At 63.7% G+C, this 55941-nt stretch carries 52 protein-coding genes, 2 tRNA genes and 1 riboswitch (2 of these 55 running past the window's edge); of the genes, 33 read left to right on the forward strand and 21 right to left on the reverse strand.

Translation table 11 applies throughout. The features are described from left to right. From ACVJNE_RS09825 to ACVJNE_RS09845, 5 genes are all read left to right on the forward strand, one after another. A protein-coding gene (locus tag ACVJNE_RS09825) for an amidohydrolase family protein (protein WP_499565108.1) crosses the window boundary here: on the forward strand, window positions 1–90 show its 3' end. It extends 792 nt beyond the left edge of the window; the window shows 90 of its 882 coding nt (coding positions 793–882); its start codon lies off the left edge, out of view; it ends in the stop codon at window positions 88–90. A 27-nt stretch (window positions 91–117) separates the two neighbouring features. Further along, a complete protein-coding gene (locus ACVJNE_RS09830) occupies window positions 118–966 on the forward strand; it encodes an N-acyl homoserine lactonase family protein (RefSeq protein WP_499565110.1) in 849 nt (282 codons plus the stop codon). 24 nt (window positions 967–990) lie between these two features. Further along, on the forward strand, window positions 991–2577 hold the full coding sequence (locus ACVJNE_RS09835; protein ID WP_499565112.1) for an isochorismatase family protein: 1587 nt from the start codon (window positions 991–993) through the stop codon (window positions 2575–2577). Window positions 2578–2653: 76 nt separating this feature from the next. Next, window positions 2654–2864, forward strand: a riboswitch (cobalamin riboswitch). Between the two features lie 104 nt (window positions 2865–2968). Beyond that, window positions 2969–5860 (forward strand): ribonucleoside-diphosphate reductase subunit alpha, encoded by a 2892-nt coding sequence (locus ACVJNE_RS09840; RefSeq protein ID WP_499565460.1) that lies wholly within the window; start codon window positions 2969–2971, stop codon window positions 5858–5860. Between the two features lie 192 nt (window positions 5861–6052). After that, window positions 6053–7168, forward strand: coding sequence for a ribonucleotide-diphosphate reductase subunit beta (locus ACVJNE_RS09845; RefSeq protein WP_499565114.1), 1116 nt, complete (start codon window positions 6053–6055; stop codon window positions 7166–7168). Window positions 7169–7184: 16 nt separating this feature from the next. Here the strand turns inward: ACVJNE_RS09845 and ACVJNE_RS09850 are convergent. Beyond that, window positions 7185–7259: transfer RNA gene (locus ACVJNE_RS09850), tRNA-Thr, on the reverse strand. 533 nt (window positions 7260–7792) lie between these two features. Here ACVJNE_RS09850 and murA point away from each other — a divergent pair. From murA to ACVJNE_RS09895, 9 genes are all read left to right on the forward strand, one after another. Further along, complete coding sequence (murA, locus tag ACVJNE_RS09855) at window positions 7793–9082, forward strand: UDP-N-acetylglucosamine 1-carboxyvinyltransferase (RefSeq protein ID WP_499565116.1); 1290 nt, start codon at window positions 7793–7795, stop codon at window positions 9080–9082. A 155-nt stretch (window positions 9083–9237) separates the two neighbouring features. After that, complete coding sequence (locus tag ACVJNE_RS09860; protein ID WP_499565118.1) at window positions 9238–9675, forward strand: DUF2948 family protein; 438 nt, start codon at window positions 9238–9240, stop codon at window positions 9673–9675. Between the two features lie 16 nt (window positions 9676–9691). Further along, the gene (gene hisD / locus ACVJNE_RS09865) at window positions 9692–10990 is read left to right on the forward strand and encodes a histidinol dehydrogenase (protein WP_499565120.1); all 1299 of its coding nucleotides are present in this window, start codon (window positions 9692–9694) and stop codon (window positions 10988–10990) included. A 3-nt stretch (window positions 10991–10993) separates the two neighbouring features. Then, window positions 10994–11476 (forward strand): UPF0262 family protein, encoded by a 483-nt coding sequence (locus ACVJNE_RS09870; protein WP_499565122.1) that lies wholly within the window; start codon window positions 10994–10996, stop codon window positions 11474–11476. After that, window positions 11473–11928 (forward strand): arsenate-mycothiol transferase ArsC, encoded by a 456-nt coding sequence (locus tag ACVJNE_RS09875; protein ID WP_499565462.1) that lies wholly within the window; start codon window positions 11473–11475, stop codon window positions 11926–11928. Before ACVJNE_RS09870 ends, ACVJNE_RS09875 begins: the two co-directional genes overlap by 4 nt. Before the next feature lie 102 nt (window positions 11929–12030). Continuing rightward, entirely contained in the window at window positions 12031–12249 is a 219-nt protein-coding gene (infA, locus tag ACVJNE_RS09880) for a translation initiation factor IF-1 (protein ID WP_006200926.1), read from the forward strand. Between the two features lie 37 nt (window positions 12250–12286). Next, window positions 12287–12913 (forward strand): Maf-like protein, encoded by a 627-nt coding sequence (locus ACVJNE_RS09885; protein ID WP_499565149.1) that lies wholly within the window; start codon window positions 12287–12289, stop codon window positions 12911–12913. Between the two features lie 3 nt (window positions 12914–12916). Next, entirely contained in the window at window positions 12917–13117 is a 201-nt protein-coding gene (gene yacG / locus ACVJNE_RS09890; RefSeq protein ID WP_499565151.1) for a DNA gyrase inhibitor YacG, read from the forward strand. 171 nt (window positions 13118–13288) lie between these two features. Beyond that, window positions 13289–13364, forward strand: a tRNA-Phe gene (locus tag ACVJNE_RS09895). A 35-nt stretch (window positions 13365–13399) separates the two neighbouring features. Here the strand turns inward: ACVJNE_RS09895 and ACVJNE_RS09900 are convergent. Further along, on the reverse strand, window positions 13400–14161 hold the full coding sequence (locus ACVJNE_RS09900) for a shikimate dehydrogenase family protein (RefSeq protein ID WP_499565464.1): 762 nt from the start codon (window positions 14159–14161) through the stop codon (window positions 13400–13402). A gap of 134 nt (window positions 14162–14295) precedes the next feature. On the opposite strand from ACVJNE_RS09900, the gene ACVJNE_RS09905 reads away from it, so the two are divergent. From ACVJNE_RS09905 to ACVJNE_RS09930, 6 genes are all read left to right on the forward strand, one after another. Continuing rightward, a complete protein-coding gene (locus ACVJNE_RS09905; RefSeq protein ID WP_499565153.1) occupies window positions 14296–14955 on the forward strand; it encodes a GntR family transcriptional regulator in 660 nt (219 codons plus the stop codon). Window positions 14956–15012: 57 nt separating this feature from the next. After that, a complete protein-coding gene (locus ACVJNE_RS09910) occupies window positions 15013–16026 on the forward strand; it encodes an ABC transporter substrate-binding protein (protein WP_499565155.1) in 1014 nt (337 codons plus the stop codon). A 59-nt stretch (window positions 16027–16085) separates the two neighbouring features. Then, window positions 16086–16856, forward strand: coding sequence for an ABC transporter ATP-binding protein (locus ACVJNE_RS09915; protein WP_499565157.1), 771 nt, complete (start codon window positions 16086–16088; stop codon window positions 16854–16856). Further along, complete coding sequence (locus tag ACVJNE_RS09920) at window positions 16846–17700, forward strand: ABC transporter permease (RefSeq protein WP_499565159.1); 855 nt, start codon at window positions 16846–16848, stop codon at window positions 17698–17700. Before ACVJNE_RS09915 ends, ACVJNE_RS09920 begins: the two co-directional genes overlap by 11 nt. Before the next feature lie 10 nt (window positions 17701–17710). Continuing rightward, window positions 17711–18982: an FAD-dependent oxidoreductase gene (locus tag ACVJNE_RS09925; protein WP_499565161.1), complete on the forward strand. Its 1272-nt coding sequence runs from the start codon at window positions 17711–17713 to the stop codon at window positions 18980–18982. Window positions 18983–19212: 230 nt separating this feature from the next. Beyond that, on the forward strand, window positions 19213–19434 hold the full coding sequence (locus tag ACVJNE_RS09930) for a helix-turn-helix domain-containing protein (protein ID WP_499565163.1): 222 nt from the start codon (window positions 19213–19215) through the stop codon (window positions 19432–19434). Between the two features lie 111 nt (window positions 19435–19545). Here ACVJNE_RS09930 and ACVJNE_RS09935 read toward each other — a convergent pair whose 3' ends face one another. Beyond that, a complete protein-coding gene (locus ACVJNE_RS09935; RefSeq protein ID WP_499565165.1) occupies window positions 19546–20013 on the reverse strand; it encodes a hypothetical protein in 468 nt (155 codons plus the stop codon). Window positions 20014–20202: 189 nt separating this feature from the next. Here ACVJNE_RS09935 and ACVJNE_RS09940 point away from each other — a divergent pair, with 189 nt between their 5' ends. Both ACVJNE_RS09940 and ACVJNE_RS09945 read left to right on the forward strand, forming a co-directional pair. Next, entirely contained in the window at window positions 20203–20970 is a 768-nt protein-coding gene (locus ACVJNE_RS09940; RefSeq protein ID WP_499565167.1) for a hypothetical protein, read from the forward strand. 85 nt (window positions 20971–21055) lie between these two features. Next, window positions 21056–21559, forward strand: a complete 504-nt coding sequence (locus ACVJNE_RS09945; protein ID WP_499565169.1) for an Lrp/AsnC family transcriptional regulator — start codon at window positions 21056–21058, stop codon at window positions 21557–21559. Here the strand turns inward: ACVJNE_RS09945 and ACVJNE_RS09950 are convergent. The 8 genes from ACVJNE_RS09950 to ACVJNE_RS09985 form a co-directional block, all read right to left on the reverse strand. Then, complete coding sequence (locus ACVJNE_RS09950; protein ID WP_499565171.1) at window positions 21508–22623, reverse strand: saccharopine dehydrogenase family protein; 1116 nt, start codon at window positions 22621–22623, stop codon at window positions 21508–21510. The two genes, ACVJNE_RS09945 and ACVJNE_RS09950, sit on opposite strands and share 52 nt — an antisense overlap. A 108-nt stretch (window positions 22624–22731) precedes the next feature. Continuing rightward, window positions 22732–23058 (reverse strand): EthD domain-containing protein, encoded by a 327-nt coding sequence (locus ACVJNE_RS09955; RefSeq protein ID WP_499565173.1) that lies wholly within the window; start codon window positions 23056–23058, stop codon window positions 22732–22734. Between the two features lie 12 nt (window positions 23059–23070). Then, on the reverse strand, window positions 23071–23835 hold the full coding sequence (locus ACVJNE_RS09960) for an amino acid ABC transporter ATP-binding protein (protein WP_499565175.1): 765 nt from the start codon (window positions 23833–23835) through the stop codon (window positions 23071–23073). An 18-nt stretch (window positions 23836–23853) separates the two neighbouring features. Beyond that, a complete protein-coding gene (locus ACVJNE_RS09965; RefSeq protein ID WP_499565177.1) occupies window positions 23854–24645 on the reverse strand; it encodes a transporter substrate-binding domain-containing protein in 792 nt (263 codons plus the stop codon). Between the two features lie 37 nt (window positions 24646–24682). Continuing rightward, window positions 24683–25339 (reverse strand): amino acid ABC transporter permease, encoded by a 657-nt coding sequence (locus tag ACVJNE_RS09970; RefSeq protein WP_173186984.1) that lies wholly within the window; start codon window positions 25337–25339, stop codon window positions 24683–24685. A gap of 13 nt (window positions 25340–25352) precedes the next feature. Then, window positions 25353–26024, reverse strand: a complete 672-nt coding sequence (locus tag ACVJNE_RS09975; protein WP_499565180.1) for an amino acid ABC transporter permease — start codon at window positions 26022–26024, stop codon at window positions 25353–25355. Window positions 26025–26118: 94 nt separating this feature from the next. Then, window positions 26119–27147 carry a LacI family DNA-binding transcriptional regulator gene (locus ACVJNE_RS09980; RefSeq protein ID WP_499565182.1) on the reverse strand — a complete coding sequence of 343 codons (1029 nt, stop codon included), beginning with the start codon at window positions 27145–27147 and terminating at the stop codon, window positions 26119–26121. A gap of 95 nt (window positions 27148–27242) precedes the next feature. Next, window positions 27243–28124, reverse strand: a complete 882-nt coding sequence (locus tag ACVJNE_RS09985; RefSeq protein ID WP_499565184.1) for a hypothetical protein — start codon at window positions 28122–28124, stop codon at window positions 27243–27245. A 178-nt stretch (window positions 28125–28302) separates the two neighbouring features. Here ACVJNE_RS09985 and ACVJNE_RS09990 point away from each other — a divergent pair, with 178 nt between their 5' ends. Continuing rightward, the gene (locus tag ACVJNE_RS09990) at window positions 28303–29619 is read left to right on the forward strand and encodes an NAD(P)H-dependent oxidoreductase (protein ID WP_499565186.1); all 1317 of its coding nucleotides are present in this window, start codon (window positions 28303–28305) and stop codon (window positions 29617–29619) included. Between the two features lie 3 nt (window positions 29620–29622). Here ACVJNE_RS09990 and proC read toward each other — a convergent pair whose 3' ends face one another. Next, complete coding sequence (gene proC / locus ACVJNE_RS09995; RefSeq protein WP_499565188.1) at window positions 29623–30435, reverse strand: pyrroline-5-carboxylate reductase; 813 nt, start codon at window positions 30433–30435, stop codon at window positions 29623–29625. A gap of 197 nt (window positions 30436–30632) precedes the next feature. On the opposite strand from proC, the gene ACVJNE_RS10000 reads away from it, so the two are divergent. The 3 genes from ACVJNE_RS10000 (at window position 30633) to ACVJNE_RS10010 (ending at window position 35011) form a co-directional block, all read left to right on the forward strand. Then, complete coding sequence (locus tag ACVJNE_RS10000) at window positions 30633–32990, forward strand: GumC family protein (RefSeq protein WP_499565190.1); 2358 nt, start codon at window positions 30633–30635, stop codon at window positions 32988–32990. Window positions 32991–33110: 120 nt separating this feature from the next. Beyond that, the gene (locus ACVJNE_RS10005; RefSeq protein ID WP_499565192.1) at window positions 33111–34007 is read left to right on the forward strand and encodes a bifunctional methylenetetrahydrofolate dehydrogenase/methenyltetrahydrofolate cyclohydrolase; all 897 of its coding nucleotides are present in this window, start codon (window positions 33111–33113) and stop codon (window positions 34005–34007) included. 41 nt (window positions 34008–34048) lie between these two features. Further along, complete coding sequence (locus ACVJNE_RS10010) at window positions 34049–35011, forward strand: GlxA family transcriptional regulator (RefSeq protein ID WP_173186965.1); 963 nt, start codon at window positions 34049–34051, stop codon at window positions 35009–35011. A 74-nt stretch (window positions 35012–35085) separates the two neighbouring features. Here the strand turns inward: ACVJNE_RS10010 and ACVJNE_RS10015 are convergent, their stop codons facing one another. The 4 genes from ACVJNE_RS10015 to ACVJNE_RS10030 are packed head-to-tail and all read right to left on the reverse strand — an operon-like array spanning window position 35086 to window position 39786. Then, entirely contained in the window at window positions 35086–36174 is a 1089-nt protein-coding gene (locus tag ACVJNE_RS10015; RefSeq protein ID WP_499565195.1) for a BMP family ABC transporter substrate-binding protein, read from the reverse strand. Between the two features lie 54 nt (window positions 36175–36228). Then, window positions 36229–37158 carry an ABC transporter permease gene (locus ACVJNE_RS10020; RefSeq protein WP_368802278.1) on the reverse strand — a complete coding sequence of 310 codons (930 nt, stop codon included), beginning with the start codon at window positions 37156–37158 and terminating at the stop codon, window positions 36229–36231. Then, window positions 37155–38216 carry an ABC transporter permease gene (locus ACVJNE_RS10025; protein WP_499565197.1) on the reverse strand — a complete coding sequence of 354 codons (1062 nt, stop codon included), beginning with the start codon at window positions 38214–38216 and terminating at the stop codon, window positions 37155–37157. Before ACVJNE_RS10025 ends, ACVJNE_RS10020 begins: the two co-directional genes overlap by 4 nt. A 25-nt stretch (window positions 38217–38241) precedes the next feature. Then, window positions 38242–39786: an ABC transporter ATP-binding protein gene (locus ACVJNE_RS10030; RefSeq protein WP_499565199.1), complete on the reverse strand. Its 1545-nt coding sequence runs from the start codon at window positions 39784–39786 to the stop codon at window positions 38242–38244. 187 nt (window positions 39787–39973) lie between these two features. Here ACVJNE_RS10030 and ACVJNE_RS10035 point away from each other — a divergent pair, with 187 nt between their 5' ends. The 4 genes from ACVJNE_RS10035 (at window position 39974) to ACVJNE_RS10050 (ending at window position 45192) form a co-directional block, all read left to right on the forward strand. Continuing rightward, on the forward strand, window positions 39974–40876 hold the full coding sequence (locus tag ACVJNE_RS10035) for an aromatic ring-hydroxylating oxygenase subunit alpha (RefSeq protein WP_173186961.1): 903 nt from the start codon (window positions 39974–39976) through the stop codon (window positions 40874–40876). Window positions 40877–40896: 20 nt separating this feature from the next. Further along, window positions 40897–42594 (forward strand): Rieske 2Fe-2S domain-containing protein, encoded by a 1698-nt coding sequence (locus tag ACVJNE_RS10040; RefSeq protein ID WP_499565201.1) that lies wholly within the window; start codon window positions 40897–40899, stop codon window positions 42592–42594. A gap of 1 nt (window position 42595) precedes the next feature. Beyond that, window positions 42596–43255 (forward strand): glutathione S-transferase family protein, encoded by a 660-nt coding sequence (locus tag ACVJNE_RS10045; protein ID WP_499565203.1) that lies wholly within the window; start codon window positions 42596–42598, stop codon window positions 43253–43255. A gap of 170 nt (window positions 43256–43425) precedes the next feature. Continuing rightward, complete coding sequence (locus ACVJNE_RS10050) at window positions 43426–45192, forward strand: VWA domain-containing protein (protein WP_499565205.1); 1767 nt, start codon at window positions 43426–43428, stop codon at window positions 45190–45192. A 41-nt stretch (window positions 45193–45233) separates the two neighbouring features. On the opposite strand, the gene edd is transcribed toward ACVJNE_RS10050, so the two are convergent. The 3 genes from edd to zwf are packed head-to-tail and all read right to left on the reverse strand — an operon-like array spanning window position 45234 to window position 49242. Beyond that, window positions 45234–47051, reverse strand: a complete 1818-nt coding sequence (gene edd / locus ACVJNE_RS10055) for a phosphogluconate dehydratase (protein WP_499565207.1) — start codon at window positions 47049–47051, stop codon at window positions 45234–45236. A 14-nt stretch (window positions 47052–47065) separates the two neighbouring features. Then, window positions 47066–47764, reverse strand: coding sequence for a 6-phosphogluconolactonase (gene pgl, locus ACVJNE_RS10060; protein ID WP_499565209.1), 699 nt, complete (start codon window positions 47762–47764; stop codon window positions 47066–47068). Window positions 47765–47772: 8 nt separating this feature from the next. Continuing rightward, window positions 47773–49242, reverse strand: a complete 1470-nt coding sequence (zwf, locus tag ACVJNE_RS10065) for a glucose-6-phosphate dehydrogenase (protein WP_499565211.1) — start codon at window positions 49240–49242, stop codon at window positions 47773–47775. Window positions 49243–49446: 204 nt separating this feature from the next. Between zwf and ACVJNE_RS10070 the strand changes: the two genes are divergently transcribed. From ACVJNE_RS10070 to ACVJNE_RS10080, 3 genes are all read left to right on the forward strand, one after another. Further along, window positions 49447–50922 (forward strand): aldehyde dehydrogenase family protein, encoded by a 1476-nt coding sequence (locus ACVJNE_RS10070; protein ID WP_499565213.1) that lies wholly within the window; start codon window positions 49447–49449, stop codon window positions 50920–50922. A gap of 89 nt (window positions 50923–51011) precedes the next feature. Further along, complete coding sequence (locus ACVJNE_RS10075; RefSeq protein WP_499565215.1) at window positions 51012–51761, forward strand: SDR family oxidoreductase; 750 nt, start codon at window positions 51012–51014, stop codon at window positions 51759–51761. A gap of 43 nt (window positions 51762–51804) precedes the next feature. After that, window positions 51805–53577 (forward strand): SLC13 family permease, encoded by a 1773-nt coding sequence (locus ACVJNE_RS10080; protein WP_499565217.1) that lies wholly within the window; start codon window positions 51805–51807, stop codon window positions 53575–53577. On the opposite strand, the gene ACVJNE_RS10085 is transcribed toward ACVJNE_RS10080, so the two are convergent. Both ACVJNE_RS10085 and ACVJNE_RS10090 read right to left on the reverse strand, forming a co-directional pair. Further along, window positions 53574–54860 carry an NAD(P)/FAD-dependent oxidoreductase gene (locus ACVJNE_RS10085; protein ID WP_499565219.1) on the reverse strand — a complete coding sequence of 429 codons (1287 nt, stop codon included), beginning with the start codon at window positions 54858–54860 and terminating at the stop codon, window positions 53574–53576. The two genes, ACVJNE_RS10080 and ACVJNE_RS10085, sit on opposite strands and share 4 nt — an antisense overlap. Continuing rightward, window positions 54861–55941, reverse strand: the 3' portion of a protein-coding gene (locus ACVJNE_RS10090) for a glutamine synthetase family protein (protein WP_444727158.1). It continues 353 nt past the right edge of the window; only the last 1081 of its 1434 coding nucleotides appear in the window; the start codon falls outside the window, past its right edge — the gene reads right to left on this strand; its stop codon occupies window positions 54861–54863.

The following is a 55941-nucleotide window of genomic DNA, read 5'->3' on the forward strand; positions in this document are numbered from 1 at the left end:
CGCGCCTTCCTGAAGGCCGCGAACGACCTCAGCGCGGGACGGCAGAAAGCAATCTTTTACGACACGGCAAAGCGGGTCTACCGGCTTTGAGCATCAGGCAAGGGAGGGAGAGGGACCATGGCTCTTGAAATCAAGGTTCTCGACTATGGCGACATCGAGCTCGAATCGAGCTTCCTCGTGCTCGGCCGCAACTGCGGCATCAGGGCGCGTGTCTACACCTATGGGTTTCTGATCCTCGGCGGGCAATATCCGATCGTTGTCGACACCGGATTCCGCGACAACGCGATCATGGAAACGCTTGGCATGCGCGGCCTGCAGTTCCATGAGCAAATGATCGAGAACCAGCTTGCCCGGCACGGGGTGAAGCCCGGCGACATACGCTACATCTGCCATACGCATCTGCACATCGACCACGCCGGCAAGGACGACCATTTCCCGATGAACACGACGGTGGTGATAAACCGCCGCGAGATGGAATGCTCGGTCTCGGGGCTCATGCATCCGCAATATCCGAAGCCCGACATCATGCATCTCGTCGAAAGGCTGCACACGCCCGGCGCGCTGCGCTTCGAGGACCTGGAGCTTTCTGGGCCGGTGGAGCTGATCCCCGGCGTCGTGCTTGAGGCCGCCAACGCCCACACCGAGGGCTCGATGAACGTCCATGTCGAGACCGCCGAGGGCCGCGCCACCATCTGCGGCGATGTGATCTACGATATCCAGAACCAGATCGTCGAACCATTCGACCAGATCCAGGCGCACGAGCCGCAGGTCACCGGCAACCATGCCGGATCGAAACGCTCGGAAAAGGCCGCGATCAAGAAACTGCTCAACGGTTCGCGCTTCCTGCTGCCGGTGCACGACAAGCCGGCCAAGGTGGAAAACGGCCAGATTGTCGGCCGGCTCGACATGGCGGTGCCGGGCCCGGTGAGCCAGACGGTGCACCGCCGCAACTGGTTTCCGGCCTAGGTTCGGCAGCACGAGGAGGGGACAATGGCGCACGACGCAGCAAGACCGCACTTCCGCGATCTGATCGACGAACACGCGCCGGTGCGGCAGATCGGGTCCGGCTTCATCTTCACCGAGGGGCCGATCTGGCATCCGCTCGAGCACCATCTGCTGTTCTCGGACATGCCCGGCGACGTGCGCCGGCGCTGGGACCGCGACGGCGTGCGGGAGGTGATGCGGCCGGCCAACAAGGGCAACGGCATGACCTATGATGCCGACCTCAACCTGCTGGTTTGCGAGCACGCCACGTCGAGCGTAGCGCGGTTCGGGCCTGACGGCCGCCGCGATGTGCTCGCCAGCCATTTCGAAGGCAGGGAGCTGAACAGTCCGAACGATCTGTGCGTACACTCCAGCGGCGCGATCTATTTCTCCGACCCGTGGTACGGCCGCATGGCGCATTACGGCGTGGAGCGGCCACGCCAGCTCGGCTGGCAGGGCGTGTTCCGCATCCCGCCCGGACAGGTCGGAGGCGAGCCACAATTGCTGGTCGACCGCTACCTCTTCAGCCAGCCCAATGGACTGTGTTTCTCGCCCGACGAGACGCAGCTCTATGTGAACGACACCGAGCAATGCAATATTCGCGTCTTCGACGTGAAGCCGGACGGCACGCTGGGCGGCGGCCGCCTGTTCGCGTCCGGCATCAAGGATACGTTGAAGCCGGGCGTGCCCGACGGCATGAAGTGCGATGCGGACGGCAATGTCTGGGTGACGGCGCCGGGCGGTGTATGGGTCTACGATCCGGCAGGGCAGCTTCTCGGCAAGGTTTCGATACCCGAACTCCCGGCCAACCTGCACTGGGGCGGGGAAGACTGGCGCACGCTGTTTGTCTGCGCGTCGACCTCGGTCTATGCCGTGGACGTCAAGATCGGCCCGCGTATCGAACCTTTCATGCGCCCGCGTGCTGCTGCGCGCTCAGGCCCATCGGCCAGCCAGCCCGTCGCTGCGGCCGGCGATGGCAGCTTCAAGCTCGACACGTCGCGCTGCGCACTCATCATCCAGGACATGCAGAACGATGTGGTGATGGAAGGCGGAGCCTTCGCAGATTCCGGTTCGCCGCAGCACTGCCGCGAGCAGAACGCGATCGAGAATGCGCGCCGCCTCGCCGAACATTGCCGCGCGGTCGGCGTGCCGGTGATCCATGTCTGGTTCGAGGTGGACAATGCCGGACGCGGCATGACGCTCAATGCGCCGCTGTTCGAGAACACCATGCAGGCCAACGCGCTGGTGAAAGGCAGTTGGGGCGCCCAGCCCGTGCCGGGGCTGGAAGCGCAGGCGGGCGACCATGTCGTCTCCAAGAACCGCATGAGCGCCTGGGAAGGCACTAGCCTGGAAACCGTGCTCAAGGCCGAGGGCCGGGATACCATCATCGAGACCGGCGCGTGGACCAACATGTCCATCGAGCACACGGCGCGGACCGGCGCCGACAAGGGCTACATCATGATCGTGCCGGAGGATGCCTGCTCGACCATGAACGCCGACTGGCATCGCGCCTCGATTGACTACGCGTTGCAGAATGTCGCCGCCGTGACCACGACGGATGAGGTTCTGCGGGCGCTCGGAGCGGCCGGCTAGCGCCCGCTCACCCGGCTGCGCAACATTGCTCGCGGGAAATCTCACGCTACGCGTTGACACTGTCCGCGTAGCAGATACTAGATGTAGTCGTCATGGTTCTTGCGAGTCGGATTGGACTCAAGAGCTAAGAGGGAAGCCGGTGCGCATGTAGTGCAAGGCCGGCGCTGCCCCCGCAACTGTAAGCAGTGAGCTTGCGTCGAGTTACGCCACTGGTGCGAGAGCGCCGGGAAGGCCGACGAAAGCGGCGACCTGCGAGCCAGGAGACCTGCCGTGACGAACACACACGAACCTCGGGCGGGGTGTCCCGATGGTGCGCGTTGCTGATGCGCGGTCCGCCGTGCGCCCCGGCATGCGTTCCGCGAAATCCCCGTCCAAAACCTACGGGGACAAGATGCCGGCAACCTCTACTCAGCACACCAGCGGGACCGCACCGGTTCCGATTTCCATCGGAACCGCCGACCGGCCAGCGGCCGAACCGGGCTACCGCGTCATTCGCCGCAACGGCGCTGTCACGCCCTTCGACCCGACCAAGATCACGGTAGCGCTGACCAAGGCGTTTCTGGCGGTGGAGGGCTCGACGGCGGCCGGCTCGCGACGCGTCCACGACGTCGTTGAGGAACTGACCGAGCAGGTTGTGTCCGCGCTCACCCGTCGCGTTGGCGAGGGGCGCACATTCCACATCGAGGACGTGCAGGACCAGGTGGAACTCGCGCTGATGCGCGGTGAAAACCACAAGGTCGCGCGCGCCTATGTGCTCTACCGCGAGGAGAGGGCGCGAGAGCGTGCCGCCGGGAAGGCGACCTCGACCGAAAGCGCCGTGCCGTCCCTGCAGGTGAAGGCGGAAGACGGATTGCTCCTCCCGCTCGACGAAGCGCGCCTTGCGCAGATCGTCGAAGAGGCCTGTGCCGACCTTGATGCGGTCTCGTCCACGCCAATCCTTGCCGAGGCGCGGCGCAACCTCTATGACGGCATCACGCTCGACGAACTGTCTCTGGCACCGATTCTCGCCGCGCGCACGCTGGTCGAGCAGGAGCCGAATTACGCCTTCGTTTCCGCCCGCCTGCTGCTCGACAGGTTGCGGCGCGAGGCGCTGACCTTCGTTTCCGGCCGGGCCGAGCAGGCAACGCAGGCCGAGATGTCGGCCCGTTATGCGAGCTATTTCCCCGATTTCATCAAGACCGGCATCGAGGCTGAGCTGATCGACCCGGAACTCGGCCGTTTCGATCTGGCTCGTCTCGGCGCGGCTTTGAAGCCGGAGCGCGACCTGAACTTCCAGTATCTCGGGCTCCAGACCCTCTACGACCGCTATTTCCTGCATACCAAGGGCAAGCGCTTCGAGCTGCCGCAGGCCTTCTTCATGCGCGTCGCGATGGGGCTGGCGATCCGCGAGATCGATCGCGAAGGCAGGGCGATCGAGTTCTATGACCTGCTGTCGTCGTTCGATTTCATGGCCTCCACGCCGACGCTATTCAATTCGGGGACGACGCGGCCGCAGCTTTCCTCCTGCTTCCTGACCACCATCGGCGACGACCTCGACGCCATCTTCAAGGGCGTGAAGGACAATGCACTGCTTGCCAAATATTCGGGCGGGCTTGGCAACGACTGGACGCCGGTGCGCGGCCTTGGCGCCCACATCAAGGGCACCAACGGCGAGAGCCAGGGCGTCGTGCCGTTCCTGAAGGTCGCCAACGACACCGCCATCGCCGTCAACCAGGGCGGCAAGCGCAAGGGCGCGGTCTGCGCCTATCTCGAGACCTGGCATGTCGACATCGAGGAATTCCTCGACCTCAGGAAAAACACCGGCGACGACCGCCGCCGCACGCATGACATGAACACGGCCAACTGGGTGCCGGACCTCTTCATGGAGCGCGTGGAGGCCGACACGGAATGGACGCTGTTCTCGCCCGATGAGACGCCGGACCTGCACGATCTCTACGGCCAATCGTTCCGCAAGGCTTACGAGGCCTACGAGGCGAAGGCGGCTTCCGGGGGGCTGAAGGTGTTCCGCAAGGTCCGCGCGCTCGACCTGTGGCGCAAGATGCTGACCATGCTTTTCGAGACCGGGCACCCATGGGTCACCTTCAAGGACCCGTGCAACATCCGCTCGCCGCAGGGCCACGTCGGCGTTGTGCATTCGTCGAACCTGTGCACGGAAATCACCCTGAACACCTCGAAGGACGAGGTTGCCGTGTGCAATCTCGGTTCGGTTAATCTGCTCAATCACATCGGCGAGCAGGGTCTCGACCTCGCGCACCTTGCGATGACTGTCGGCACTGCCATGCGCATGCTCGACAACGTCATCGACATCAATTTCTACACCATCCCCGAAGCGCGCGCGTCCAACCTACGCCATCGCCCGGTAGGCCTCGGCCTGATGGGCTTCCAGGATGCGTTGCAGAAGCTGCGCCTCGCCTACGCTTCGGACGAGGCGATCGAATTTGCTGATCTTTCGATGGAGGCAATCAGCTATCACGCAATCTCTGCGTCGGTCGATCTTGCCGCCGAGCGCGGCCGCTATGCAAGCTTCGAAGGCTCGCTGTGGTCGAAGGGCATCCTGCCGCTCGATTCGATCCGGCTGCTGGAGGAGGCGCGACCGGGCGTCGAGATGGACAGCGGTTCGACGCTGGATTGGGACGCATTGCGCAAGCGCGTCAGGAAGACCGGCATGCGCAACTCCAACACGATGGCGATCGCGCCGACGGCGACGATTTCCAACATCTGCGGCGTTTCGCAGTCGATCGAGCCGGCCTACCAGAACCTGTTCGTGAAATCGAACATGAGCGGCGACTTCACGGTGGTGAACGCGCAGCTCGTGCACGACCTGAAACAGCGTGGCCTGTGGGACGAGGTGATGGTGTCGGACCTCAAATATTTCGATGGTTCGCTTGGTCAGATCGACCGCATACCGGACGATCTCAAGGCGATCTACGCAACCGCGTTCGAGATCGATTCCACATGGCTGATCGAGGCCGCATCACGTCGCCAGAAATGGATCGATCAGGCCCAATCGCTTAATCTCTACATCGCCAATCCGAGCGGGCGGAAGCTCGACGAGCTCTATCGTTTCGCTTGGAAGAAGGGCCTCAAGACCACCTACTACCTGCGCTCGCGCTCGGCCACCCATGTCGAGAAGTCGACGCTGAAAGGAACCGACGGCAAGCTGAACGCGGTGTCTGCGACGGTTGCGGCGGTGCCCGCCGCTGCGCCGATCGCGATCGACCCTGACGCCGCATGGGGCAAGGCCTGCGCCATCGACGATCCCGACTGCGAGGCTTGCCAGTAGGCGGAAAGGCAATCGCGCAGCTTCGCGCCGCCCCTCATCCCCCTGCCGGGACCTTCTCCCCGTAAACGGGGAGAAGGAGGTTGGCCGCAACGCTGAAACTGCTCTTCTCTCCCTGTTTGCGGGGAGAAGATGCCGGCAGGCAGGTGAGGGGCGGCGCCGACCTCTCAAGGAATTCAAGGAGAACAGCAAAAAATGCTCGACTGGTCAGAACCGAAAGCTACCCCGTCCGCCCCGCCGCTCGGCGCACCCGCTGCCGATGCCACCGGCCTCGGCGAGATCGAACGCGGCGGCGCGCGCGTATCTGTCGATGACAAGCGCATGATCAACGCCCGCGCTGACGTGAACCAGCTATTGCCGCTAAAATATCGCTGGGCGTGGGAGAAATATCTGTCCGGCTGCAACAACCACTGGATGCCGACCGAGGTGTCCATGCAGGCCGACATCGCGCTGTGGAAGTCGAAGGACGGGCTGACGGATGACGAGCGGCGCATGATCAAGCGCAATCTCGGCTTCTTCGCCGCATCCGAATCGCTGGTTGCCAACAACATCGTGCTGGCGATCTACCGGCATCTGACGAACCCCGAATGCCGGCAGTACCTGCTGCGCCAGGCGTTCGAGGAGGCGATCCATACGCATACCTTCCAGTACATCGTGGAAAGTCTTTCCCTCGACGAAGGCGAACTCTTCAATATGTACCGCGAGGTGCCGTCGATCACCGACAAGGCGGCGTGGGCGCTGAAGCACACACAGAACCTCGACAATCCTGATTTCCGGACCGGCACCCCAGAGAGCGATACCGCCTTCCTGCGCGATCTCGTCGCCTTCTACGTCATTTTCGAGGGCATGTGGTTCTACACCGGCTTCGCGCAGATCCTGTCGCTTGGCCGGCGCAACAAGATGGTCGGCATCGCCGAGCAGTACCAGTACATCCTGCGCGACGAATCGATACACCTGAATTTCGGCATCGACGTCATCAACCAGATCAAGCTGGAGAACTCGCATCTGTGGTCGAAGGCGTTCCAGGACGAGGTGCGCGGCATGATCGCCGATGCAGCCAGGCTGGAGGCTGCCTACGGTCGCGATACCATGCCGCGCGGCTTCCTCGGTCTGAATGCGGCGTTGTGCGAACAGTACATGCATTTCATCGCCAACCGGCGCTGCGCGCAGCTCGGCCTCGCTCCGGTTTTCGAGGAGACCGAAAACCCGTTCCCGTGGATGTCGGAGGCTATGGATCTGAAGAAGGAAAAGAACTTCTTTGAAACGCGCGTGATCGAATACCAGAACGGCGGCGCGTTGAATTGGGATTGAGGTGCAGGAAGAAAGCTGGTGCTGCGAGAGAGGATTGAACTCTCGACCTCTCCCTTACCAAGGGAGTGCTCTACCACTGAGCTACCGCAGCAGGCCTTGAATGCGGCGGACTTCTGCCACAAGCGTCGGCTAAGCGCAAGCGTGGATCGGTTCATTCTTGAGTGCGTTTCCCATTGGGTGCCGCACCGGCGACCGATCCTGCAAATCGGGCGGCTTGAGCGCGGGCGCGCCTGTGCTGTAGGCTGCGCCGCCAGATGAACACAATTTGCTTTTAGCCGGGGTATTCCCGATTGAACCCGCCACGCGTGCCCTCACCGACCAATTCCGGGTCTAAACAGACCGAAGAGCAGGACAGGAAGGCCGCGCGGCTGGCCCAGAAGCTGCGAGCCAATCTTCAAAGGCGAAAGGCGCAGGCGCGATCGAGACGGGAAGGCGGGGCCGATTCGCGCCCCGAAGGATTGTTGAAGGGGGAAGGGGACGACAGCGAATGAGCCGGCTTGCCGGGTGCCGCTTCGCAATTGCTTCCCCCACGATCCTGTTGAATCAGACCGCCCGCCGCGCTAGACGGGCCGGCCTCGGACCATTGGACGCAATCATGCCGGCAGGCCGGCGAGGGGACCACGCATGGATCGTATCAGGATAGTCGGCGGCAAGGAACTGAACGGGTCGATCCCGATCTCCGGCGCCAAGAACGCCGCCCTCCCGCTGATGATCGCATCGCTCCTGACCGACGAGACGCTTAGCCTCGAAAACGTGCCGCATCTGGCCGATGTCGAGCAGCTCACGCGCATCCTCGGTAATCACGGTGTCGACTACTCGGTCAACGGCCGCCGCGAGGCGCAGAACTCGACCTATGCCCGCACGGTGAACTTCACCGCCCGCAACATCGTCGACACCGTTGCGCCCTACGAGCTGGTGTCGAAGATGCGCGCCTCGTTCTGGGTTATCGGCCCGTTGCTTGCGCGCATGGGCGAGGCGCGTGTTTCGCTGCCGGGCGGCTGTGCCATCGGCACGAGGCCCGTCGACCTCTTCATCGATGGTCTGCGAGCGCTGGGTGCGGAGATCGAGATCGAGCAGGGTTACGTCCATGCCAGCGCGCCCAAGGGCCTCATCGGCGACCGTTATGTATTCCCCAAGGTCTCAGTCGGCGCGACCCATGTGCTGATGATGGCGGCGTCTCTCGCGCGCGGGCAGACGGTGCTGGAAAACGCTGCCCGCGAGCCGGAGATCGTCAATCTTGCCGAATGCCTGAACGCGATGGGCGCGCGCATCTCCGGCGCCGGCACTTCGACTATCGTGATCGACGGCGTCACCTCGCTGTCGGGCGCGACGCATCAGGTTATCCCCGACCGCATCGAGACCGGCACCTACGCCATGGCGGTCGCCATGACGGGTGGCGATGTTGTGCTGGAAGGCGCGCGCGCCGACCTTCTGGAGGATGCGCTCGACGCCGTTTCGCGCGCCGGGGCCGAAATCACGCCGCTCAACTCCGGTATCCGCGTCCGCCGAAACGGTGCCGGCATCCTGCCGGTCGATGTCACGACCGAACCTTTCCCCGGCTTCCCGACCGACCTGCAGGCCCAGTTCATGGGCCTGATGACGCGCGCGGCAGGCCGCTCGCGCATCACCGAGACCATTTTCGAGAACCGCTTCATGCATGTGCAGGAGCTCGCGCGTCTCGGCGCAAAGATCACGCTGTCGGGGCAGACGGCCATCGTCGATGGGGTGCCGCAGCTCAAGGGCGCTCCGGTGATGGCGACCGACCTGCGCGCCTCGGTTTCGCTCGTGATTGCCGGGCTTGCCGCCGATGGCGAGACCGTCGTCAACCGCGTCTATCATCTCGACCGCGGCTTCGAGCGGCTGGAAGAGAAACTCTCCGGTTGCGGAGCGACGATCGAGCGCCTCTCTTCTTAGGGGCCCAAGGCATTAGGGCCGTGGGGAAACGGGTGGTTGTTTCCCTACTGCCTTATTCCCCTAATTCCCTATTCCCCTCTCATCCTGTTGCGCCGCACATCAAGACGGCCTAACACCGGAACTGAACCGTTCCGGCCCTCGCGGATTGCGTATCGATGTCACAACTGAAGCTTGTCGCCCTCGACGAACAGGATCTACAGGTCATCTCTGCCCATACGCAGGATGCCGTGATGAAGATCGGCGACCTGTCCTATCTTGCCGCGGAGAAGCGTTTCGTGGCCGCGATCAACCGCTTCGCCTGGGAGGCGAGGAAGGGCTTCTTCTCACGCCACAACGAACGACGTCGCAGCGCGCTGCATTTCGAGAGCGTTCGCGGCGTCAAGCTGACGGGCATTGATCGCAGCAAGGCCGACGATGTGCTGTCGCTGCTTGCGATCCGCTTCGAACCGGGCGCAGAGGCGCCGGCCGGTTCGATCGAACTCACCTTCTCCGGCGGTGCCGCGATCCGGCTGGAGGTGGACTACATCGAAGCGCGCCTTGCCGATCTTGGCGCCGCATGGGAAACACCGTCCCGCCCCGTCCATACGGGTTGAGGGAGCTCTACCGACCATGCCATTACGCCTCGACCGATCCGCTGCCGGTTTCGAAGCCGACTTCGCCGCATTCCTCGCCACAAAGCGGGAAGTGTCGGAGGACGTGGACACGGTGGTGCGCGATATCATCGCGCGCGTTCGGGAAGAGGGCGACGCGGCGCTCATCGACTATACTAGGCGGTTCGACCGGCTCGATCTCTCCAAAACGGGCATAGCCGTAAGCGAAGCCGAGGTCGAAGCGGCAATGGCCGAAGTCGATGCCGATACGCTTGCTGCCCTGCGTTTCGCACATGAGCGCATCACCGCTCACCATGCGCGCCAGATGCCGCAGGACGACCGCTATGTCGATCCGATCGGCGTCGAGCTCGGTTCGCGCTGGACGGCAGTCGAAGCGGTCGGCCTCTACGTGCCCGGCGGGACCGCGAGCTATCCGAGTTCCGTGCTGATGAACGCCGTGCCGGCCAGGGTCGCGGGCGTTGAGCGCATTGTCATGACGGTGCCGTCGCCGGACGGACAGCTAAACCCGTTCGTTCTTGCCGCAGCCCGGCTTGCCGGAGTGTCCGAAATCTACCGTGTCGGCGGCGCGCAGGCGGTTGCCGCCCTTGCCTATGGCACCGAGACCATCGCGCCGGTGGCGAAGATCGTCGGTCCGGGCAACGCCTATGTCGCCGCAGCAAAGCGACGCGTGTTCGGCACGGTCGGCATCGACATGATCGCCGGCCCGTCCGAGGTGCTGGTGATTGCCGATGGCAACAACGACCCGTCATGGCTGGCCGCCGACCTGCTCGCACAGGCCGAGCACGACGCTGCCGCACAGTCGATCCTGATAACCGACGATGCAGGGCTCGCCGACGCGGTCGAGGCCGAGGTGGAACGTCAGCTTGCCCGCCTTCCGCGCGGCGAGATGGCAGCCGCAAGCTGGCGTGATTTCGGCGCTGTCATCCTCGTGGCGAATCTCGCCGATGCCGTGCCGCTCGCAAACCGCATCGCGGCCGAGCATCTCGAGCTCGCGATGGACGACGCCGAAAACTACGTCGAAAAAATCCGCAACGCGGGCGCGGTTTTTCTCGGCCGCCACACGCCCGAGGTGATCGGCGACTATGTCGGCGGTTCCAATCACGTTTTGCCGACTGCGCGGTCGGCGCGTTTCTCGTCTGGTCTCTCGGTGCTCGATTTCGTCAAGCGCACGTCTCTCCTGAAGCTCGGACCCGAGCAGTTGCGCCTGCTGGCCCCTGCCGCGATCGCGCTCGCGCGCGCCGAGAATCTGGACGGCCATGCGGCTTCCGTCGCAATCCGGCTCAATCCCGAAAGCTAGGTCATGAGCGAGCGCGATCGAAACGCCCGGCTGATCGATGTCGAACTCGACGAATCGATCGGGCGCTCGACGCCGGACGTCGAGCACGAACGCGCAGTCGCGATTTTCGACCTGATCGAGGATAACTCGTTTCGGCCTGCCGGCGATGACAAGGGCGGGCCCTACAAGCTGAGACTGTCGGTTGTCGATTCGAAGCTGGTCTTCGCGATTTCACGCGAGGATGGCGAGGCCGTCGTCACCCACATCCTGTCACTGACGCCGTTCCGGCGCGTGGTGAAGGATTATTTCCTGATCTGCGAGAGCTATTACGAAGCGATACGGACCTCGACGCCGTCGCAGATCGAGGCGATCGACATGGGCCGCCGCGGCCTTCACAACGAAGGGTCGCAAACCCTGATGGACCGCCTCGCCGGCAAGATCGATGTCGATTTCGATACCGCGCGCCGGATCTTCACCCTGGTCTGCGTGCTGCACTGGCGGGGCTGACGATGTCGGCGACGGGCGCCGCCCCGCTTCCCCGTTCGGTCCTGTTCCTGTGCGGCATGAACGCCATACGATCGCCGATGGCGGAAGTGCTGGCCAGGAAGGTCTTGCCTCAGGCGACTTTTGTTGCCTCGGCCGGCGTACGAGCAGGCGCGCGCGACCCCTTCGTCGATGCCGTTCTTGCCGAAAAGGGGCTGACGCTGGGCAATCGCCAGCCGCAACGGCTCGATGAGATGGAAGACGCCTATTTTGACCTGATCGTCACACTCGCGCCCGAGGCGCATCACGCAGCACTTGAATTGACCCGCTCGATGGCTGTCGATGTCGAATACTGGCCGACGGCGGATCCATCCGGCGCGGCTGGAACGCGCGATCGCATACTCGACGCCTACCGCGATGTGCGCGACAGGATCGAGCAACGAATAGCCGCCCGCTTCGCTGCCGGGGGACCGTGAACATTCCAAGAATAAGCATGTTCACAAATCCGGAGTAATCATATAGGTTCCGCCGGAATTTCCGGCCGGGGCCGGCGATATCCAACAAGCCATAGGAATCGGATGCCGAAGGAAGAAGTACTGGAGTTTCCGGGCGTCGTCACTGAACTGCTGCCGAATGCCATGTTCAGGGTCAAGCTCGAGAACGAACACGAGATCATAGCGCATACGGCCGGCCGCATGCGCAAGAACCGGATTCGCGTTCTGACCGGCGACAAGGTCCTTGTCGAAATGACGCCCTACGACCTGACCAAGGGTCGTATCACCTACCGCTTCAAGTAGCGGTCGACGTTCTCTCCCGCATGCCGACGGGTCTTCGATGAGTGTTTTCCAGAAGCTTGTGCTTGCCTCGGGCTCGCCGAGACGGATCGAGCTTCTGCAGCAGGCGGGCATAGAGCCCGACCGCCTCTTTCCTGCCGACCTGGACGAGACGCCGCTGCGCGCGGAGCATCCGCGCTCGCTGGCCAAGCGCCTGTCGCGCGCGAAAGCCGAGAAGGCGCAGGAAGGGCTTGCCAAGGATGGCGAGGGCGATGCGTTCATCCTCGCCGCCGACACGGTGGTTGCCGTCGGCCGGCGCATCCTGCCCAAGGCGGAGCTGGTCGACGAAGCCTCGAACTGCCTGCGGCTGCTTTCGGGGCGCACGCATAGGGTCTACACCGGCGTCTGCCTCATCACGCCGTCCGGCAAGCTGCGCCAGCGGCTGGTGGAGACGCGCGTGCGCTTCAAGCGCCTGTCGCGCGAAGAGCTTGAAAGCTACCTCGCCTCGGGCGAATGGCGCGGCAAGGCGGGCGGCTACGGCATACAGGGCCTGGCCGGCACCTTCGTGGTCAAGATGGTCGGTTCCTACACCAACGTGGTGGGTCTGCCGCTCTACGAGACGGTGGGACTATTGACGGCCGACGGCTACAAGGTTCATTTCAACTGGCTGGCGGGCACGAGGGCCTGAACCGTGAGTGGTCAGGAAACCGGCAAGGTGACGCCGCTTCGCCCCCGCCGTCCATGCCCGGAATGCGGCAAGCCGTCCACCCGCGCGGACTATCCGTTCTGTTCGCCGCGCTGCAAGGATGTGGACCTCAATCGCTGGCTCTCCGGCTCTTATGCGATTCCTGTCACCGAAGCCGACGAGAACCTCGACGACAACGAGCATTGACCGCTCGAGCCTGCGGGTCGGCAGGTCCAGTAAAGCACACTGAATTTAGTCGCGAAATCGCGCCGCTTCGCGCTGGACAGGCGCAAAACTCGTGGTATAACCCACGCGCTTTCGGGCGGAAGACCAACACCGCCCTTTGCAAGGAATGCCTTCCAAGCGACCTTGCCGGATGCCCAGATAGCTCAGTTGGTAGAGCAGCGGATTGAAAATCCGCGTGTCGGTGGTTCGAATCCGCCTCTGGGCACCACTATTGTTTGTCGGTATGCTCACGGACAATCCAGTTCAAACCCCAAGGAACGCGCGCAGCAGCTCGAACTGGCCAAGCGTCATCGCCTGGCCGTTCACGGTCCTCAGCTCGAGCGCGATCGCATCGCGCAGGAATTGGGTGTCGAGCGGGTCGGTAATGGCGTCCGCTGCGAAGCTTCCAGCCGGCAGCGTCGTCAGCAATGCGCGCGGGAAGACACTCCCCGGTGCATGGGCCATGCCGATCGGTGTGGCGTTGATGGCCATGGAAAACCGATCCAGCGACGCAGGCATGCCTCGCTCGACCACGAGTTCCTTCCCCGCAAGCATGGATACAAGAGCTTCGATTTCCTGTTCTTCACGCGACCATATGGCGAGCCTGCGGCCGCCGCGTTCGGCGAACTCGTGGGCTATCGCGACACCGGCGGCGCCTGCGCCGGCGAGCACGACACTGCTGCCCTCCACCTGAAAGCCTGCGCGGCTCACGCCATTCCAGAAACCGGCTCCATCCGACATGTCGCCGGATAGTCTCCCGTCGGCGCTACGCCTCACCACATTGACGCTGGCCAGCGCCTTTGCAGTCGGAGAGGCATCGTCAACCAGATCGAGCAGTCTGCGCTTGTGCGGAAGGGTCGAAACGAACCCGTCGCAAGTCGCGGCGTCTCGGATCATCGCAGCGAAGTCGGGAAGTGCACGCGCGCTGACATCCACTGGGACCATGATCCGATCCGCGTCATGTTCCGCGAAATATGCGTTGAAAAGGTAGGGCGCCCGGGCTTGGGCGACCGGACTTCCGATCATGAAAACCACACGCGTCTGCCCGGTGACCAGGCGTTGACCTGCAGGCAAAATTCCCTCCCTTGGGTTGACTCACCACAGTTCGTTCAATAGCAGGCGAAATATTGAAGATTTTCTGACACGTTGGAGGAGATAGCGTGTTCGGGAGGAAAACCCAGGATTCCGACACGGTCGTTCGGCTGATTGCCTCGCAATTGCGCCGCGACATATCCGTCGGCGTGCTCGCCCCGGATACCAAGCTCAAGATCGATGAACTGCGCCAGCGCTATGGGGGCTCGGCGCATTCGTTCCGGGAGGCCCTGACGCTTCTTGCCAGCGAGGGCATCGTCGAGGCCAGCGCCCAGCGCGGCTTTCGTGTGGCCTCGGCGACCCAATCCGATCTCGAAGACATCTCGCGCCTGCGTGCCGAAATCGAAAGCCTGGGCCTTGGCTGGTCGATCAAGCACGGGGACCTGCGCTGGGAAGGCGAGGTACTCGCCGCCTTCCACACCTATTCGAAGCTGTGCGTGCAGACGGATGCCGATCGCCAGGCCTTCGCCATAGAATGGGACGAGGCGGGCCGCCACTTCCACGGGACGCTGGTGGCCGCCTGCCGCTCGCCGCGGTTGATCGGGTTCCAGGACAGGCTGTTTACCCAGAGCCGGCGCTTTCGCTATGCCGCGCTCGTCGAGGGCAGCATCGACCTCGCCGCGGAGACCCGCGGCTTGGGGGAAGTCGTGGAGGCGACGCTCTCTCGCGATGCAGATCGAGCGCGCGACCTGCTTTCAGACCAGATTCTCGGCGCCTTGACGCGTTGAGATACGGCAGCCGCCGGAACCATCACCAAAAGCGTATTGATTACAGGGAGGAATGACATGCTTAAGATTACCCGCAGAGCCTTCGCAGTGCTTGCCGCCGCGACCGTGTTGGCCGGCACGGGTGCGGCCAGTGCAGAGCCGATCAAGGTCGGCATTCTGTCGTTGGTGTCGCACTCGCCGAGCATCATCGCAGAAGGCAAGGGCTACTTTGCCGAACAAGGCCTCGAAGTCGAGTTTGTGCCGTTCCAGGCAGCCCAACCCATGGCGGTTGCGATTGCCTCAGGCGATGTCGATTTCGGGATGACGGCCATGACCGCCGGCCTGATCAGCCTGGCCGAGAAGGGCGCGGTCAAGATCATCGGCGGCGCGCTGCAGGAAACGCCGGAGATCGACGGCCAGAAAATCCTCGTCTCCAAAGCGGCCCATGAAGCAGGCGTGAAGACGCCGGCCGATCTCGCCGGCAAGCGCTATGGCATCACCACCGCGGGATCGTCCTTCCACTACATGGCGCACAAGATCGCCGACAAGGAGGGTTTCGAGCGCTCGGCGCTGGAACTCGTTCCACTGAATGCCGTACCTGCGGTCATCGCCTCGCTGAAGTCGGGCCAGATCGATGCCTGGTCGATCGTGCCGAACATTGCCGCCGGCCTGACCAAGAGCGGCGAGGTCTTTGAGATTGGCAAGGTCTCGGACTACATCGACGGCTACCAGGTGACGACCGTCTTCACCTCGGCAGACAATGTCGCCAACAATCGCGAACTCGTCGAGAAGTACCTTGCCGCGCTCTCGAAAGGCGTGGCCGACTACAACGCCGCCTTTGTCGACAAGACCATGTCCGACGAAGACAGCGCCGAGGTCGTCGGGATGATCCACGAATATGTCTATTCCGACCGCCCGCTCGACGCTGCGGACCCGGCAATCCGCGCCGGGGCAATGCGCATCAACGAAGACGCCAAGCTGAACGTGTCGAGCATCGAAGACCAGCTCGAATGGTTCAAGTCGGAGAACCTGGTTCCGGCGGAGGCCTCGATGGACAAGCTTGTAGACACGAGCTTCGTCGAAACCTTCTGAAACGGAGCGCCGGCCCCGATACTCAAAGGGCCGGCGCCTTCCTCGACAGGGTGATGATCATGGATATTGTGGTCGAAAATCTTTCGCACCGTTACGGCCAGACAGATGTGCTGGACGGCATCACCTTCGAGCTGAAGGGCGGCGAGATCGTCTGCATCATCGGGCCTTCGGGTTGCGGCAAGTCGACCCTGCTGCGCTTTATCGGCGGTCTTGAGCAGCCGACAGCGGGCCGGGTTCTGATCGCCGGAGCGCCGCCGGCGGGGTCTCTCAACCCGCTCACCTACATATTCCAGGACTTCGCGCTGCTGCCGTGGCGTACGGTCGAAGGCAATGTCAGCCTGGTTCTGGAGGACCACGGCATCAAGGGAGGCAAGGCAGAGGCGATCATCGACGACGTCCTGCGCCGCACCAAGCTTTCGGATTTTCGCAAGGCGCTACCCCGTCAGCTCTCAGGCGGCATGAAGCAACGCGTGGCGATCGCCCGCGCGCTGTCGGTCAATCCCGCGGTCATGCTGATGGACGAACCGCTGTCCGCGCTCGACAGCCAGACCCGCGAACTGCTGCTGGACGATCTGATCGAACTGTGGACGCGCGAACGTTTTTCCGCCTGCTATGTCACGCACAATCTCGCCGAAGCGGTGCGGTTGGGCCACAAGATCATCGTCCTGTCGCGCCGCCCCGGCCGGATACGCCAGATCGTCAGGATCGACATGCCGCTTGACGAGCGCGCCGGGCGGATCGCGGAACTGGAAACGACCCAGCGCCATCTGTGGAACCTGATGCGCGAGGAAGCGCGCGCCGCGGACATGGAGCTGTCGGATGTCGCTTGAGACCGTGAATACGTTGCACGCGACGACGACATCCCAGGAGGACGTCGTCGCTCCGCCAGATGCCCGCCCGGTGCCCTTCCGCGGTGGCGGCTTCAAGGCCCGAAAATACCGGCTGATCTCGCCACTGGTTTTCGTCGTCCTGATCGGCCTGTGGGAAATCGGCTCGCGGACGGGCTTCATCAGTTCGATTGCCTTGCCCGCGCCGTCCGAGGCGTTTCGCGCCTTTCAGGATCTCGTGCGCACCGGCATGCTCTGGACGCATCTGGAAGCCAGCCTGTATCGCCTGTCGGTCGGCTGGATATTCGGCTCGGCGCTTGGCGTCGCGGTGGGCCTGACGATCGGCCTCTTCTCGCTCGCGCGCGCCGGCATGCTGCCGATCGTCTCGGCACTGTTTCCGATCCCCAAGATCGCGCTTCTGCCGCTGTTCATCGTCTGGTTCGGCATCGGTGAGGGCTCCAAGGTCGCGACGATCCTGTTCGGCACCTTCTTCCCAACCGTCATCGCGACGTATGGCGGCGTCGATAATGTTGACCGCAACCTGATCCGCATGGGCCAGTCCTTCGGGCTCTCCTGGTTTTCCATCGTGCGCAAGATCATCATTCCCGGCGCTCTGCCGGCGATCCTGTCCGGGTTCCGCATCTCCGCATCGATTGCGATCGTCCTTCTTGTGGCCGCCGAGATGATCGGCGCACAGTATGGTATCGGCGCCTATATCCTGATGGCGGGCGCGCTGTTTGCCACCGACCAGTTGATCGCCGGCGTCGCCATGCTCTCCGTGCTCGGGCTCACCGTCGGCTGGCTGATCGGCAAGGCCGAGCAGTATTTCCTCAACTGGCGCACCTGACGGGGAAGACATGACAAAGCGTTTCGAGGCCGACTACGACGTCGCGGTCTGCGGCGGAGGCGCTGCCGGCGTGGCTGCGGCCATCGGGGCGGCGAAGACTGGCGCGAAAGTGTGTCTGGTCGAGAAGTACGGTTTTCTCGGCGGCGCGGCCACCACGTCACAGGTCTACGCCTATTGCGGCCTGTTCCAGCAAGGCGTCGAACCGAAGCGGGCGGTTGCCGGCGTGGCGGCCGAAGTCATCGACGAATTGAAGACGCACGGGCTCGACGGTGAGGCCTATCGTTCGGAAACGACAGGCAACTGGATCGTGCTACTCGATGGCGAGGTGCTGAAGTTCGCTCTCGACAATCTTGTGCGCCGCCATGGCATCGATGTGAAGCTGCACACGCGCGTGGCTTCCGTGGCACGCACTGCCGACCGGCTCGAAGCCATCACGTTGGCTGGCATGGGTGGACGCACGCGGGTGGCTGCCGAAGCTTTCGTGGACGCCAGCGGCGACGCCAATCTGGCCATGCTGGCGGGGGTTCCGTTCCAGATTGGCGACGGCGAAGGCAAGCTGCAGGCCTTGACCATGCCGATCCGCATCGGCGGCATCGACCGCGATCTCAAGATTGACCGGGCGGCGCTTCAAGCTGCCATCGCGCGCTACAACGGGAAGGGCGCATACCCGATCCAGCGCACGGACGGGGGAATCATCCTCCGGCTGCCCTTGTCGCACGACATATGGTGGATGACCGTCGACATTCCGCTTTCGAACCTGTCCTCGGAGAGCTTCACCGCAGCCGAGATGGAAGCGCGGGCGCGTGCAAACGACTATGTCGCGATGCTCAAACGTGAGTTGCCGGGCTTCGAAGACGCATATCTCGTCGCAACGGGTCCGCAAATCGGCGTGCGCGAGACCCGGCACCCGGCCGCGCGCTACGAAATGACCGGGGAGGACGTTGTCCTGGGGCGATGCCGCGACGACGGCATCGCGCGCGCCGCATGGCCGATCGAATTGCACGGTGAAGCCGGCAAGCCGAGCTACACTTCGATCGGCGGTGCCGGCTACTGCCACGTGCCCTACGATTCCATCCGCGCCAAGGGGCTCGACAATCTCTGGTACGGAGGTCGCGTCATCGGCGCGGACCCGCAGGCTTACGGCTCGATCCGTGTTATGGGCACCGCGTTTGCCACCGGCCAGGCGGCCGGGGTCGCCGCGGCCGACCACGTCGATGCTGGCCACCATACCAATATCGAGCGGATACAGTCCCGCCTGCGCGAGCAGGGCTCACTGATCTGATCGCGAGGAGTCTATTCGCCGGATCGACGTGAAGCGCTTCGGTTCAGTTCGTTGGCATCACGCGAGCAAGTCTCGTGACCCTTCCAGCTCTGAAGCGCACCTCTCAGCTTCCAAAGACAGCGAGCAGATCCTCCGCCAATCTTGAAACTGCTCGTCAAGAATACCACATACGACGGTGCCCTGCAGGTTCTTGCGGATGGCGCGTATTCAGATTGTCAGAGGATACTCAGATGGCCGAACTCATCGAAGCCATCACGGTTGCGCTATCTTCCGGGACGAACCCGGTCACAGCCATCCGTGAAGCGACGGGCTATACGATCGAACAGCTCGCCGTAACGTCCGGTCTAGCCGAAGCCGAACTCGTCGATCTTGAGGCAGGGGCCGTGGACCAGGCCAGGCTGACTAGGCTGGCCTCCGCGCTCGGTTTGCCGGAGAGCGCGGTGACGCTTTAGGCGTCTCTAACCGTGGCGAAAGCAACGTAAAAAGGCGGAGCGGCGACGATGTCGCAACGCTCCGCAAATCGGGAATGCCGCACTGGGTAGCGGCTTCCCGTCCCCTGCTGGTTACTGGATCGTGCGTGTTGCCGAGTTGAACCGGGCCCAGCCTACCGTGCGCGATTTCCCGCCGGCTTCGACCGTCAGTTGATAGTTCGAATTGAGGCGGCCTCCGGTGGTGTTGCACGGCGGCAGGAAACGGTGATTGACCGTTGTCGTTCCCGAGCCATCCGAGGTTACGCGTGTGCTGCGATGATTGAACGTGCTTCCGTCACTCAGCTTGTCCTGGAGGCTGAGACGGATCGGCACGCCTGCCGCGGCCGTGTGTTTGATGGTCACCGTTGGCGCCTGTCCCTGTCCGCCAAGCTGGCTACACAGGTTCGCCGTCGTCATCGGGCTGATGCTGACGCTCTCTAGGGCGAAAGGCATCGCAGGCGCAGTCGCCTGTCCCGTGCTTTCGCCGCTGGTCGAGCATGCCGACACCGCAAATGCTGCGCAGATTGATACAAGCACCCCGCCAAGCTTGCCTAGGCTCATGGATTTTCCCCTTACCGTTTGGATCCACTCATTCGGCGAATGAGCCTCTAGGTGCATATGCGGCCTGGTCCGTCTGGTCAGCGCAGAATCGGGGAAGAAGGGGAAGTGCCAGGAAAAATCGTATAAATTTCACATTAATATCAAAGGCATGCTATCCATTATCGACTGGGGTTGATTTTGGTGGGATCGATGGGCGGATCAGGCGATTGGGCGGCCTGTGAAACATGGCATGAGCTTCTGGATGCGCTTTGCATCGAGAAGGGACATCTGGACAACATGGCGCTTGCCAACCAGCTTTGTTCGGCCGCCGGCAACACGAGCCAGGCTGCTTTCGACACGGCGGTGAAAAATCTCCGCAACTGGCGGCAGGGCGTACACATCCCCCGGCGTCGCAACTTCGTGCTGCTTGCAAAGGTCCTGAACGTCAACGAGCGTCCTGACCTGCTTGAACATTGGAACAGGCTTTATGTCGAAGCCAAGTCCGGTGGCGAGAACGACGACGACAATGCCTCCAGTGAGGCTCCGCCGCACGACGCGCATTGGTCGAAAAGGCGTTTTCGGGTGCCCGGGATCGCCTTGGCTGCTTCGGCCGTGACGCTGCTGGCTGCGTGGTGGTTATGGCCGCATGGTTTTGCGCCGGCACCAGACCCCGCAGCGACGTTCGAAGGGGTCCAGGCGGAATACGTGCGCAATGTATCCGTACAGGTTGGAGACGCCGTCATTATTCATGGGGCGCGAGGCGACGAATGTGGTCCGGCCCCATCCTGGGACAGCGCCAGGGAGCTGCTGCCGACGCTGGTGACGGGCACCCTGACGGATGGGGGCGTTGGCACGCGGTTGAGCCGCCAGTGTGGCGGTCGCGTTCCCGCCAGGGCCATCTTGTTCACGGCTGCCAAGGTGGGAACGGAGCAGATCAGCCTCTACGGCGACGAAATCCACATTCGTGTGGAGCCGTGAGGTATCCGTGGCCCCAACACCGGCGCTTGCCCGCCAGTGGCTACGGCGCTAGGGGTTGCGCGACCATCGCTCCCGGGATTCCCGCATGAACGAACTTCGCGACAATATCGACCGTCAACTGGTCGGGCTTTTGCTCGCCGACGGTCGCGCGTCGGTGGCTGAACTTGCACGCAAGCTGGGTGTGGGGCGTAGCACGGTTCAGGAGCGCATCGCGCGGCTGGAGCGCAGCGGACTGATCGCTGGCTACGCTGCGATCCTTTCTCACGATCCTTTTGGCGATGCCGCCCAAGCGCTGGTGATGGTAAGCATCGTCCAGCGCCGGCAGAAGGACATCCTCGAACGTCTGCGTGGCCTGCCGGAGGTCGTAAGCTGCCTCACGATAGCAGGGGACTATGATCTCGTGCTGACGGTGCAGACGCCCCGCGTCGAGGACATCGACGCGGTGCTTGACGAGATTCTCGGCTTCGAGGGGATCGAACGCTGCAAGTCGTGGATCATCCTTGGCCGCCATATCCAGCGTGGCGTTGCGGCGACCGGTCAGGCGGCGGCAGTCACCGAGGGACCGAGTGCCGGCGGCAGGTCCGCATAGACCTGCCCGAAGCGGTTTCCGAGGAAGGCCGACAAGGCGACATCTTCCTGGCGCACGAAGCCGCTTTTCGGCAGCACGCCCTGCGCCTGAAGATCGAGCGCGGCGCAGATGCCGGCTGCCGTCGTGATCTGGATTGCGCTGCGGTGCAACGTACCGATCCTGCCGCCGAAGATTTGCCTTGTGTAGGTTTCCTGTATCAGGCGTCCCGCCTTGTGGCCGGTGACGGTGACGTAGATGACGATCACGTCCTGCAGCGTGGCTGGAATGGCCGTCTCGAGAATTTCCTTCAGCAGGTCGCGGCGGTCGCGCAGCTTCAAATCCTGCAGAAGCAGCTTCATCGCAGCCGCATGGCCCGGATAGCGGATGGTGCGGTAGTTCAGGTTGTGCACGCGCCCACCATAAGTCTCGCACAGCGTGCCCAGTCCGCCTGACGTGTTGAACGCCTCGTAGGTGACGCCGTCGACGATGATCTGCTCGATCTCCTGCAGCGGCGGCACCTCGGCCGCGCTGCCGTTGACGATCGCCTCGCAGGGCTCGCAGCATTCGTTGATCATGCCGTCGGTGCTCCAGGTCAGGTTGTAGCCGAGAGCGTTGTTGGGATAGCGCGGCAGAGCGCCCACCCGCAGGTTGATCGCGTCGAGCGTGTCGAAGCCCTTGGCCATGTCATGGGCGACGATGGAGATGAAACCGGGCGCAAGGCCGCATTGCGGCATGAAGGCGTTTGCCGAACCGGCAGCCAGCGCCTTGACGGCCTTCGTGCTGGCCACGTCTTCGGTCAGGTCGAAATAGTGGACGCCTGCGCTCGCGGCGGCCCGCGCGATCGAAACCGTAAGCTGGTAGGGAGCCGCGCTGAGCACGGCATACTTGCCGTCGAGCAGGGCAGCGAGCGCTTGCTCGTCGCGCACGTCGACGACCGCCGTCTTGACCCGCGCACAGACCTGCAGCGCAGCGATCTGCGCCTCGCCCATGTCGACGACGGTAACGTCATAATCGCCGGTCAACGCCAGCATGTCAGCGATGGTGGACCCGACCTTGCCGGCTCCGATGACGACGATCTGCTTCATCAAGAAACTCCCTCTGCTTCGGCACCAAAGTGCCGGAGGGGGGCGCCGGGACAAAGCAGAGGAATGTCGGTTGGCGAGCCTGTTTCCGGCGATTTGCCGGACGAACCGTCACAATGCGGAATGAAGCTCGAAGACGTGGTGGTGAATATGCCCGTCGAACATCGCCATCAGCTCGCCGGTCAAGGCCCTGCTTTCGAATCGCACCGGCGCCTGAAGTGCTGCTCCAAGCGCCTCTTCGCTTTCGAAGGTCATCGCCAGCGATAGCACGAAGGGCGGGGCACCTTCGTCACGTGCTTGCGCGAAGAGTACGCGCACGTCGAGCGCGCCGGGGAAGAGCCGCCAGAGCGGCATCAGCCGCTCTTCCACGAAAACGCGGAACTCCGCCTCGCGGCCGGCATGGATCGTTCCCTCGAAGAAGGCCTGGCGGACAATCATGAACGGTGGCCTTCAGCCGTGAGCGATCTGCCCGAGGAAGGTGCGCGTGCGCTCCTGCTTCGGGTTCGAGAAGAACTCTTCCGGTTCCGCCACTTCGACGATCTCTCCCTGATCCATGAAGATGACCCGGTCGGCGACCTTGCGCGCGAAACCCATCTCGTGGGTCACGACCATCATCGTCATGCCTTCGGTGGCGAGGTCGATCATCGTGTCGAGCACTTCCTTCACCATTTCCGGGTCGAGCGCGGAGGTCGGCTCGTCGAACAGCATTATCTTCGGGTTCATGCACAGCGCGCGGGCGATGGCCACGCGCTGCTGCTGGCCGCCCGAAAGCTGGGCTGGGTATTTGTCGGCCTGTTCCGGAATGCGCACGCGGGCGAGATATTTCCGCGCGGTTTCCTCCGCTTCGGCCTTCGAGACGCCGCGCACCTTCATCGGTGCCAGCGTGCAATTCTCAAGCACGGTCATGTGCGGGAACAGATTGAACTGCTGGAAGACCATGCCGACATCGCGACGGATCTGCTCGACGTTCTTCGGCCCGGCCGTGAGCTCGATGCCTTCGACGAAGATGCGCCCCTTCTGCACCTCCTCGAGCTGATTGACGCAACGGATCAGCGTCGACTTGCCCGACCCCGACGGGCCGCACACGACGATCTTCTCGCCGCGCGCGACCTGGAGGTCGATATTCTTGAGGGCGTGGAACGTGTTGTACCACTTGTCCACGCCCTCCATCTTCACGGCGGGCATGCCGCTATCGGCCGTCTTGGTCTGGGACATGCCCGCGCTCCTTTGGTCTTACTGCAGGAATTCGGGCAGCGGGGCGCTGACCCACTTTTCGTGCAGTTCGTTCAGCTTGCCGCTTTCCTTGACCTTGGCCAGGAACGCGTTGATGTGCTCCATCAGATTGTCCTGACCGGGGCGGGTGGCAATGCCCTGGCTTTGCTGGCGCAGCGAGAATTTGGTCTCGTAGCGGTCCGGAGCAACGGACTGGACCTGTGAGACGACGACGTTGGACGCGCCCATCAGAGGCACCTGGCCCGAAAGCAAGGCCTGCACCGCCGATGCATCATCGTCGAAACGCTGGATGTTGGTGCCCTCGGGCGCGATTTCGGTGATGGAGGTGTCCTGCGTCGACGCGCGGGCAACGGCAACGTTCTTGCCGGCGAGATCGGCCGCGTCCTTCACTTCCGTGTTGACGTCTCCGAAGACGAAGATCTCGATACCCGCATAACCCTGCGAGAAATCGACCTGCTCGTCACGCTCCGGCGTGATGCCAAGCGAAGCGACGAGAATGTCAACCTGATTGGACAGCAGGTAGGGGATGCGGTTGGGGCCGGTCACAGGCACGAGGTTGAGCGTAACACCGAGATCCTCGGCGAGGAGCTTCGCCACATCGGCGTCGTAGCCGTCGGGCTGGCCCTGCTCGTTGATGATGCCGAAGGGCGCGAAGTCCACCAGCATGCCGATGTTCACGGTGCCGCGCGCCTTGATCTCGTCGACCGTCTGCGCGGAAGCTGCTGTCGCTGCCACGCCCGTCGCAAGCACGGCACCAAGCGCGAGGCCTGCCAGTTTCTTCAAGATGTTCATCGTCGTTTCCTTCCCTGTTTGACTTCCCGGTTTCTTCTCAGCGCCGTGTCGCCACGGCGAAGCGGGCCTCCATGCGGCGCGCGAGGATCGACAGCGGCCAGCAGAGGATGAAGTAGAGAGCGGCCACCAGCCCGAATACGGTGAACGGGTCGAAGGTGGCGTTGTTGATGATCTGTCCCGCGCGCGTCAGCTCCACGAAACCGATGATCGAGGCCAGCGACGTGCCCTTTATGAGCTGCACCAGAAAGCCGACCGTCGGCGCCACCGCGATCTTGGCGGCCTGTGGCAGGACGATGGATTTCATGCGGTCGTAGTAGCGCAGTCCGAGCGCCCAGGCCGCCTCCGACTGGCCCTTCGGCACGGCTTCGATGCAGCCTCGCCATATCTCGCCCAGGAAAGCGCTCGCATGCAGCGTGAGCGCGATCGCGGCGGCGACCCACGGATTGACGCCCGACCCGAAGATATTGAGCCCGAAGAAAACCAGGAATAGCTGCATCAGCAGTGGCGTACCCTGGAACAGGCGGATGAACCCCAATGCCGCGTAACGCAGCGGTGCTGCCGGGGAGACCCGCGCCAGTGCGACCGCGAGGCCGCCGAGAGCGCCGCCAGCGAAGGCTACGGCTGACAGCGCCAGCGTCCACTGGACGGCCATGACGATGAACCAGAATTCGTTGATGCCGAAGGGGCGGATCATGGTTCGTCCCCTCCTATCGCGCCAGCGGGTAGTTGAAGGCGTAGCGCTGGACCGCCGAGAAAAGCGCGGAGAAACCGAGCGCCAGCACCAGATACATGGCCGTGATCACCAGATAGACCTCGAACGCCGCGAAGGTCTGCGACTGGATGTTGTTGCCGGCCGCCGCAAGATCGGTGGCCGAGATGACCGAGACGACGCTCGATGTCAGCATCAGATAGATGAACTGGCTGGTTAGCGCCGGATAGATGGTCCGCAACGCAGGCTTGATGATGATGTAGCGGAAGATCTGCCAACGCTTCAGGCCGAGTGCGACGCCGGCCTCCACCTGCCCGCGATTGATCGACTCGATACCGGCCCGGATGATCTCGGTGGCGTACGCCCCGACATTGACGGTCAGCGCGGTGAGGGCCGCGACATTCGGCGAAAGCCGGACGCCGAGCGCCGGCAGTGCGAAGAAGATGAAGAAGATCTGGACGAGAAACGGCGTGTTGCGGATCAATTCGATATAGGCGTCGATCAACCAGCGCACCGGCTTCGGTCCTGCCGTCTTCCCGATCGCGCAGGCGATGGCGACGATTGTGCCGAGGATCATCGCGCCGAAGGAAAGTTCAATCGTCACCAGCGCGCCGGCCAGCAACTGGTCGAAGTTCCGGAAGACCGGCGCGAAGTTGAATTGATAATCCAAAACTGACCTCCCGGCCGCTTCGCCAAGGCGTGCGCGGCAGCGCACTTCACTCCTCCGTGCGTTTAGATCGATCTAAATGATTACGTCGGCGGGGTCAAGCAGGAACGGTTCCCGCTACCGTGCGCACCGGCCCGCAGGAGCCGCGCTGCACGAAGTAGGTTTCCTCGATGCTGCTGGCGATCGGGCCGTCGGACGCATCCATCCGCCTCAGAAGCAGCCTCGCCGCATTTTCGCCGACCACGAAAGGTTCGGTCGCGACCGATGCGAGGCCCGGCATTACGAGATCCGCCTCGGCCACATTGTCGAAACCGACAAGGGAAACGTCCCGGCCCGGCATGACCCCGAGATCGCATAGGCCGCGATGAAGCCCCAGTCCGAGAACGTCGTTGTGGCAGATGATCGCCGTCGGGCGCGCGGGCCGGCTCATGAGCTCGGGCGCTGCCATTCGAGCGCTCATGTGGGTGGATTCGAGCGGGCGCACGAAAAGCGGCGCGAGATTCGCAGCGTTCATCGCCGCATGAAAGCTCTCGAGGCGTTCCGTGCGGGCGGAATGATGGGTGTCGGTCGCGACATAGCCGATACGGCGATGCCCGAATCCGACGAGGCAGTCGACTGCCTCGCGCATGCCCGGCGTCGGGTCCATGCCTGCATAGTCGCTCGCCGTTTCCGGCACCATCCGCAGCGTCTGGACCAGCGGCACGCCCCATTTGCCGGCATCGTCGACAAAGCGCCGCTCCGTGCCCTCTGCCGGGCATACGATAAGCCCGTCCACGCCATGCTCGCGCATGCGATTGACGAAACCGTCCTGCTTGGCGGCATTCTCGTTGGAATTGGCGAGGATGACGGCAAGACCGGCGGTTTCCAGAATGCTTTCGATACCCGCCAGCAGGACGGCGAAGAATGGGTTGGTCAGGTTCGGGATGATGACCCCGACCGTTCGGCTGCGCGCCGCGCGCATCCGTGCCGCGCCCAGATTGTAGACATAGCCGAGCTCGGCCATGGCGGCCTCGACTTTGGCGCGCGTCGCCGCGCCTACCAAGGGACTATCCCGCACCACCAGCGATGCGGTGGCGCGCGATACCCCGGCATGCTTCGCCACGTCGAGAAGGGTGACCCGTTTCATACCCGGACACGCTGGGTGACCATGGCCTCCTCCTGGCTTGGATCGATCCAATGAAACTTAGTACCAGTTAGGGGTGTTCCGCAAGTTCGTTTAGGTCACGCCGCGGAGTGGATGCGTACAGGCGCTGTTGCCGCCGGAAGGCTGGCGGTTGTGTCGCCCGGCTCGTTGCCAGCCTCATCGAAAGTGGGGTTTTCGCCCCCCAACTGCGCAAGCGCGGTTGCCTCCTTCTGCACGAGACGCCCAATCTCGGAGAATCTTTCGGCAGCCTCCATGTTGCGCCTTGCGGCAACGGCGATCCCGCCCATGAAATGCCGCACCTTTTGCAGCATTTCTTCGCGATCGCCGCAGGTCTCGATCGCCAGCAGTTCGATGTCTATCCGCTCGGCGAGCTTTTGGGCGCGCTGTCCGAGCCGACCGGCAGCCGCGTCGATTTCCTGCTGGTGCGCCGCAAGGTGGTTACTGCTCGTCGTCAGAGTTGCGAAGGCGGCCTCCAGCCTGTCCATGGTCGCGTTGAAATCGTCGCGAAACGCCCGGTATGGTTCCGGAAGGTCGAGCGTCACGCGGCGCGACAGGTCGCCGTCGGCGAGGCTGCCTATTGCTGCGCCCATCAATCGGGCGACGGCAGCGTGAACCTTGCCGGCGCGTTGCCTGCCCTCAAGTCCCGAACGGCAGCGCTCGATGGCCGCGCCAAGGCCGGCGGTCTCGCTGTCCGCAAAGGGCGCGGCTGGCAGCGTGAAGTCGTTCCGCGCGATCCGTTCAAGGCTATCGATCGCCGGTTCGAGGCTTGCCGCGATGGCGCGATGTGCGCTTGTCCACGCAGTTGCTGCAACGACGATCGGCATCGCGATCAGTGGGAGGGCAATGAGCGCAAACGACGTGCCCGCTTCCGCCGAGAAGCTCCACAGGATGACGGTGCAGCACGCGACAGCAGCCGACACGCCACCGGCTGCGATGGCGATCCGTGTGGCTGGCGACATTGAAATGTCCCGCCTTTGGCTGGCGCGCGTACGCATGCGGGCGCGAATTCCCATGCTCGATCTATTCTGCCATCGTACAAGCGCAACCTTGCATCAGGCAGGAGCGCCGCTGCGCGGTTGACATTCCGTGCGGCCGTCATTCTATCTGCCCGCAAAACTGCCAAGGATGGGAAACGCCATGACCAATGTCGCACTGACGGGCCTCGCCCGCGATCTGGCGCAGCGCGCCGACGAAGGCCGGCCGGTGCGCATCGGCCTGGTCGGCTGCGGAGAGATGGGCACGGACATCGTTACGCAGGTAGCGCAGATGCGCGGCATCGAGGTGGCGGCCATTGCCGATACGCGTGGAGAGCGCGCTCGGCAGGCGGTCGCAATCGCCCAGCGGCCGCCCGAAAGCGCAGGCGATGCGGCAAGCGCGCAGGCCATGTCGGCGCTGATCGAGGCCGGCCGCACGGCAATCGTGCCGGATTCGTCCATGGTCGTCACTCATGATCTGGTCGATGTCGTGATCGACGCCACCGGCAAGCCGGCCGTCGGCGCCGAGATCGGACTCAAGGCGATGGAGCACGGCAAGCATCTCGTGATGATGAATGTCGAGGCTGACGTCACCATCGGTGCCTACCTCAAGCATGCGGCGGCGAAGCTTGGCGTCGTTTACTCGCTCGGCGCGGGCGACGAGCCTTCTTCCTGCATGGAACTGATCGAGTTCGTCTCGGCGATGGGCCATCGCGTGGTCGCGGCCGGCAAGGGCAAGAACAACCCGCTCAACCACGATGCGACACCGGACGAATACCGCGAGGAAGCGGAACGCCGCAACATGAACCCACGCATGCTGGTCGAGTTCGTGGATGGCTCCAAGACCATGGTGGAAATGGCCGCGATCGCCAACGCAACTGGGCTTGTGCCGGACAGGCCCGGCATGCACGGCCCGGCTGCCACGCGCGACCAGCTTTCACGCGTGCTTTGCCCGGTTGAGGATGGCGGTGTGCTGTCGCGCAAGGGCTGCGTAGATTTTTCCATCGGCAAGGGTGTCGCGCCTGGCGTCTTCGTCATCGCCGAAATGGCGCATCCGCGCCTGCGCGAGCGGATGAACGACCTGAAACTGGGCGAGGGGCCGTATTACACCTTCTTCCGTCCCTATCACCTGACCAGCCTCGAAGTGCCGCTGACCTGCGCCCGCGCCGTGCTTTACGGCAAGGCCGACATGGTGCCGCTCGACAGGCCTGTGGCGGAGGTGTGCGCGGTCGCCAAGCGCGACCTGGAGCCCGGCGACAGGCTCGACGCGATCGGCGAATACACCTACCGCTCCTGGATCATGACCGTCGAGGACGCTCGCGCGGCGAAGGCGATCCCGTGCGGACTTCTCGAAGGCGGTGTCGTGACGGCGCCCATCGCGAAGGGTGAGCTGCTCACCTACGCCAATGCGGCTCCGGATGCCGGTTCGGGCCTCGTTGCGCTCCGCCGCAAGCAGGACGAACTGGTCGGCGTCGCTTAGCCGCTACTGGCCCAGTTCGACCGATCTCGCCCTCGCCGCTTCGACGGCTTCCGTGACCAGCATCTTCAGGCGGTCGTCACCCATAAGCACCGAAAGTGCTGCGGCCGTCGTGCCATTGGGGCTCGTTACCTGCTGGCGCAGCGTTCCCGGTTCCTCACGGCTTTCGGCGGCAAGTGCCGCGGCTCCGTAGACCGTCTGCATCGCAAGCAGCTTCGCGGTCTCGACCGGCAGGCCGGCTTTCTCGCCTGCTTCCGTCAGGCATTCGATGAAATGGAAGACATAGGCGGGGCCTGACCCGGAGACCGCGGTTACGGCGTCCATCAGCCCCTCATCGTCAATCATCGCGACTTCGCCGCTGGCCGACAGAAGATCGCGCACGAAGTCGCTCGTGTCTGCGTCGACATTGTCATTGGCGACAACCACCATCATGCCTTTGCCGATTGCGGCGGGCGTATTGGGCATGCAGCGAATTACGCCCGCATCGGCACCGAGTGCGCCTTCGAAGGCGGAGATCGGCGTGCCGGCTGCGACGCTGACATAGGTGGCTGATGCCTTGAAGCGTGCGTAGGCCGGAACGACGTTTAGGATCACCTGCGGCTTGACGGCGAAAACGACGAGGCGTGGGGCTGCATCGGCGGCAATCGCCCCGGCGTCCGAAAGTGCGGTGACGCCCAGCGCGGTCGCCCGCTCGCGCAGAGCATCGGTCGGCTCGACGACGATTGCTTCATTCGCCGCAAGCTTGCCCGAGGACAACCACCCCGCCAGCATCGCGTATCCCATGTTCCCACATCCCACGAGCACGATCTTGGCAGCCATGTCATTCTCCCGAGGTTTGCCGGCACGTCGCCAGCGTTGCGAAGCCGTTTAGGCCTTCGGCCACCAATGTTCAACACAACCGGATGGTCGCGTCGGTTCCGCCCGAAATTAACCTTTTGTTTTCCATCCCCGTTTAGCTTGCCTTAACGAATGAGGTAACCAGCTCGCCGTCGTGCGCGCATCTTCTGCAGGCATCAATGTCCGGTTCAAGAGACGTTTACAGGCAAGGTCGCGCTTCGCTGCTGGCTATGGTCAGCGACGAAGAGGACGCCGTAACGCGCCATGCCCGGGCACGCGCACGGCGCGAACGCCGTGCGAATCCTGTTCTTTCCGCGCCGATTGAGCCGGAGGTCGACGCGGTCGATGAACCATTGGTGCACGAGCAGCCGGAACCGCATCGGCTGAGGGACCTGATTTCCGGTCATCTGGCCGAAGACGATCGTGGCAGCACCGAATCGCCGATGGAATCCGAGCCGCTGGGGGTCGACGTGACCGGCAAGACAGTATCAGAACCGTTGAATGCCGACGGTGCCGTATCGCCGACTGAACGGAGGACCGGCGGCGGAATGTCGATGCGTCCCGTGATCGGGCTGACGCTTGCAGGTGCCGCGATCGGCGCCGCCGTCGCCTTTGCGTGGCCGAAGTCCTATGTCGCCACGAGCGAATTGCTGATCGATCCGCAGGCCCTGCGCGCCGGCGTCGTCTCGGGGCAACTCTCGGCCGATACCGCCTTCGCTCTGGTCGACAACCAGCTTCGCGTGCTGCGTTCGGGGACCATGCTTGAGGCAGCCGCCGACCGGTTGAACCTTGCCGCCGACCCCGAGTTCAACGGCGACGCCGCCGGCCCGTTCGGCCTGGGCGGCTCGCTTGCCGGACTTGGCGACCTTGTGGCAGGCGATGGTGCCAGCTCGGTGGAGCGCCGCCGGGCCCGTTCCTTGCAGACGCTCGAACGTGCGGTCGAGACGAACCGGCAGGGTGGTTCGTCCGTCATCGAGGTTTCGGCGCGAACCGGCGATCCAGAAAAATCGGCGCTGATCGCCAACACGATCTCCGAGCTGTTTCTGGCGAATGCCGGCGGCGGCACTGCCTCGCCCAGCGGCAGCATGAGCGAACGTCTTTCGGAACTGCGCGCGGGCGTGGAGGAGGCTGAACGGGCGATCGCCGATTTCAAGGCACAAAACGATCTTGTCGATGCACAGGGGCGGCTGATCTCCGATGATGAGATCGTTCGCCTCAGCGAGCGCCTCTCGGCGGCGCAGGCGCGTACGGTGGAGCTCAATGCACGCACCGCGTCGACCCGCGAGGCCAACGTCGATTCGATCGTCACCGGCTCGCTGCCGGAGCAATACGCGTCCTCGACATTGACCGATCTGAGAAGCCGGTACGCGGCTGCGCGGCAGCAGGTGGATCGGCTGGGCGTGAAGCTCGGACCCCGTCACCCCGAATTGCTGTCCGCCCGCGCCGAGCTTGAAGGCACGCGCCAGGAGATTGCCGACGAATTGCGGCGGGTGGCCGCGGCGCTGCAGACCGAATTGACGCGGGCTGTGCGGGAGGAGCAGGAACTGGCCTCGCAACTCGCCGAGATGAAGGCGCGCCAGGGCGACATCGGTGGCGAACTGGTCGCCTTGAGGGAGCTGGAGCGGGAGGCCGCAGCAAAGCGCTCGGTCTACGAGCAGTCTTTGCAGGCCGCACAGGCCGGTCCCGGTGCTTCGGCGCCCGGCAGTGCCAGCCTGATTTCAAGAGCGGCGCCGCCGCTCTTTTCAAGCGGCCCTTCGGTGCCGGCCTTTTCGATGGCCGGTGCGCTGACCGGTTTGCTCGCGGGGCTGGGTTTTGCCGGGCTGCGCAGGCGGCGCGACGACGATGCCTGGCTCAAGGACGATGCGTATGCATCGCTTCAGGCCGACGAGGCATTCACCGAAGCATCGGAAACTGACCTGGATAGTGACATTCGTTCCGCAGAAAGCGGAAACGTCGAGGAGACCGACGAAATGCATTCCCACAATCCCTATAACGCTTATCCGCATAACGATGCCCAGGCCGGCGGGCAGCCGGCGTCGACGGAAGCCCGGCAGCACCAGCCGGCCGGTGGGCACAGCCAGCAGCCATCGCAGCAGCCTCATCACCCAGGTGCGATGTACGCGCAGCCTGTTCCCCCGGCGCCGCCCGGATGGCCGCAGATGCCGATGCACGGCGTCTATCAGCCACAGCCCCCGCTGATGCCGATGCCGGGCTGGCCCGCCGCGCACTATCCGGCCCCGCCGCAGCATTACTCCCCTCAGACGGGGGCCTATCCTGCGCCGCAGCAGCCCTACTTCGGCGCGCCTGCCTATGCGCCGCCACAGCATTACGCCTACCCGCCGAACCATGAAGCGCCGCCGCGCTCTTTCGACCAGCCACGACAGGCTGCACCCGAGCAGGCCTTCGACCAGAACGCCTATATCGACGAAACCACGGACGCGGCGATCGAGGAAATCCGGCAGAGCCTGCGCGAGTTCCGGGACGCGATCGAGGACTTCGCCCACAGCCGTGCGCCGCGCAAACGCTACGGCACCTGATAAGCGGTCGCGATTCCGCCGCGTTTTCGGGTTTACGGCATCGGACGGCGCAATGACGGGATCGCCTTGCGTCGAAATCGCCAGAATGCGATGCCGAAACCGGACGACGCGGGGAGAATCATGGCGAACATCATCGACGGAAAACAGGTTGCCGAAGACGTCATTGCAACGGTGACGAAAGCGACCGCAACGCTTGTCGAAAAGGGTGTCACCCCCGGGCTTGCTGTCGTCATTGTCGGTGAGGACCCGGCCAGCCAGGTCTATGTCGCCTCCAAATCGAAGAAGGCGAAGGCGTGCGGCTTCCACTCGGTGCAGCACACGCTGGCAGCCGACACGCCGCAGGCCGACCTGCTGTCGCTGATCGGCGACCTCAATGCCGATCCCGCGATCCACGGCATTTTGGTGCAGCTTCCGCTGCCCGAACATATCGATGCCGGCGCCGTCATTCAGGCAATCTCCCCGGATAAGGATGTAGACGGCTTCACTTTCGTCAATGTCGGTCGACTGGGCACTGGCGAGGTGGCAAGCGCCTTCGTGCCCTGCACGCCTGCTGGCTCGATGCTGCTCATCGAGCGGGAACGCGGACGTGACCTCTCCGGCCTGAGCGCCGTCGTCGTCGGCCGCTCCAACATAGTCGGCAAGCCGATGGCGAACCTGTTGCTGGCGGCCAATTGCACCGTCACGGTTGCCCATTCTCGCACCAAAGACCTGCCTGCCCTGTGTCGCACCGCCGATATCCTGGTCGCCGCGGTCGGCCGGCCGGAAATGGTGCGCGGCGATTGGGTCAAGGAGGGCGCCACCGTCATCGATGTCGGCATCAATCGGATTCCAGCGCCCGAGAAGGGCGAGGGCAAGACACGTCTCGTCGGCGATGTCGCCTTTGTCGAGGCCGCCGAGCGTGCAGGTGCAATCACCCCCGTGCCGGGCGGTGTGGGACCGATGACCATCGCAATGCTGATGGCGAATACGCTCGTTTCCGCCAGTCGGACCGCGGGCATCGAGCCGCCGAAATTCTGAGGCCGCTTTTCGACATTCAAACCAGCGAGTAGAACGCGGTTATGACCGATACGCCTTCGCCCGGCCGCCAGTTCGCCTTCCTGCTCGTCGACAAGTTCTCGATGTTCTCACTCGCGGCGGCGATCGACACCGTGCGTTCGGCCAACAGGTTGCTCGGCCGCGACTTCTATGGCTGGACGACCGTTTCGGCCGACGGCGATTCCGTCATCGCGTCCAACGGCCTTCCGATCAAGATCGACTACGCGATCACCGACCTGCCGGTTGTTGACATCCTTTTCGTCTGCGCCGGGCTCTCCTACGAATTTCCCGGCAAGTCCAAGGTGCTCGGCGCGCTTCGCTCGCTGGGGCGTCGCGGCGCGGCCCTCGGCGGGCTCTCGGTAGGCTCCTACCTGCTTGCGGAAGCTGGCCAGCTCGAAGGTCACCGGTGTACGATCCACTGGGAGAACAAGGCGGGCTTCAAGGAGCGGTTTCCGGAGATCGACTGTACCGGGAATGTCTTCGAGATTGATCGCAAACGCTATACCTGCGCGGGCGGAACGACCTCCATCGATCTGATGCTCGAGATCATCCGTACTGACTTCGGCCAGAACCTCGCCAACGAGGTCGCCAACCAGTTCCAGCATGAGCGCATTCGCTCGGCGGGTGATCGCCAGCGTGTCGGACCGGAACGCGACCTGACCGGCAAGTCCGAGAAGCTGCGGCGGATCGTCGAACTGATGGCGGACAACCTCGACGAACCCTATTCGGCCGTTCAGCTAGCCAAATCCGCCGGTCTCTCCGTGCGCCAGGTGGAACGCCTGTTCCTGCGTCATCTCAACATGACGCCGGGGCGCTACTACATGCGGCTGCGGCTGGAGCGCGCGCGCGAACTGCTGCGCCAGACCAATATGCCGATCCTAGACGTGGCGATCGCCACCGGTTTCACCTCGCATTCCTATTTCGCGCAGAGCTACCGGCTGCTGTTCGGCCGCCCGCCGAGCGAGGAACGGCGCACCACCTACTGACGCGATGAGCAGTGCCAAGAACAGAAACGCCGCCCGATGGGCGGCGTCTCCATATCCATCAATGCTACTTCGCCTTATGCAGGCGGGATGACGCCCTCGACATACCAGTCCATCGACAGCAGATCCGCGTCGGTCAGCGTCACGCCGGCGGCGACCTTCTCGGCGCCGGTATGGTCGTTGATCGGGCCGGTGAAGATGTGCATCGAGCCGTCGATCTGGCCGTTCTTGACGGCCTCGGCTGCGGCAATGACATCGTCGGGGATCGACTCGTTGTAGTCGCCGATTACGACTTCGCCTTCCTTGAGGCCCGGCCAGCTATCCTTGCTCTCCCATGTACCGTCGATGACCGCCTTGGCGGTCGCGGCATAGTGCGGGCCCCAGTTGTCGATGATCGAGGTGAGCTGCGCCTTCGGTGCGAAGGCGCTCATGTCTGCGCCCTGGCCGAACCCGCCGACGATGCCGCGTTCCTCGGCCACCTGCAGGGCGGCAGGGCCGTCGGTGTGCTGGGCGATGACGTCGATGCCCTGGTCGATCATGGCGCGGGCGGCGTCGGCCTCGCGCGCAGGGTCGTTCCAGGTCGAGATGTAGACGGGCGTGATCGTGAAGTCCGGGTTCACCTTGCGCGCCGCCAGTACGAAGGCATTGATGCCCATCACGACTTCCGGGATCGGGAACGAACCGATGTAGCCAGCCTTGCCGGTCTTCGACAGGTGGCCAGCGAGCGTGCCGCAAACCGCGCGGCCTTCGTAGAACCGCGCATTGTAGGTCGCGACGTTCTCGGAGCGCTGGTAGCCGGTCGCGTGCTCGAACTTCACGTCCGGGAACTGCTGCGCGATCTTGATGACGTAGTCGCCGTAGCCGAAGCTGGTGGCGAAGATGAGCTTGCAGCCGGCCTGCACGAGTTCCCGCATCACGCGTTCGCAGTCAGGGCCCTCGGCGACGTTCTCGACGAAGACGCTCTCGACGGCGTCGCCCAACTCCTGCTCCATGTAGAGACGGCCCTGGTTATGGGCGTAGTTCCAGCCATTGTCGTTGATGGTGCCGATATAGATGAAGCCGACCTTGAGCGGTTCGGTCTGCGAGAAGGCTTTTTGGCCGAGCAGCGGAAGCGCGGCGGCGGCGGCACCGCCGATCTTGAGGACGTTACGACGTGATAGTGTCATGTTGGTTTCTCCTGAGCTTGTGGTTCGGTCGATCGAAGGAGCTCCTCGCCCACTTCAATTGCTTGGCAGGAACGGCTTGCCGAGGCAGGCCGGCGCATTGGTCGAGGCATCGCGGCGAATCGATATGAGCACCAGCACGGCGATCGTCGCGAGATAGGGCATGGCTGCCCACAGTTCCGACGGGATGGCGGTCAACGGGCCGCCGCCCGCCTTGGCGTAGAGTTCCATGGTCATCACGAGGCCGAAGAGGTAGGCGCCCGCCAGCAGGCGGAACGGCCGCCACGAGGCGAATACGACGAGCGCGACCGCGATCCAGCCGCGCCCGGCGGTCATGCCTTCGGCCCACTGGGGCGTCAGCAGCAACGGGAAACACGCGCCGGCGATGCCGGCCATCGCGCCGCCGAAGGCGACCGCTCCGTAGCGGATCGCACGCACCGGGTAGCCGATCGAATGCGCCGACAGATCGTTCTCGCCCACCGCGCGCAGGATCAGCCCGCCGCGGGTGCGCTTCAGGAACCACCAGACCACGACGACCATGATGAGTGAGAAATACACCAGCGGCGAATAGCCGAACAGGACGCGCAGATACGGATGCGTTGTCAATTCGGCCGGGAAGACCGAGCGGAAAAGGCTCACGGGCATTGCCGAATAACTCTGGCCGGCGAGTGCCGAAAAACCGGTCCCGAAAATGGTCAGCGCTAGGCCGGTCGCGGTCTGGTTTGCCGACAGGCTGAGCGTCAGGAAGCCGAAGATGAGGGACGATAGCAGCCCGGCGATGGCGGCGACCAGCACCGCGAGCCACGGATTGCCCGTCGTGAACATGGTGATGAAGCCGGTCACCGCACCAATCAGCATCATGCCTTCGACACCGAGATTGAGCACCCCGGCGCGTTCCACCACCAGTTCTCCCAACGCCGCGATCAGGATCGGCGTCGAGGCGACGATCAGGGTCATCGTGACGGCGATCAGAAGGCCGATTGTCATGGCTGGGCCTCCGCTGCTGCGCGTACCTCGGCGACCGGCTGGCTGGGAACGCGCCGGACCCGGTACCGGACGAGAATGTCCCCTGCGAGCAGGAAGAACAGCAGCATCGCCTGGAAGATGCCGCTGGCCGCGCTCGGCAGTCCGGTCGTCGTCTGGGCCAGGTCGCCGCCGACAAACGTTACCGCGAGAACGATTGCCGCGAAGATGACGCCGATCGGGTGCAGCCGGGCGAGGAATGCGACGATGATGGCGGTGAAGCCGTAATTGGTCGGGAAGCCGGGCACCATGCGCTGAAACGGCCCTGCGACCTCAAGCACTCCCGCCAGGCCCGCGAGCCCACCGCTGACCAGCAGCGCCAGCCAGATCGTGGCATTGGTCGAAAACCCCGCATAGCGGGCGGCCTTCGGCGCCGCGCCCACGACCTTGATACGGTATCCGAATACGGAGCGCGACATCACGAACCAGACGACGAGCGCGACGAGAAGCGCTACCGGCACGCCCCAGTGCACGATCGTCCCGGGGATCATGTTGGGCAGGCGCGCGGCCTCGGAGAAGACGCGCGTCTGGGGAAAGCCCATGCCCATCGGATCTTTCCACGGGCCTCGCACCACATAATATACAAGTTGGACCGAGGCGTAGGTCAGCATCAGCGACGTCAGGATCTCGTTTACGTTGAACCGCGTCTTGAAAAAGGCGGGGATCGCCGCGTAAGCCATGCCGCCGGCCATGCCCGCCAGTACCATTGCTGGGAGGATCCAGCTGCCCGTCATGCCATGGGTGGCAAGCGCGACCCATGTGCCGGTCAGACCGCCGACGATGTATTGCCCCTCGGCGCCGATGTTCCAGACGTTCGCGCGATAAGCGACGGCCAAGCCTACGCCGATGATGATCAGGGGCGACGCTTTCACCGCAAGATCCTGCCAGCGGAAAGTGCTGGTCAGCGGCGTAATGAAAATCTGCTGCACGGCGGCGAGGCCGTCATAGCCGATCAGCGAGAAGACGAGCGCCCCGGCAATCATCGTCAGCGCCAGCGCGCCGAACGGGGTTGCATAGAGCATCAACCTGCTCGGGGCAGGGCGCTTCTCAAGCCGGAACGGCATCGGAAGCCTCCGTTTCGCCGTGGATGCCGCCCATCAGCAGGCCGACCTCTTCAACGTCCACCTCCGCAACCGGCATCGCGCGCGACAGCCGCCCCCCGTTGATGACCGCCATCGTGTCGCAGAGCGCGAGCAGCTCGTCCAGGTCCTGGGAGATGATGACGATCGCCGAACCGGCCTGGGCCAGGTCGACCAGCGCCTGATGGATCGCCGCCGCGGCGCCCGCGTCGACACCCCATGTCGGCTGGCTGACGACCAGCACCGACGGTCGCTGGAGTATCTCGCGACCCATGACGAACTTCTGCAGATTGCCGCCCGAGAGTGAGCCGGCGATCGCGCCGGGTCCCTGTGCCTTGACGCCGAACGTCTCGATCACCTTGCCGGCGAAGGCTTCGGCCTTGTCCCGGCCGATCAGCCCTAGCGTGACCATGTCGATGCGATCGCGTGCCGTCAGTACCGCGTTGTCGGCAAGCGTAAAGTCGCCGACCGCCGCATGGCCGTTTCGCTCCTCGGGCACCGCCGAGAGGCCTTTGCTTCGACGCGCCGAAACATCGGCCGCGCCCATCGGCTTGCCGTCGACGGCGACCGCGCCGGCTTCGCTGGCCGGCGCTTCGCCCGAAAGCGCCTCCAGAAGCGCGTTCTGGCCATTGCCGGCGACACCCGCGATGCCGAAAATCTCGCCGGCCCGCACCGTGAAGCTGACATCCCGGACGGGCACGTCAAAATGGTCCGTCTGAACGGACGAAAGTTTCGAGACGACGAGGCGCGGCTCGCCAAGCGCCCGATCATGGCTGCGGGTGACGTCGCGCAGGCCTGCCCCGATCATCTTTTCCGCCATCGAGCGGGAGGTTTCCTGACGGGGATCGCAGGTATGCACCAGCTTTCCCGCGCGCAGGATCGTCGCCGTGTCGCAAAGTGCCTGTATCTCGTGAAGCTTGTGGGAAATGTAGAGTATCGAGCAGCCCTGTGCGGCAAGCTGGCGCAGCACGCCGAAAAGCTGCTCCACCTCCTGCGGGGTGAGCACAGATGTCGGCTCGTCCATGATCAGCAGCTTGGGTTCGAGCAGCAGCGCGCGCACGATCTCGATTCGCTGGCGCTCGCCGACGGACAGTGTCTCGACCATTCGGTTGGGATCGAGCGTCAGGCCGTACTCGTCCATGATCGCGCCGATGCGCGCGCGCAACTCGCGCGACGGTACCTTGGAGTCGATGCCGAGCGCGATGTTCTCCAGTACGCTCAGGGCCTCGAAAAGCGAAAAATGCTGAAACACCATGCCGATGCCGAGACGGCGTGCGGCATTGGGGTTAGTGATGGTGACCGGCTCGCCGTTCCAGCGAATCTCGCCCGCGTCCGGCTGCATGATCCCGTAGATCATCTTGACGAGCGTCGACTTGCCGGCTCCGTTTTCGCCAAGCAGAGCATGTATCTCGCCCGGCTTCACCCCGAAGCTGACACTGTCGTTGGCGAGTACTCCCGGAAATCGTTTCGTAATGCCGGAAAGTTCCAGCCGAAACGGCGTATCGCAGTTCAATCCAAGCCTCGGTTTCCCGGCGCTTCACGCGCGCCCAACTCTTATGTTCCCCAGCGCCATGTTGCACCAAGTTTCGGTGCGGTGCTAGTCTCACAAAGCATCAACATTGCCTCTTTGCAAGGCCCTCACCGGGGATGCACAAAAATTAATCTTGAGCGCGCGAACGCAGCCGTGCGATGAAGGTGCCATGAAGTCCGACAAGTTGATTGACCCCGTCACCCGCGACCTCTGGCAGGTCATCGCGGCAGCCGAGGAAGTGCCTATTGGCGCTGTCGAAACGACGCTGCTGCTGGATACGCCGATTGCCCTGACGCGAGACGGCGAGGGGCAGCCGGTGGTGTGGCTCAGAACCGTGGAGGAAGCCGGAGACGAGATCGACGCGGACGAAATCGTCGAGCGGCTCCCGGTTCTGGTGCGCTACGGTTATGTCTGGACCAGCCTCGGCAATCCGCCGCCGGACATCTTCCCGATTCCCGAATATGCCGAGCCCGACCGCAAGAACATGAGCTGTGGTTCGATCGGCGTGAACGTCTCCGCACCGCGCGCGGTCGAGAACTTCCTAGACATGGGGCATTTCCCATATGTCCACACCGACATTCTGGGCGCCGAGCCTCACACCGAGGTGAAGGAATACGACGTCGAGGTGTCGGAGGAGCGCGACGAGGTGTTGGCAACGCGCTGCCGCTTCTTCCAGCCGCGTGCCGCGCTCTCGGCGACTGAGGGTATCGAGGTGGAATATGTCTACCGCGTGCCGCACCCGTTCTGTTCGGTGCTCTATAAATCCTGTCCGGAGGACGAGAGCCGCCGCGACGTGATCGCCATCTTCCTGCAGCCGATGACGCAGGACCGATGCCGCGCCCATCTGCTGCAATCGATGGTCGATTCGGTCTCGACGATCACCGAGCTGCGCCGGTTCCAGCAGACGATCTTCGGCCAGGACAAGCCCATCCTGGAAAACCAGATGCCGCGCCGCCTGCCGCTCGATCCGCGCGCCGAAACACCGATCCGCGCCGACAAGTCGGCGATCGCTTACCGCCGCTGGCTCAGCCGAAAGGGCATCGCCTACGGCGTCATTCCTCAAGCTGGCTGATAGCGCATATCGTTGAAACCATGACCCTTTCCATCGACGATGCCCGCTGGCATCCCATCGCCTCCAGTGACGACCTGCCTTTCCGGCACGTCTTCCACGGCCAGTTGCTCGGTCGCGAGCTTGCGGTGTGGCGCGCCGACGACGGCAATGTGAACATCTGGGAAAATCGCTGCCTGCATCGTGGCGTGCGGCTTTCGATCGGCATCAACGAGGGTGGCGAGCTGAAATGCCAGTATCACGGCTGGCGTTATGCTAACCGCTCCGCCGGCTGCACCTACATCCCGGCCCATCCCGCCGACGCGCCCGCCCGCCGTATCCAGAACAGGACCTATCCCGTGCGCGAGGCATTCGGCCTCGTCTGGTCTGCTCAAAGCGAGGGCGCGGTATTTCCTGACCTCCCGCCAGCGGGAGAGGGGACCTGGCTGCCTCTGCGGCCGATGCCTGTCAATGCAGCCCCTGAAGATGTGGCCGCAGGCCTCGCAAAGGCCTTTGACGCAGAATCCCCGGATGGTCTCACAGTGCGCGCTGGCGACGCAGTCTATTTCGTGCAGCCGGTCGATTCAGGCCGCAGCGTGATCCGCGGACTTGTTTCCGATCCGAAGGCCGATACGTTCGCCCTGCTGCGCCAGAGGAATCGCACGTTGGCCAAGCTTCGCGACCGGCTGGAACGTTCGGCGGCACGCAAGCCCGCGCCAGCCCCGCTGCAGCCTACCTACGAGAAGGTCTCGGCCGAACTTGCCACGATGCCCGACATCGCCGTGCCGCACGGCGGCACAATGATCGTCGTCGTCAAGCGTAAATGGCAGACGGCGCGGGGCGTGACCGGTTTCGAGCTTGCCGACCGTAGCGGCAGCCACTTGCCGACCTTCCAGCCTGGGGCGCATATCGACGTTCACCTGCCGACCGGATTGGTCCGCCAGTATTCCATTACCAACGGTCCCGGCGAACTGCTGAGCTATGTGATCGGCGTTAAGCGGGAGGAAGTTTCCAAGGGCGGGTCGCATGCGCTGGCCGACAGCGTCCGCGAAGGCGACCTGCTGACGATCTCGGAACCGCGCAACAACTTTCCGCTCCGCCGCGATGCAACGCGCACCGTACTTGTCGCGGCAGGCATCGGCATCACGCCGATCCTTTCCATGGCCCGGTTCCTCGACAAGTCGGACCTGCCCTACGAACTGCACTACTTCGTTCGCGATGCCGACGCCGCAGCTTTCCGTGACAGGCTGAATGCCCTGCGCGGCAAGGTAACGGTGCATGATGCGCTCGCCCGCGACGCGATCAGGCAGACCATCGGCGAAGCGCTCGGCCGCTGGAGCTTCGCCCAGCACGTCTACATCTGCGGGCCGGGCTCGATGCTGGAGATGGTACGGGCGCTCGCAGCCGGTCTCGACTGGCCGGACGAGGCGGTCCATTTCGAATATTTCAAGAACGACCGGGTGATCGACGACAGCTCTTCCTTCGAGATCGAGCTTGCACGATCCGCCATGACCCTGCAGGTGCCCGCCGGCAAGACCATCCTGGAGGTGATGCGCGAGGCTGGCGTTACCGTGCTTTCATCCTGCGAGCAGGGTGCGTGTGGAACCTGCATGACCACGGTGATCGAAGGCGAGGTCGACCATCAGGACGTCTATCTCAACGAAAGCGAGAAGCGCGCAAACAAGGCGATAATGACCTGCGTGTCGCGCGCCAAATCCGCTCGTCTGGTTCTGGATATCTGACGTGCCCATCAAGCTTTACGATTTCGAGCTGTCTGGCAATTGCTACAAGCTGCGCCTGCTCATGAGCATCCTAAAGGTGCCTTACGAGGTGGTGCCGGTTGATTTCTATCCCGGCCGCGAGCATCGCTCGGACTGGTTTCTGGAGCTGAACCCGTTCGGCCAGTTGCCGGTTCTGCGGGATGGCGACGAGACTCTCTCGGATAGCGGTGCGATCCTTGTCTATCTGGCGCGCAAATACGACAGGTCCGGCCAGTGGTTTCCCGATGACCCGGCGACGATGGCGGAAATCCTGCGCTGGCATGCCGTCGGCGACGACCTGACGTCGACCGTATCCGCCGCGCGGCTCGTGCTGGGCATGTTCTACGACTTCGATCTAGAGAAAGCGCAAAAGGGCGCGCACCGCATTTTCCGCATCATGGATGAACATCTCTGGTTCGGCGAGAAGGAAGGACGCGACTGGCTTTGCAGGCCGGCGCACCCGACGACGGCTGACATCGCCTGTTTTCCTTATGTGATGCTTTCCGACGAGGCGGAGGTATCCCGCCAGGATTACCCCGCCCTGCGCCGCTGGACCGATCGGGTTCGCCGCGTCCCCGGCTTCACCGTCATGTCCGGCATCTTCCCGGCAGGGCCGGCACTGGAGGCGCAAGCCGCGTCGTGAGCACCGGCGTGCGAACACCGTGGCCGAGCCAAGCCGGAGGTCGTCAGAGCTCCGGGCTAGACTAGATGTACTAGCACCCACTTTGCCGTTGCCGGCCCCGTGATCGTCCATTAGCTTCCGCTGGGGAATTTAGGCGACATGGACACAGGTGGCGGATGCGGGCGATTGTGATGGGTCTTGCTGCGGCGGGAATGGTGGCGGCATCGTCCCTCGCTGCATGGTCGGCTGAACGGACGATCATCGTCCTGGATGCTTCGGGTTCCATGTGGGGCCAGATCGACGGCAAGCCCAAGCTGGAAATCGCCCGCGAAACGCTGCGCTCCGTATTGCCGACAATCCCGGCTGACCGCGAACTCGGTCTGATGGCCTACGGCCACCGGCAGAAGGGAAGCTGCACCGACATCGAACTGGTTGTCGAACCGGCCGCGGGCACCGCCGACGCCATCGCGGCTGCGGCTGCAAAGATGAAGTTTCTCGGCAAGACGCCGCTCTCCGATGCGGTGCGCCAGGCCGCGGAGGCGCTGCGCTATACCGAGGACAAGGCCACCGTTGTTCTGATTACCGACGGTATAGAGACCTGTAACGCAGACCCCTGCGCACTCGCCAAAGAACTCGAGCAATCAGGCGTCGACTTCACCGCCCACGTTGTCGGTTTCGGCCTCTCGCGCGATGAAGGCCGTCAGGTCGCGTGCCTCGCCGAGAATACCGGCGGCCGCTATATCCAGGCAAGCGATGGGCAAGGGCTGAACGAGGCTCTCAGCGAGACCGTCGCCGCCGCGCCGGATTCGGCACGCGCGGAGCAACCGGAAAAGCCGGAACCTGTCGTCCTGCCCGAGGCGGCTGTAACGGCGCCGGATTCCGCGCCGATCGGCTCTGGTATAGAGGTATCTTGGACCGGTCCAGGCACGGGCAACGACTACATCGACATCGTGCCCGCGGGATATGACGAAGTGTCCGGCGAGCTTGCCTACGCCTATGTCGACCGCGGCAGCCCGCTGCCGATCCGCGTGCCTGGCAAGGTCGGCGACTACGTCGTGCGCTATGTCTGGGAGGGGCCGGACGGTCGACACGTGCTGGCTTCGAAGCCGATTGGCGTGATCGACAGCGAGGTTGCGCTTGTTGCGCCACCGAAGGTCTCGGTGGGAGAAGCGTTCAATGTCGAATGGAAAGGCCCCGACTCCGGCGGCGACTACATCGACATCGTGCCCGCCGGCTATACCGAGGTTTCAGGCGAAATTTCCTACTTCTATGTCGAGGGCGGCAATCCGGCGAAGATTGAGGCGCCGGGCAAGGCCGGCGACTACCAGGTCCGCTACATCCTTGAGGGGCCCGACGGCCGCCGCATGCTGACGTCGATCCCGCTGGAAGTTTCCGACGCGGCTGTGAGCCTTGCTTTTCAGCCGACTGTCGGCGCGGGCGAGAAGATCGACATCCATTGGACGGGACCGGCTTCGAGCGGCGACTATCTCGACCTTGTGCCCAAAGGACACACGGAGCCGAGCGGCGAGACGGCTTATTTCTACATCGACGGTTCGCCAGACGGCGAGACGGCGACCATGCAAGCGCCGGGCGATGCCGGTGAGTATCAGGTGCGCTACGTTCTGGAGGCTCCTGGGGGCCGACGCGTGATGGCCAGCCAGCCGATCACGGTGACGCCTGCCGCCGCGACGCTCAAGGCCCCCGACGCCGTGGAGACCGGGACGACGTTTGCTGTTGAATGGACGGGCCCCAGGGCCGATCAGGACTACATCGATCTGGTGCCTCAGGGGCATTCAGAGACCTCAGGCGAACTCGCATACTTTTATGTCGCGCAGTCGGAGGACGGCACCGCGAAGCTGACGGCGCCTGAAAAACCTGGAGCTTATGAGCTGCGTTACGTTCTCGAAGCACCCGGTGGACGTCGGGTTCTGACCCAGGTTCCGATCACGGTTCAATAAGAGTTCACGCCGGTAGGCAACTAGCCTACCGGTCTGAAAATCTAACCGAAGGCACCTGCACCCGCATCGGCGCGTAGTGCCAGGGCGCGCATGCCGGCGAAAAGTTCGCGGCCCATGCCGAACCCGTTGTCCGAAAGATCCGGTGCGGCGGGCGCGCGGCTCGCTAGAACGCCGTCCCCCACCTTCACTCCTAGCGTACCGGCCTCCGCATCGAGGCGGATCACGTCGCCATTCTCGATCCGGCCGATCATGCCGCCGTCGAGCGCTTCCGGGGTCACGTGGATTGCCGCCGGCACCTTGCCGGATGCGCCTGACATGCGTCCGTCCGTCACCAGCGCGACCTTGCGCCCGCGATCCTGCAGGATGCCGAGGACAGTCGTCAGCCGGTGCAGTTCTGGCATTCCATTGGCCTTCGGTCCCTGAAAGCGGATGACGGCGACGAAGTCGCGGTCGAGTTGTCCTGCCTTGAACGCCTCGTTCAGCGCCTCCTGGCTGTGAAACACCAGCGCGGGAGCCTCGATGACACGGTTCTCCGGCTTTACGGCCGAAACCTTGATGATTGCCGCCCCTAGATTGCCTTTCAGCACCTTCAGGCCGCCGCTCGGCTGGAACGGCTTGCCCGCCGTCGTCAGCACCTTGTCGTCGCCGCTTTTCTCGGGGGCCGGTGCGCGCGAGACGGAGCCGTCGTCAGCCAGATGCGGCTCGATGGCGTAGTTACGCAGCCCTTCGCCCCAGACGGTGCGCACGTCCTCGTGCAGCAACCCGTCATCCAGCAGTTCGCGGATGAGGAAGCCCATACCGCCTGCGGCATGGAAATGGTTCACGTCGGCAAGCCCGTTGGGATAGACCCGCGCCAGCAGCGGCGTTGCGTCCGAGAGGTCGGATATGTCCTGCCACGTGAGCCTGATGCCGGCGGCTGCCGCCATCGCGATCAGGTGGATTGTGTGGTTGGTCGACCCGCCGGTGGCGTTGAGGCCGACCACGCCGTTGACGATGGAACGCTCGTCGATCATCCGCCCCACCGGCGTGAACTCGTTGCCGAGCGCGGTGATAGCCAGCGCGCGCTTGGCGGCTTCCCGGGTCAGCGCGTCGCGCAGCGGCGTGTTGGGATTGATGAAGGATGCGCCCGGCGTGTGCAGGCCCATGATCTCCATCAGCATCTGGTTGGAATTGGCCGTGCCATAGAAGGTGCAGGTGCCCGGCCCGTGATAGGACTTGGACTCTGCCTCCAGCAATTCGGCGCGACCCACCTTGCCTTCGGCATAGAGCTGGCGGACGCGAGCCTTCTCATCATTGGGCAGGCCAGACGTCATCGGCCCGGCCGGGATGAACACCGCCGGCAGATGGCCGAAGGTCAGCGCGGCGATCAGCAGGCCGGGGACGATCTTGTCGCAGACCCCCAGATAGACGGCGGCATCGAACATGTTGTGCGACAGGCCTATCGCCGCCGACATCGCGATGACGTCGCGCGAGAAGAGCGAGAGCTCCATGCCCGGCTGGCCCTGGGTGACGCCGTCGCACATGGCCGGAACTCCGCCGGCCACCTGCGCCACGCCGCCCGCGTCAGCCGCCGCCTGCTTGATGAGCTGCGGGAAGGTTTCGAAGGGCTGATGCGCCGAAAGCATGTCGTTGTACGATGTCACGATGCCGAGATTGGCGACACGGTCTCCGGCAAGTGCTGCCTTGTCGATGGGGCCGCAGGCCGCGAAGCCATGAGCGAGGTTGCCGCACGACAGCACACTACGGTGTGGGCCGCTGGAGATGGCGGCGTCGACACGCGCGAGATAGGCCTCCCGTGTCGGCTTCGACCGCTCCCGGATACGTGCTGTGATGGCTTCGATCTCAGGTCTGGCTGTCATCGCTGTCCGTCCTTTCAGCCGGCCCAATAGACGGGGACCGGCCTTTCCGCATGGGCAAAAACCGCGCTGACCGGCAGGTCGCCGCCTGGGGCAAGTGCGTTTTCCAGCACCGCGCGTTTCTCCGCCCCTTCTATATGCAGCGCGAGGAAGCGCGCTTCCAGAAGACGCCCCAGCGAGAGGGTCAGCCGCGGCTCTCCGGCGCTGTGAGCGTGAACCGGCAATACGAGAGCCTCGTTGTCCGGATCCAACAATGCGTCGAGATTTCCGGCGTCGGGGAAAAACGATGCGGTGTGGCCGTCCGTTCCCATTCCCAGAATGGCGGCATCGAGGGGCATCGGGAGATCGCGCAGTTCTGCAGAAGCCGCAGTCGCGGCTTCTTCGGCGTTTGCATCCTTATGGTAGAGACCAACGAGCCGGGCGGCATTTGCCTTGCCTCGCAGAAGCCTGCTCCGCACCAGCGCTGCGTTGGAGCGCGGCGAGCTTTCCGGAACCAGCCGTTCGTCCACGAGCGTGACGATTACGCGTTTCCAGTCCAGCGGCTCTTGCGAGAGCGCGTCGAAGAAGAGCCCGGGGGTCGTGCCGCCCGATACTGCCAGCAGTGCCGTCCCGCGATCCTTGATGGCGGCCGAAAGAACACGCGCTACCTCTGTCGCCAGCGCGGTCGCGAGCTGTTGCGACGAGGAATAGATCCGCCAGTCTGGAGATGCAGCCATCTCCAGACTCACATGCTCTCGTGCCAGGTCCGCCCGTCGCGCTCGATCAGCGCGATGGACGCAGATGGGCCCCATGTGCCGGCCGTGTAACCTTGCACAGTGTGGCGGTTTTCTTCCCACGAGGCCTGGATCGGATCGATCCACTGCCATGCCGCCTCGACCTCGTCGCGGCGCATGAACAGCGTCTGGTTGCCGCGCACCACATCCATGATGAGGCGCTCGTAGGCATCCGGGTTGCGCACCTCGAAGGCGTCCGCGAAGCTCATGTCGAGCGGCACGTGGCGCAACCGCATGCCGCCGGGACCCGGGTCCTTGATCATGATCCACTGCTTGACGCCTTCGTCTGGCTGAAGCCGGATGACGAGCTGGTTGGCGGTGACGACGCCGGCGCTGTCGTCGAAGATCGAGTGCGGCACCGGCTTGAACTGGATGCAGATTTCCGAGACGCGTTCGGCGAGGCGCTTGCCCGTGCGCAGGTAGAAGGGCACGCCGGCCCAGCGCCAGTTGGCAATCTCTGCCTTGATGGCGACAAAGGTTTCCGTGTCGCTGTCGTTGCCGAGTTCCTCGGCGTATCCCTTTACCGCACCGCCCGCCGATGCACCCGCCTTGTACTGGCCGCGCACCGTCAGCTTCGGGGCCTCGTTGCCGTTGATCCGCTTCAGCGAGCGCAGGATCTTCAGCTTCTCGTCGCGCACCGCGTCGGCATCCATGGAGGAAGGCGGTTCCATCGCCATCAGGCACAGAAGCTGCAGCATGTGGTTCTGCACCATGTCGCGCAGCGCGCCGGCCTTGTCGTAATAGCTGACGCGGTCTTCCAGCCCCACCGTTTCCGCGACGGTGATCTGCACATGGTCGATATGCGCCGAGTTCCACAGCGGTTCGTAGAGCGTGTTGGCGAAGCGCAGCGCCATCAGGTTCTGCACTGTCTCTTTACCGAGATAGTGATCGATGCGGAAAATCTGCTGTTCGTTGAACACGCAGCCGATGGCGTCGTTCAGTGCCCGCGCCGAGGCAAGGTCGCGGCCGATCGGCTTTTCCACGACGATGCGCGGATCGCCTTCATTGAGGCCGTGTTTGGCGAGATGCCCGGCAATGTCGCCGAAAAGGCCCGGGGCCACGGCGAGGTAGAAGGCGCGCACGGCTGCGCTGTCGCCGATGGCCTCCTTCAGCCGATCGAAACCTTCGCCTGATTTCGCATCCACCGGCACGTAGGAAAGCCGCGCCAGGAAGCTGTCGAGCTCGCCATTGACGATTTCATCGGGCTTCACATGTTCGGTGATCGCCTTGCGGGCGAATTCCCGGTACTCGTCATCGGACAGCGAAGAGCGCGACGCGCCGATGATGCGGGTCGGCTCCGAAAACTGGCCGGCCATCTGACGCTGATAGAGCGCCGGCAGCAGCTTGCGTTCGGCGAGATCGCCGGTGCCGCCGAAGATGATGAAGTCGAACGGGTCGACGGGGATGATCTGGCTGGTCATGTCGGTCGCGGGAATCCTGCACTTCGCATCTGCAAAAAGGCGTATAATCTAATCGATTTAAAATGGCCAGTGCCGATATTCGGCTGTGTAGCCCTTGACACCTTTTGCCGCGCTGGGTTTGTCACGCGGCAAGACTGGTCCATCGCGCCCGCGCTTTCAAGCCGATAGGACCGGCACGATCGCGAACGCTGGAGACTGTCGACCATGGGCACCCCCTTTTCCCGCACCGTCGCCGAAGGCGCAGCCTTCATGAACCTCATCGACGGCAAGCCGTCCGATTCGCTTTCCGGGATGCGTATCGACGTCACGTCGCCGTCCGATGGGAAGGTGTTCTCATCCATTCCCGCATCCAATGCAGCCGACGTCGACCGCGCGGTCAGATCGGCTCACGAGGCTTTTCATGAAGGGCCGTGGAGCCGCATGCCGGCGGTGGAACGCGGGCGCTGCCTCACCCGCCTGTTCCAGCTCGTCGAGAAGAATGGCGACGAACTGGCCGCGCTCGAATCGCGTGACACCGGCAAGCCGGTGCGGCAGGGCAGGGCCGATGTGACCGCCACCATGCGCTACTATGAGTTCTATGGCGGCGCGGGCGACAAGATCCACGGCGACACGATTCCGTTTCTGGACGGATATACCGCGCTGACGCTGCGCGAGCCGCACGGCGTCGTTGCCGGCATCATTCCCTGGAACTATCCGATGCAAATTCTCGCTCGTGTGGCCGGCGCCGCTCTTGCCATGGGCAACACGCTGGTGGTCAAGCCGGCGGAAGACGCATCGCTCACCACGATCCGCATCGCCCAGCTCGCGCTGGAGGCCGGCGTGCCCGAAGGTGTCTTCAATGTCATCACCGGCTATGGCCGCGACGCAGGCGCCGCACTCTCCTCCCACCCGCTGGTCGACTACGTCACTTTCACCGGTTCGCCGATGACCGGTACTGCGATCCAGCAGGCCGCTGCCGTCAACAATCGCGGCGTGACCATGGAACTTGGCGGCAAGTCGCCGCAGATCGTGTTCGCCGACGCCGATGTCGAGGCAGCACTGCCGGTGCTGGTCAACGCGATCATCCAGAATGGCGGCCAGACCTGTTCTGCGGGCAGCCGCGTGCTGATCGAGAAGCCGCTTTATGAGCAGATAGCCTCGGCTCTCGCAGAGCGGTTCTTCGCACTTGTCGCCGGTCCGCATGACGCCGACCTCGACCTCGGGCCACTCATCAACAAGTCGCAGCAGACCCGTGTCGCGGCGATGATCGCCGCGGCCAGGGAAGCGGGCGTATCGGTGCTTGCCGAGGGTTCTATTCATGCTGATGCACCGGCAGGCGGCTACTATCAGGCGCCTGTGCTGTTCGGCGCCGTCGATCCGCGCGCTGCGGTCGCGCAGGAAGAGGTCTTCGGCCCGGTGCTGACACTCTTCCCGTTCGAGGGCGAGGAAGAGGCGATACGTCTGGCCAACGGCACCGAGTTCGGTCTTGTCGCCGGCATATGGACGAAGGATGGCGCGCGCCAGCACCGCATCGCCAAGCGCGTGCGTGCCGGCCAGGTGTTCGTCAACGGCTATGGCGCGGGCGGCGGCATCGAGCTGCCATTCGGCGGCTTCAAGAAGTCCGGCCATGGCCGCGAAAAGGGGTTCGAGGCGCTTTACGACATGTCGGCGACCAAGACGGTCGTCTTTAATCACGGCTGAGCGGATCGAAATCCGTCGGTTTGTATTGTGTGACTGTGCCCGCCGCTGAAGCGAGAGGCGGGCAACAAGCAAGAAGGAAAGCAACGCATATGGCACGTCTGCAGGACAAGGTCGCGATCATCACCGGCGCCGCGTCGGGTTTCGGCGAGGGCATGGCAAAGCGCTTTGCCGAAGAAGGTGCGAAGGTTGTTGTTGCCGACCTCAACGTGAAGGGCGCCGAGCGGGTTGCCAGGGAGATCGGCGAGGCGGCCGTGCATGTGCAGACCGACGTATCGTTGAGGTCCGAGATCGATGAGATGGTCGCCGCCGCCATGGATGGCTTCGGCCGCGTCGACATCATGGTCAACAATGCGGGCTATACGCACCGCAATGGCGACATGCTCTCGATCGAAGAAGAAACCTTCGACCTGATCGCCGCCGTAAACATGAAGGCGATCTACTATTCCACCCTGGCCGTTGCACCGGTCATGGAAAAGCAGGGCGGGGGATCGATCATAACCACCGCTTCCACGGCGGGCCTGCGGCCGCGCCCAGGCTTGACCTGGTACAACGCCTCCAAGGGTTGGGCGATCACCGCCACCAAGTCGATGGCAGTCGAGCTCGCACCGAAGAACATCCGCGTCAACTGCCTGTGCCCGGTGGCCGGCGAGACCGGCATGCTGGCGCAGTTCATGGGCGAGGATACGCCCGAGAAGCGGGCGCAGTTCCGCGCCTCGATCCCGCTCGGCCGGCTTTCGACGCCGCTCGACATTGCCAATGCCGCGCTGTGGCTCGCCTCCGACGAAGCGGCATTCATCACCGGCGTCGCGCTCGAGGTCGATGGCGGCCGCTGCATCTGAGCAACTCTCTCGACCCCGCTCCCGATAGACGCCGAGGCACCGCATGACTTACGAGCAGATTTTCCTCTTCTGCCTGCTGGGGGTGGTGTTTGGCTTTCTGGTGTGGGGTCGCATTCGCTATGACCTCGTCGCCTTTGCAGCACTTATCGTTGCCGTGGTTGGCGGCGTCGTCGAACCGCACGACGCCTTTGTCGGCTTCGGGCATGAAGCGGTCGTCATCATCGCGCTGGTGCTGATCGTGTCGCGCGCGATGATGAATGCCGGGGCCGTCGAGTTGATCGCGCGGGTCGTGCTGTCCTCGGGACGCTCGCTTTCGTCTCATATCGGCTTCATGTCGGTCATCGGTGCAGGCCTTTCGGCCGTTATCAACAATGTGGCCGCGCTGGTCATGTTGATGACGCTCGACATCGAGGCTGCCGAAAAGGCCAAGCGACCTGTTTCCCAATCGCTCATGCCGTTGTCGTTCGCGACCATCCTCGGCGGCATGATCACCCTGATCGGAACGCCCCCAAACATCGTCGTGGCCGAGTTTCGCGGGCGCGCCCTTGGCGAACCCTTTTCGATGTTCGATTTTTCTCCCGTTGGTCTCATCTGCTCGATCGTTGGCATTGCCTTCGTGACGCTGGTCGGCTGGCGCCTGATACCGACAACGGGACAGGCCGCCGCCGCGGGTGGAGCCGATGAGCCGGGCCTGTTCGTGGCAGAGGCGGGGGTGAAGGAAAATTCCAAGGCGATAGGCAAGCCAGTCGACGAACTTTACCCCCTGGCCGAAGAGCACGACGTTGCCATTCTCGGGCTGGTGCGGCGTGGCAAGCGCCTGCCTGGCTTTGCCGCGAGCGAGGAAATCCGCAAGAGTGACCATCTCGTTCTGGAAGGCGAGCCGAAGGCGATCGAGGCCTTCATCGGCGCTGCCGAACTCGATACGTCGGCGTCGGAAAAGCACGGCGGAATTCGCGGTCAGTCGCTTGTTCTGGTCGAGGCGATCGTGCCGGACAATGCACGCATGGTGGGACGCACTGCACTCGATTTGAGGCTTCTGTATCGGCGCGGCGTTACGCTGCTTGGCGTTTCCCGACAGGGCAAGCGGTTTCGCGAGCGCGTCCGCAAGCTGACGATCAAGCCCGGCGACGTCGTGTTGCTGCTTGGCCCGGAAAGCCGGGTGATGGACGCGACGGACTGGCTTGGCGTATTGCCTCTGGCTGATAAGCGCCACACGGTCATTCAGCGCGGCAAGGCGTTTTTTGCCGTGGCGGTCTTTGCGGCTGCTGTCGCGTCGTCGGTTATGGGCTTCGTGCCGCTTGTCGTCGCGCTGGCAGCGGCGGTGGCGATATACTGCCTATTCAACGTCGTCGCGGCGCGCGAAGTCTATGAATCGGTCGAATGGCCCGTGATCGTGCTGCTGGCTTCGCTCATTCCGCTCGGCCTGGCGCTTGAGACGTCGGGAGGAACCAAGCTGATCGCGGATTCGATCCTGTCGCTGACAGGTGCCCTGCCGGCCTGGGCGATCCTCACGATTCTCATGATCGTAACCATGACCCTGTCTGATTTTCTCAACAACGTTGCGACCGCGCTGATCGCTGCGCCGGTCGGTTTGTCGATCGCCCAGGGGCTGGATGTGTCGCCTGACCCGTTTCTGATGGCAGTCGCGGTTGCCGCGTCCTGTGCCTTCCTGACGCCGATCGGGCACAAGAACAACACGATCATCATGGGACCGGGCGGCTACCGTTTCGGCGATTATTGGCGGATGGGCCTGCCTCTGGAAATCATCATAGTGGCGGTCTCGGTGCCGGCACTGCTCTTTTTCTGGCCGCTCTAGATCCTGTCGCGCAGCGCATACCAGTTAAGGGCGAGGAAGAGCAGCGGCGCGCGCAGGCGTCGCCCACCTGGAAAGGGCGGTATCTTTAGGTCTTCGAACAGCTTCAGCCTGTCTCGGTTTCCCGCTACCGTCTCGGCGTAGAGCTTGCCCACGAAGTTGGACAGCATGACACCGTGGCCGGAATAGCCGCCGGCGGAAATGACGTTCGGCATCACCTCGCGCACAAATGGCTTGCGCGGCATGGTGATGCCCACATAGCCGCCCCACGAATGGGTGATCTCCACGTCCTTCAACGCGGGGTAGATTTCTGCGATCTGCCGGCGGGTGTGCACGGCGATGTCCTGCGGATTGCCCGGCGCATAGATCTCGCGCCCACCGAAGAGCAGCCGCCCATCCTTGGACTTGCGGAAGTAACGCACCACGAAGCGTGAATCGTCCACCGCCTCGCCGCCGGGAATGACCGGACTGTCGCTGCCCAGCGGCACTGTGGCGCCGATGAATGAGCCGATCGGCATCACGTGCGACGCGCTCTCGGGCTGGAGGTTCTCGCCATAGGCGTTGACGGCGATAAGCGCCTTGTCGGCGGTAATCGTTCCCGAAGGCGTCGTGACGCGCACTTTACCGCCGTGATTGGTGATGCCTGTGGCCCTGGTCTTCTCGTGGAGTTGCGCACCAGCATCCGCGGCCACACGCGCTGTGCCGATGACCAGCTTCAGCGGGTGGATATGGCCCGTGCCGGTATCGCGGACGCCACCGAAGTAACGGTTGGAGCCGAGCCGTTCGGCCGTCTCTGCGGCGTCCATGAAGTTCAGGTGCGGATAGCCGAAACGCTTGGCCATAATGTCCGGATGGGCCCGGTAATCGGCCAGATAGCGCTTCTTGTGCACGACCGACATCTGGCCCGGCGCGTAGTCGATCTCGATGCCGTTCGCCTCGGCGAAACCCAGCAGATGTGCCTTGGCCTCTTCTGCCAGCTCGAAGAGGGCACGCGCACGCGTCAAGCCCAGCTCCGCTTCGAGCTCTTCCCCCCAGGCGCGCTGGCCTGTTCCCAACTGGCCGCCGTTGCGACCGGAAGCGCCGTCGCCGAAGCGGTGCGCTTCGATCAGCACGACATTCGTACCTGCCTTGGCCAGATGCGCTGCTGCTGACAGGCCGGTGAAGCCGCCGCCGATGATGACGACGTCGGCCGAAACGTCGCCGTCGAGCGCCCCATATTCAGGTCGCTCGCCAGCGGTATCTTCATACCATGAGAAGCCGGGAGAGATGGGGGATTGGTAAGGCATTCAGACGTTCAACAGCAGATATTCGCGTTCCCAAGGGCTTATAACTTCCATGAAGGTCTCGAACTCGGCCTTCTTGATCGCAGCGTAGGTTGAAACGAAGGGTTCGCCCAGCATGTCGCGCAACGCGTCGTCGCTCTCGAAAAGGTCAACCGCTTCCAGAAGACCGCGCGGCAGCTCGATCTCGTCCTCGTTCACCGACGTCCCCACGGGCGCATCGCACGGCACCTTGTTGATCATGCCGATAAGCCCGCAGGCCAGCGAGGCAGCGAGTGCGAGGTAGGGGTTGGCGTCTGAAGATGGAATCCGGTTTTCCACGCGGCGCGCCTGGGGATCCGAGCGCGGCACGCGAAAGGCCGTGGTGCGGTTGTCATAACCCCACTTCGTGTTGACCGGCGCGGAGGCTGCCTGAGTGAGCCGGCGATACGAATTCACGTAAGGCGCCAGCATCACCAGCGCGTTGGGAATGTGGCGCTGCATACCGCCGATGAAATGCCCGAAGGCTTCGGTTTCGCTGCCGTCTTCCGCGGCAAAGACGCTCTTTCCCGTCTTCCTGTCGACGATCGACTGGTGAATGTGCATGGCCGAGCCGGGCTGTCGCTGGATCGGCTTTGCCATGAAGGTAGCGTAGGTCTCGTGCTTCAGCGCGGCCTCGCGGATTGTGCGCTTGAACATGAACACCTGATCGGCGAGTTCCACCGGATCGCCGTGGCGCAGGTTGATCTCGAGCTGCCCTGCGCCTTCCTCGTGGATGAGCGTGTCGATCTCCAGACCCTGGCCTTCGGAGAAGTGGTAGATATCGTCGATCAGCTCGTCGAATTCGTTGACGCCGGCGATGGAATAGCCCTGTCCGCCGCCGATGGCGCGACCGGATCGGCCGACCGGCGGTTCGAGCGGGTAATCGGGATCGGGATTCTTGCGTACGAGGTAGAACTCGATCTCCGGGGCAACCACCGGGCGGAGGCCGCGATCGGCGTACGCAGCGACCACACGCTTGAGCACATTGCGGGGAGTGAACTCGACTGAGCGTCCGTCCTGGTGCACGAGATCGCAGATGACCTGTGCCGTCGGATCGCTTTCCCAG

The organism is Mesorhizobium sp. DxT (assembly GCF_058448885.1).

Bases quoted from the DNA above. Each gene is read 5' to 3' on its own strand.
- ACVJNE_RS09940 (WP_499565167.1), top strand. From the start codon at position 20,203: ATGGGCGGATCAGGCGATTGGGCGGCCTGTGAAACATGGCATGAGCTT.
- ACVJNE_RS10040 (WP_499565201.1), top strand. From the start codon at position 40,897: ATGACCCTTTCCATCGACGATGCCCGCTGGCATCCCATCGCCTCCAGT.
- ACVJNE_RS09860 (WP_499565118.1), top strand. From the start codon at position 9,238: ATGTCACAACTGAAGCTTGTCGCCCTCGACGAACAGGATCTACAGGTC.
- ACVJNE_RS10000 (WP_499565190.1), top strand. From the start codon at position 30,633: ATGTCCGGTTCAAGAGACGTTTACAGGCAAGGTCGCGCTTCGCTGCTG.
- ACVJNE_RS10005 (WP_499565192.1), top strand. From the start codon at position 33,111: ATGGCGAACATCATCGACGGAAAACAGGTTGCCGAAGACGTCATTGCA.
- ACVJNE_RS09900 (WP_499565464.1), bottom strand. From the start codon at position 14,161: ATGATCGGAAGTCCGGTCGCCCAAGCCCGGGCGCCCTACCTTTTCAAC.
- ACVJNE_RS09845 (WP_499565114.1), top strand. From the start codon at position 6,053: ATGCTCGACTGGTCAGAACCGAAAGCTACCCCGTCCGCCCCGCCGCTC.
- ACVJNE_RS09930 (WP_499565163.1), top strand. From the start codon at position 19,213: ATGGCCGAACTCATCGAAGCCATCACGGTTGCGCTATCTTCCGGGACG.
- ACVJNE_RS09980 (WP_499565182.1), bottom strand. From the start codon at position 27,147: ATGAAACGGGTCACCCTTCTCGACGTGGCGAAGCATGCCGGGGTATCG.
- ACVJNE_RS09920 (WP_499565159.1), top strand. From the start codon at position 16,846: ATGTCGCTTGAGACCGTGAATACGTTGCACGCGACGACGACATCCCAG.
- ACVJNE_RS10015 (WP_499565195.1), bottom strand. From the start codon at position 36,174: ATGACACTATCACGTCGTAACGTCCTCAAGATCGGCGGTGCCGCCGCC.
- ACVJNE_RS09970 (WP_173186984.1), bottom strand. From the start codon at position 25,339: ATGATCCGCCCCTTCGGCATCAACGAATTCTGGTTCATCGTCATGGCC.
- ACVJNE_RS10050 (WP_499565205.1), top strand. From the start codon at position 43,426: ATGGGTCTTGCTGCGGCGGGAATGGTGGCGGCATCGTCCCTCGCTGCA.
- ACVJNE_RS09955 (WP_499565173.1), bottom strand. From the start codon at position 23,058: ATGATTGTCCGCCAGGCCTTCTTCGAGGGAACGATCCATGCCGGCCGC.
- pgl (WP_499565209.1), bottom strand. From the start codon at position 47,764: ATGGCTGCATCTCCAGACTGGCGGATCTATTCCTCGTCGCAACAGCTC.
- ACVJNE_RS09945 (WP_499565169.1), top strand. From the start codon at position 21,056: ATGAACGAACTTCGCGACAATATCGACCGTCAACTGGTCGGGCTTTTG.
- ACVJNE_RS09835 (WP_499565112.1), top strand. From the start codon at position 991: ATGGCGCACGACGCAGCAAGACCGCACTTCCGCGATCTGATCGACGAA.
- ACVJNE_RS10080 (WP_499565217.1), top strand. From the start codon at position 51,805: ATGACTTACGAGCAGATTTTCCTCTTCTGCCTGCTGGGGGTGGTGTTT.
- ACVJNE_RS09870 (WP_499565122.1), top strand. From the start codon at position 10,994: ATGAGCGAGCGCGATCGAAACGCCCGGCTGATCGATGTCGAACTCGAC.
- ACVJNE_RS10070 (WP_499565213.1), top strand. From the start codon at position 49,447: ATGGGCACCCCCTTTTCCCGCACCGTCGCCGAAGGCGCAGCCTTCATG.
- ACVJNE_RS09840 (WP_499565460.1), top strand. From the start codon at position 2,969: ATGCCGGCAACCTCTACTCAGCACACCAGCGGGACCGCACCGGTTCCG.
- ACVJNE_RS09950 (WP_499565171.1), bottom strand. From the start codon at position 22,623: ATGAAGCAGATCGTCGTCATCGGAGCCGGCAAGGTCGGGTCCACCATC.
- ACVJNE_RS09990 (WP_499565186.1), top strand. From the start codon at position 28,303: ATGACCAATGTCGCACTGACGGGCCTCGCCCGCGATCTGGCGCAGCGC.
- infA (WP_006200926.1), top strand. From the start codon at position 12,031: ATGCCGAAGGAAGAAGTACTGGAGTTTCCGGGCGTCGTCACTGAACTG.
- ACVJNE_RS09965 (WP_499565177.1), bottom strand. From the start codon at position 24,645: ATGAACATCTTGAAGAAACTGGCAGGCCTCGCGCTTGGTGCCGTGCTT.
- ACVJNE_RS09925 (WP_499565161.1), top strand. From the start codon at position 17,711: ATGACAAAGCGTTTCGAGGCCGACTACGACGTCGCGGTCTGCGGCGGA.
- ACVJNE_RS10075 (WP_499565215.1), top strand. From the start codon at position 51,012: ATGGCACGTCTGCAGGACAAGGTCGCGATCATCACCGGCGCCGCGTCG.
- ACVJNE_RS09985 (WP_499565184.1), bottom strand. From the start codon at position 28,124: ATGTCGCCAGCCACACGGATCGCCATCGCAGCCGGTGGCGTGTCGGCT.
- ACVJNE_RS10035 (WP_173186961.1), top strand. From the start codon at position 39,974: ATGAAGTCCGACAAGTTGATTGACCCCGTCACCCGCGACCTCTGGCAG.
- ACVJNE_RS09960 (WP_499565175.1), bottom strand. From the start codon at position 23,835: ATGTCCCAGACCAAGACGGCCGATAGCGGCATGCCCGCCGTGAAGATG.
- hisD (WP_499565120.1), top strand. From the start codon at position 9,692: ATGCCATTACGCCTCGACCGATCCGCTGCCGGTTTCGAAGCCGACTTC.
- proC (WP_499565188.1), bottom strand. From the start codon at position 30,435: ATGGCTGCCAAGATCGTGCTCGTGGGATGTGGGAACATGGGATACGCG.
- ACVJNE_RS10020 (WP_368802278.1), bottom strand. From the start codon at position 37,158: ATGACAATCGGCCTTCTGATCGCCGTCACGATGACCCTGATCGTCGCC.
- ACVJNE_RS10085 (WP_499565219.1), bottom strand. From the start codon at position 54,860: ATGCCTTACCAATCCCCCATCTCTCCCGGCTTCTCATGGTATGAAGAT.
- ACVJNE_RS09910 (WP_499565155.1), top strand. From the start codon at position 15,013: ATGCTTAAGATTACCCGCAGAGCCTTCGCAGTGCTTGCCGCCGCGACC.
- ACVJNE_RS10010 (WP_173186965.1), top strand. From the start codon at position 34,049: ATGACCGATACGCCTTCGCCCGGCCGCCAGTTCGCCTTCCTGCTCGTC.
- zwf (WP_499565211.1), bottom strand. From the start codon at position 49,242: ATGACCAGCCAGATCATCCCCGTCGACCCGTTCGACTTCATCATCTTC.
- ACVJNE_RS09915 (WP_499565157.1), top strand. From the start codon at position 16,086: ATGGATATTGTGGTCGAAAATCTTTCGCACCGTTACGGCCAGACAGAT.
- ACVJNE_RS09935 (WP_499565165.1), bottom strand. From the start codon at position 20,013: ATGAGCCTAGGCAAGCTTGGCGGGGTGCTTGTATCAATCTGCGCAGCA.
- ACVJNE_RS10025 (WP_499565197.1), bottom strand. From the start codon at position 38,216: ATGCTCTATGCAACCCCGTTCGGCGCGCTGGCGCTGACGATGATTGCC.
- ACVJNE_RS09885 (WP_499565149.1), top strand. From the start codon at position 12,287: ATGAGTGTTTTCCAGAAGCTTGTGCTTGCCTCGGGCTCGCCGAGACGG.
- ACVJNE_RS09830 (WP_499565110.1), top strand. From the start codon at position 118: ATGGCTCTTGAAATCAAGGTTCTCGACTATGGCGACATCGAGCTCGAA.
- edd (WP_499565207.1), bottom strand. From the start codon at position 47,051: ATGACAGCCAGACCTGAGATCGAAGCCATCACAGCACGTATCCGGGAG.
- murA (WP_499565116.1), top strand. From the start codon at position 7,793: ATGGATCGTATCAGGATAGTCGGCGGCAAGGAACTGAACGGGTCGATC.